Annotated in this window: 42 protein-coding genes and 3 pseudogenes; 16 read left to right on the forward strand and 29 right to left on the reverse strand. The window is 38.8% G+C overall.

Going from position 1 to position 47928, the window contains the following annotated elements; all coding sequences use genetic code 11:
* On the forward strand, positions 1–275 hold a 275-nt coding region (locus HT687_RS05460; protein WP_172924105.1), incomplete at its 5' end, for an IS3 family transposase.
* Positions 276–496: 221 nt separating this feature from the next.
* Here HT687_RS05460 and HT687_RS12335 read toward each other — a convergent pair.
* The 3 genes from HT687_RS12335 to malQ all read right to left on the reverse strand — a co-directional run bounded on the left by HT687_RS12335 (position 497) and on the right by malQ (position 4863).
* A complete protein-coding gene (locus HT687_RS12335; RefSeq protein WP_000265678.1) occupies positions 497–703 on the reverse strand; it encodes a hypothetical protein in 207 nt (68 codons plus the stop codon).
* Between the two features lie 358 nt (positions 704–1061).
* Complete coding sequence (gene glgP / locus HT687_RS05465) at positions 1062–3320, reverse strand: glycogen/starch/alpha-glucan family phosphorylase (RefSeq protein ID WP_000950148.1); 2259 nt, start codon at positions 3318–3320, stop codon at positions 1062–1064.
* Positions 3321–3345: 25 nt separating this feature from the next.
* On the reverse strand, positions 3346–4863 hold the full coding sequence (gene malQ / locus HT687_RS05470; protein WP_000747307.1) for a 4-alpha-glucanotransferase: 1518 nt from the start codon (positions 4861–4863) through the stop codon (positions 3346–3348).
* 666 nt (positions 4864–5529) lie between these two features.
* On the opposite strand from malQ, the gene HT687_RS05475 reads away from it, so the two are divergent.
* The 5 genes from HT687_RS05475 (at position 5530) to HT687_RS05495 (ending at position 11107) form a co-directional block, all read left to right on the forward strand.
* Positions 5530–6801 (forward strand): extracellular solute-binding protein, encoded by a 1272-nt coding sequence (locus HT687_RS05475; protein WP_000095469.1) that lies wholly within the window; start codon positions 5530–5532, stop codon positions 6799–6801.
* Positions 6802–6912: 111 nt separating this feature from the next.
* On the forward strand, positions 6913–8205 hold the full coding sequence (locus HT687_RS05480; protein WP_000414964.1) for a sugar ABC transporter permease: 1293 nt from the start codon (positions 6913–6915) through the stop codon (positions 8203–8205).
* Between the two features lies 1 nt (position 8206).
* Positions 8207–9049 carry a sugar ABC transporter permease gene (locus HT687_RS05485; protein ID WP_172922463.1) on the forward strand — a complete coding sequence of 281 codons (843 nt, stop codon included), beginning with the start codon at positions 8207–8209 and terminating at the stop codon, positions 9047–9049.
* A gap of 261 nt (positions 9050–9310) precedes the next feature.
* Positions 9311–10111: a DUF1189 domain-containing protein gene (locus tag HT687_RS05490; RefSeq protein WP_023935365.1), complete on the forward strand. Its 801-nt coding sequence runs from the start codon at positions 9311–9313 to the stop codon at positions 10109–10111.
* Between the two features lie 9 nt (positions 10112–10120).
* On the forward strand, positions 10121–11107 hold the full coding sequence (locus HT687_RS05495) for a LacI family DNA-binding transcriptional regulator (protein WP_023935367.1): 987 nt from the start codon (positions 10121–10123) through the stop codon (positions 11105–11107).
* Positions 11108–11136: 29 nt separating this feature from the next.
* Here HT687_RS05495 and HT687_RS05500 read toward each other — a convergent pair whose 3' ends face one another.
* From HT687_RS05500 to rgg, 13 genes are all read right to left on the reverse strand, one after another.
* Complete coding sequence (locus HT687_RS05500; protein WP_000806293.1) at positions 11137–12078, reverse strand: YitT family protein; 942 nt, start codon at positions 12076–12078, stop codon at positions 11137–11139.
* Positions 12056–13819, reverse strand: a complete 1764-nt coding sequence (gene aspS / locus HT687_RS05505; protein ID WP_023935369.1) for an aspartate--tRNA ligase — start codon at positions 13817–13819, stop codon at positions 12056–12058. The genes HT687_RS05500 and aspS overlap by 23 nt, the downstream gene beginning before the upstream one ends.
* Before the next feature lie 154 nt (positions 13820–13973).
* Positions 13974–14204: a hypothetical protein gene (locus tag HT687_RS05510; protein WP_000832171.1), complete on the reverse strand. Its 231-nt coding sequence runs from the start codon at positions 14202–14204 to the stop codon at positions 13974–13976.
* 17 nt (positions 14205–14221) lie between these two features.
* Positions 14222–14863, reverse strand: coding sequence for a type II CAAX endopeptidase family protein (locus tag HT687_RS05515; RefSeq protein ID WP_023935371.1), 642 nt, complete (start codon positions 14861–14863; stop codon positions 14222–14224).
* A gap of 9 nt (positions 14864–14872) precedes the next feature.
* Complete coding sequence (locus HT687_RS05520; RefSeq protein ID WP_023935373.1) at positions 14873–15571, reverse strand: ABC transporter permease; 699 nt, start codon at positions 15569–15571, stop codon at positions 14873–14875.
* Complete coding sequence (locus HT687_RS05525) at positions 15564–16388, reverse strand: ABC transporter ATP-binding protein (protein ID WP_000621678.1); 825 nt, start codon at positions 16386–16388, stop codon at positions 15564–15566. Before HT687_RS05525 ends, HT687_RS05520 begins: the two co-directional genes overlap by 8 nt.
* A 10-nt stretch (positions 16389–16398) precedes the next feature.
* A complete protein-coding gene (locus HT687_RS05530) occupies positions 16399–17142 on the reverse strand; it encodes a DUF3169 family protein (RefSeq protein ID WP_023935375.1) in 744 nt (247 codons plus the stop codon).
* A gap of 11 nt (positions 17143–17153) precedes the next feature.
* On the reverse strand, positions 17154–17342 hold the full coding sequence (locus tag HT687_RS05535; RefSeq protein ID WP_001046123.1) for a hypothetical protein: 189 nt from the start codon (positions 17340–17342) through the stop codon (positions 17154–17156).
* Entirely contained in the window at positions 17342–17548 is a 207-nt protein-coding gene (locus HT687_RS05540) for a helix-turn-helix transcriptional regulator (RefSeq protein WP_001176227.1), read from the reverse strand. Before HT687_RS05540 ends, HT687_RS05535 begins: the two co-directional genes overlap by 1 nt.
* Before the next feature lie 9 nt (positions 17549–17557).
* A complete protein-coding gene (locus tag HT687_RS05545) occupies positions 17558–18022 on the reverse strand; it encodes a hypothetical protein (protein ID WP_025170602.1) in 465 nt (154 codons plus the stop codon).
* On the reverse strand, positions 18022–19302 hold the full coding sequence (gene hisS / locus HT687_RS05550; RefSeq protein ID WP_023935379.1) for a histidine--tRNA ligase: 1281 nt from the start codon (positions 19300–19302) through the stop codon (positions 18022–18024). The genes HT687_RS05545 and hisS overlap by 1 nt, the downstream gene beginning before the upstream one ends.
* Positions 19303–19378: 76 nt before the next feature.
* On the reverse strand, positions 19379–20626 hold the full coding sequence (locus HT687_RS05555; RefSeq protein WP_023935381.1) for a hypothetical protein: 1248 nt from the start codon (positions 20624–20626) through the stop codon (positions 19379–19381).
* Between the two features lie 200 nt (positions 20627–20826).
* The gene (gene rgg, locus HT687_RS05560; protein ID WP_023935383.1) at positions 20827–21678 is read right to left on the reverse strand and encodes a quorum-sensing system transcriptional regulator Rgg; all 852 of its coding nucleotides are present in this window, start codon (positions 21676–21678) and stop codon (positions 20827–20829) included.
* 123 nt (positions 21679–21801) lie between these two features.
* Between rgg and HT687_RS05565 the strand changes: the two genes are divergently transcribed.
* Complete coding sequence (locus HT687_RS05565; RefSeq protein ID WP_001206380.1) at positions 21802–22143, forward strand: metal-sulfur cluster assembly factor; 342 nt, start codon at positions 21802–21804, stop codon at positions 22141–22143.
* A 212-nt stretch (positions 22144–22355) separates the two neighbouring features.
* On the opposite strand, the gene ilvD is transcribed toward HT687_RS05565, so the two are convergent.
* The 6 genes from ilvD to HT687_RS05595 all read right to left on the reverse strand — a co-directional run bounded on the left by ilvD (position 22356) and on the right by HT687_RS05595 (position 29759).
* Entirely contained in the window at positions 22356–24059 is a 1704-nt protein-coding gene (ilvD, locus tag HT687_RS05570) for a dihydroxy-acid dehydratase (RefSeq protein ID WP_000137343.1), read from the reverse strand.
* Positions 24060–24291: 232 nt separating this feature from the next.
* The gene (locus tag HT687_RS05575; RefSeq protein WP_138699693.1) at positions 24292–25224 is read right to left on the reverse strand and encodes a transketolase family protein; all 933 of its coding nucleotides are present in this window, start codon (positions 25222–25224) and stop codon (positions 24292–24294) included.
* On the reverse strand, positions 25221–26078 hold the full coding sequence (locus HT687_RS05580; RefSeq protein WP_054388127.1) for a transketolase: 858 nt from the start codon (positions 26076–26078) through the stop codon (positions 25221–25223). Before HT687_RS05580 ends, HT687_RS05575 begins: the two co-directional genes overlap by 4 nt.
* Positions 26079–26081: 3 nt before the next feature.
* Complete coding sequence (locus HT687_RS05585; protein ID WP_000975299.1) at positions 26082–27428, reverse strand: PTS ascorbate transporter subunit IIC; 1347 nt, start codon at positions 27426–27428, stop codon at positions 26082–26084.
* Positions 27429–27440: 12 nt separating this feature from the next.
* Positions 27441–27725 carry a PTS sugar transporter subunit IIB gene (locus tag HT687_RS05590; protein ID WP_000912474.1) on the reverse strand — a complete coding sequence of 95 codons (285 nt, stop codon included), beginning with the start codon at positions 27723–27725 and terminating at the stop codon, positions 27441–27443.
* 3 nt (positions 27726–27728) lie between these two features.
* The gene (locus tag HT687_RS05595; RefSeq protein ID WP_023935391.1) at positions 27729–29759 is read right to left on the reverse strand and encodes a BglG family transcription antiterminator; all 2031 of its coding nucleotides are present in this window, start codon (positions 29757–29759) and stop codon (positions 27729–27731) included.
* 174 nt (positions 29760–29933) lie between these two features.
* On the opposite strand from HT687_RS05595, the pseudogene HT687_RS05600 reads away from it, so the two are divergent.
* The 5 genes and pseudogenes from HT687_RS05600 to HT687_RS05620 all read left to right on the forward strand — a co-directional run.
* A pseudogene (locus tag HT687_RS05600) lies at positions 29934–30089 on the forward strand (hypothetical protein); the annotation flags it as partial.
* Between the two features lie 2 nt (positions 30090–30091).
* Positions 30092–30292: a PTS ascorbate transporter subunit IIC gene (locus HT687_RS05605; RefSeq protein ID WP_000228848.1), complete on the forward strand. Its 201-nt coding sequence runs from the start codon at positions 30092–30094 to the stop codon at positions 30290–30292.
* 151 nt (positions 30293–30443) lie between these two features.
* Positions 30444–30626 carry a 50S ribosomal protein L32 gene (rpmF, locus tag HT687_RS05610; protein ID WP_000290417.1) on the forward strand — a complete coding sequence of 61 codons (183 nt, stop codon included), beginning with the start codon at positions 30444–30446 and terminating at the stop codon, positions 30624–30626.
* Positions 30627–30641: 15 nt separating this feature from the next.
* Positions 30642–30791 carry a 50S ribosomal protein L33 gene (gene rpmG / locus HT687_RS05615; protein ID WP_001265622.1) on the forward strand — a complete coding sequence of 50 codons (150 nt, stop codon included), beginning with the start codon at positions 30642–30644 and terminating at the stop codon, positions 30789–30791.
* A 522-nt stretch (positions 30792–31313) separates the two neighbouring features.
* Positions 31314–32435 carry a Fic family protein gene (locus tag HT687_RS05620; protein ID WP_023933410.1) on the forward strand — a complete coding sequence of 374 codons (1122 nt, stop codon included), beginning with the start codon at positions 31314–31316 and terminating at the stop codon, positions 32433–32435.
* A gap of 309 nt (positions 32436–32744) precedes the next feature.
* Here the strand turns inward: HT687_RS05620 and HT687_RS05625 are convergent, their stop codons facing one another.
* The 3 genes from HT687_RS05625 to HT687_RS05635 form a co-directional block, all read right to left on the reverse strand.
* Positions 32745–34346: a type I restriction-modification system subunit M gene (locus HT687_RS05625; protein WP_023935412.1), complete on the reverse strand. Its 1602-nt coding sequence runs from the start codon at positions 34344–34346 to the stop codon at positions 32745–32747.
* Between the two features lie 284 nt (positions 34347–34630).
* Complete coding sequence (locus HT687_RS05630) at positions 34631–35818, reverse strand: restriction endonuclease subunit S (RefSeq protein WP_023935414.1); 1188 nt, start codon at positions 35816–35818, stop codon at positions 34631–34633.
* Positions 35815–36891 (reverse strand): AbiH family protein, encoded by a 1077-nt coding sequence (locus tag HT687_RS05635; protein ID WP_023935416.1) that lies wholly within the window; start codon positions 36889–36891, stop codon positions 35815–35817. The genes HT687_RS05630 and HT687_RS05635 overlap by 4 nt, the downstream gene beginning before the upstream one ends.
* A gap of 260 nt (positions 36892–37151) precedes the next feature.
* Between HT687_RS05635 and HT687_RS05640 the strand changes: the two genes are divergently transcribed.
* Positions 37152–38393 (forward strand): Fic family protein, encoded by a 1242-nt coding sequence (locus HT687_RS05640; RefSeq protein WP_023935418.1) that lies wholly within the window; start codon positions 37152–37154, stop codon positions 38391–38393.
* Between the two features lie 153 nt (positions 38394–38546).
* On the opposite strand, the gene HT687_RS05645 is transcribed toward HT687_RS05640, so the two are convergent.
* Positions 38547–41537: a type I restriction endonuclease subunit R gene (locus tag HT687_RS05645; RefSeq protein WP_031233415.1), complete on the reverse strand. Its 2991-nt coding sequence runs from the start codon at positions 41535–41537 to the stop codon at positions 38547–38549.
* A gap of 787 nt (positions 41538–42324) precedes the next feature.
* Here HT687_RS05645 and HT687_RS05650 point away from each other — a divergent pair.
* Both HT687_RS05650 and HT687_RS05655 read left to right on the forward strand, forming a co-directional pair.
* Positions 42325–42873, forward strand: coding sequence for an ImmA/IrrE family metallo-endopeptidase (locus tag HT687_RS05650; RefSeq protein WP_000335401.1), 549 nt, complete (start codon positions 42325–42327; stop codon positions 42871–42873).
* 10 nt (positions 42874–42883) lie between these two features.
* Positions 42884–44161: an FRG domain-containing protein gene (locus HT687_RS05655; RefSeq protein ID WP_023935422.1), complete on the forward strand. Its 1278-nt coding sequence runs from the start codon at positions 42884–42886 to the stop codon at positions 44159–44161.
* Between the two features lie 115 nt (positions 44162–44276).
* Here the strand turns inward: HT687_RS05655 and HT687_RS05660 are convergent, their stop codons facing one another.
* The 3 genes and pseudogenes from HT687_RS05660 to HT687_RS05670 all read right to left on the reverse strand — a co-directional run.
* A complete protein-coding gene (locus HT687_RS05660; protein WP_023933400.1) occupies positions 44277–45524 on the reverse strand; it encodes a toxic anion resistance protein in 1248 nt (415 codons plus the stop codon).
* Positions 45525–45545: 21 nt separating this feature from the next.
* Positions 45546–46352 (reverse strand): hypothetical protein, encoded by an 807-nt coding sequence (locus HT687_RS05665; protein ID WP_023935424.1) that lies wholly within the window; start codon positions 46350–46352, stop codon positions 45546–45548.
* 648 nt (positions 46353–47000) lie between these two features.
* A pseudogene (locus tag HT687_RS05670) lies at positions 47001–47414 on the reverse strand (IS3 family transposase); the annotation flags it as partial.
* Positions 47415–47452: 38 nt separating this feature from the next.
* On the opposite strand from HT687_RS05670, the pseudogene HT687_RS05675 reads away from it, so the two are divergent.
* Positions 47453–47928, forward strand: a pseudogene (locus HT687_RS05675) (IS630 family transposase); the annotation flags it as partial.

Genomic DNA, 47928 nt, shown 5'->3' on the forward strand with positions numbered 1-47928 from the left:
TTCAAGCATCCATGTCACGTAAGGGTAACAGCCCAGACAATGGTATGATGGAGTCCTTCTTTGGCATTCTGAAATCGGAGATGTTTTATGGTTATGAGAAGTCATTTCAGTCGCTTAAGCAATTGGAACAAGCCATTGTAGACTATATTGATTACTACAACAATAAACGAATTAAGGTAAAACTAAAAGGACTCAGTCCTGTACAATACAGAACTAAATCCTTAATCTTATGCGTTTTGTTATGCAAAAATCACTGGAGTTTCCATACATATTAAGTGGAAATAGTTGAAATCAGTTCTTTTAATAACCATTGAATACCATATAGTACATTTACCCCAAATATGATATAGGCCGTATAAATCAAGTATTTCGATTTTTCCCGTCTCAAAGAATAAATCTTGTACAAAATAGATAAATTTAAAATAATAAATAATAGAGACAAAATCTTCCTCCAAAATCAATATTAAAAGTAGCCAGTCAGGCATATACCTCATATTTATTTTCGATTCGAGATAACAAACTTATCAATAAATAGCAAGTGATATAAGGCAAGTACAGACCCCCAGAAACTACCTCGAAGAGAGATTTCTTGATGATTGAGAGGAAACAAATCATGGTTACCTATATAGAGGCAGGTCAAAATAACAAATAAAATCCAAAATAAATCCGTCCATTTATATTTTGAAAAATATTTTTTCCACATAAAAACACCTTCTTTCCTACAATTATATTATAATACTTTATATAAGCGAATACAAGAGATATGAGGTAATCAACTACGAAGAAATATAAGGCTGAAGACAGTAAAAACCAGCATTTTAAGCCTTAACTGTATCTAGGATTTCCCTATTTTTAGACAGAATTAACCAAAATCCACAGCATTTAAAAAAGCGAATTTCAATTGAAACTCGCTTTTTTACAAAATGTATTAGTATAAATCTTGTATCTTATACTCAATGAAAATCAAAGAGCAAACTAGGAAGCTAGCCGCAGGTTGCTCAAAGCACAGCTTTGAGGTTGCAGATAAAGCTGACATGGTTTGAAGAGATTTTCGAAGAGTATTAGTTCAAGTGCCAGATATCTTCGTTATACTGAGCGATTGTACGGTCAGATGAGAAGAATCCTGCTTTAGAAATGTTAACGATAACTTTATCCAACCATGCGTCACGGTCTTCGTAGTCAGCAAGCATTTGCTCTTTGACTTTGATATAGTCTTCCAAGTCAAGAAGAGTCATGAACCAGTCTTTGTTGATCAATTCATTGTAAAGACGTTCCAAGCGCTCTTTGTTTCCAGCTGCAAGAACTGCATCGCTAACGATGAAGTCAACCAATGGTTTGATAGCTTTACGAGCGTAGAATTCGCTTGATTTGTAAGCTGCTTTTGCGTAAAGGTCGATAACAGTTTCTGAATCTTCACCAAAGATGTAGATGTTTTCGTCGCCAACCAACTCAGCGATTTCCACGTTAGCACCGTCCATAGTACCAAGAGTCAAAGCTCCGTTCAACATGAATTTCATGTTACCAGTACCTGAAGCTTCTTTAGAAGCAAGTGAGATTTGTTCTGAAATATCACATGCTGGGATAAGGAAGCTTGCTGCAGTAACGTTGTAGTTTTCAACCATAACTACTTGCAAGTGTGGAGCTACTGCTGGATCATTAGCAATAACTTCTGACATACAAAGGATTAAATGGATAATGTCTTGAGCGATTGTGTAGGCTGGAGCTGCTTTACCACCAAAGAAGATTGTAATTGGGCGAGCAGGGATGTTACCAGCTTTGATGTCAAGGTATTTGTGGATTACGTACAAAGCGTTCATTTGTTGTCGTTTGTACTCGTGAAGACGTTTGATTTGGATATCAAAGATAGAGTTTGGATTGATTTCCACACCTTGGTGTTCTTTCAAGTGACGAGCCAATTTACGTTTGTTGTGAGCCTTGATGCTTTCCAATTTTTCTTTGACAGCTGCTTTGTCTTCATAAGACAAGAGTTTTTCAAGCTCATCTGCTTCATGGTGCCAACCATCTCCAAGAATCTCATCCAAGTAGTGAGACAATCTTGGGTTAGCATGCATAAGCCAACGACGGAAAGTGATACCGTTTGTTTTGTTGTTGAACTTTTCTGGGTAAAGGTCGTAGAAAGCTTTCAACTCAGAATTTTTCAAGATTTCAGTGTGAAGTGCTGCTACTCCGTTAACACTGTATCCGTAGTGGATATCCATGTGAGCCATGTGAACACGTCCGCTCTCATCGATGATTTGAACAGCTGGATCTTTGTATTCTGCTTTCACACGACGGTCCAATTCTTCGATGATTGGTACCAAGTGAGGAACCACTTCTTGCAAGAATTCAAGAGGCCATTTTTCAAGCGCTTCTGCAAGGATTGTGTGGTTAGTATAAGCAGTCATACTACGAACGATTGAGATTGCTTCGTCAAGCTCGATACCACGTGCAGTCAAAAGACGGATCAATTCAGGAATCACCATTGATGGGTGAGTATCGTTGATTTGCACAACTGCGTAGTCAGCAAGGTCATGCAAGTTGCTTCCTTTTTCGATTGCTTCGTCGATGATCAATTGCGCACCGTTTGAAACCATGAAGTATTGTTGGAAGATACGGAGCAATTCACCTTGACGGTCACTATCATCTGGGTAAAGGAAGAGAGTCAAGTTACGAGCGATATCTGTCTTGTCAAAGCTGATACCGTCTTTAATAATAGAAGAATCAACTGAATCCAAGTCAAACAAACGCAAGCGGTTCTTCGTTTCTGTCTTGTAACCAGGAACATCAATATCATAAAGAGTTGATGTCAAAGTAAAGTCTGCAAATGGCACTTGGTAGCTACGGCTTGAGCGAACCAACCAGTTTTGCTCTGTCAACCATGCATTTGGAATTGTTTCTTGTTGGTTGTTTTTAAGAACTTGTTGGAAAAGACCAAAGTGGTAATTAAGACCAACACCGTCACCATTCAAACCAAGAGTCGCAATTGAGTCGATAAAGCAGGCAGCCAAACGTCCCAAACCACCATTACCAAGAGATGGTTCCAATTCAACTTCTTCAACTTCGATCAAGTCTTTACCTGCAGCTGCAAGTTCTTTTTTGACATCGTCGTAAAGACCAAGGTTAATCAAGTTGTTTGACAAGAGTTTACCAATCAAGAACTCAGCTGAGATGTAGTAAACTTTTTTCTTACCAGTGTTAACTGGTTTTTGGCTACTTGCAAGCTTGCTGTAGTTAAGAAGGGCAAGGTAAAGCTCTTCATTGCTACATTCTGCAATGGTTTTATTGTAACGATTTTGTACAAATTCTTGTAGTGATAACATGTTTAAGATGTCTCCTGATATTGTATTATTTCTTTAATTCTACCAAATTTTCATTGATTCGGCGATAGATTGTTGTTAAGTCAAGCAAACCTTCCTCAACAGCTGGTGTCAATTGCTCTTCAGTCATACGCCAAGACCAGTTTCCACCAAGGGTAGATGGGAAGTTCATACGAGCCGCCTCATCCAATTCTAGCAAATCTTGCATAGTTGCAATTGCCATGAAGCTAACTGATGAAAAGACTGTACGAAGCATAGCATGTGGCACTGTTTCGTATTCTTTACGGTTCGTGTAACGAGCCATGTACTCACGAGTCGCATCATCAATCTCGTTACGGTACCAACCAAGAACCGTATTGTTATCGTGAGTTCCTGTGTACATAACTGAGTTAGCAGGTGCCAAGTGTGGGCTATCGATACTTTCGTCTTCTGGGTTGAAGGCAAATTGAAGAATCTTCATTCCTGGGAAGCCAGTACGTTCACGCAACTCAATAACTTCATCTGTCATGAAGCCAAGGTCTTCTGCGATGATGTTTAGCTCACCAAGTTCTTCCTTAACGGCTGCAAAAAGCTTGTAGCCCGGACCTTTCACCCACTCACCAGGTGCTGCTGTATCGGAACCAGCAGGGATTTCCCAGTAAGATTCGAAACCACGGAAGTGGTCAATACGAACGATATCGTAGATTTTGAAGCTTTCACGCAAGCGTTCAATCCACCATTTGTAACCATCTTTGTCCATTGCTTCCCAGTCATAGATTGGGTTACCCCAAAGCTGACCAGTTGCAGAGAACTCATCTGGTGGACATCCTGCGATGCAAGTTGCCTTACCGTTGACATCTGTTTTGAAGAGATGCGGATTTGCCCACATATCGCTTGAATCTTCCGCTACGTAGATTGGCATGTCCCCAACGATTTCGATGTGGTTGTCGTTAGCGTAAGCTTTCAATTTCAACCATTGTTGGAAGAAGAAGTATTGAGTCACACGGTGGTAAACCAACTTGTCTGCCAATTGCTCACGGTAGCTTTCAAGTGCTGAAGCTTTACGAGCACGAACATCTGCATCTGGCCATTCAGTCCAAGCAAGATTGTCAAAATGCTCTTTGATAGCCATATACTCAGCAAAGAGCTCAAGCCATGATTGGTTGTCTTGAGCAAATTTCTCAAAATCTTTAACATCTCCTACTTCCAAGAAACGTTTTACCGCTTTTTCTAAAAGAGGACGACGTGCATAGTAGATTTTCGCATAATCAACTTCAGACGCATCGCTACCAAAGTCAACTCCTTCAAGGTCACTTGCTTCCAACAAACCTTGCTCCACCAAGATATCTAAATCGATAAAATGAGTGTTTCCTGCGAAGGCTGAGAAAGATTGGTAAGGAGAGTCCCCGTAACTAGTTGTTCCTAATGGAAGGATTTGCCAGTAACGTTGTTTTGTACGAACCAAGAAATCAACGAAGTCGTAAGCACTTTGACCAAACGATCCGATTCCGTAAGCTCCTGGAAGAGAAGAGATGTGCATCAACACACCACTTTGACGTTTTTTCATAATAGCACCTCATGTGTTAAAATTAATGGAACGTTGCGTATTTTTGCAGACGCAAACGTTTGCGCTACTTATAAGTATACTCCTTTTCAAGCATAATTGCAAGCGTTTTTAAAAAACTTTTTTGATTATTTTTAAGGAGATTAACCCATTTTAGCAAAGATAACTTATACTCAATGAAAATCAAAGAGCAAACTAGGAAACTAGCCGCAGGCTGTACTTGAGTACGGCAAGGCGACGTTGACGCGGTTTGAATTTGATTTTCGAAGAGTATTAAAACTATCTAATCCTAAAATTTGACTCTCACAGAATCCGTCTACAAACTGCAAATCCTCCCCTAGAAAACTTGAATTTAGATGCAAGGAGGCACAAAGGTCTATAGAAAATAGATAGGAATTAGAAACAGGGAGGTAGCCCCTCCTGATTTCCTTCTTTAGATAGATTACATCTATTTTTTATTAAAAATACTGTATTCTTATCTATTTCACACTTTTCTTCTATTAAAAATAAAAAGCAAAATCATGCTATCAAATCAAGCTTAAAAATTTTTTAAAATTTTTGTCAAAAACACTTGCAACCGTTTTCTATTTGTGCTATACTAAGGTCATAAAGGAAAACGTTTGCGTTTCCTTATCAATAAAACTTGTTATTCTTTAGGAGGAATACACTATGTCATCTAAATTCATGAAGAGCGCTGCGGTGCTTGGAACTGCTACACTTGCTAGCTTGCTCTTGGTAGCTTGCGGAAGCAAAACTGCTGATAAGCCTGCTGAGTCTGGTTCATCTGAAGCGAAAGAAATCACTCTTTACGTTGAGGACCAATACAAAGCTTATGCTGAAACAGTTGCTAAAGCTTATAAAGAGCAATCAGGCACAACAGTTAACATCAAATCTGGTGACCAACTTGGTGGGCTTGACAAACTTTCTCTTGACAACCAATCTGGTCAAGCTGCTGACGTTATGATGGCTCCATACGACCGTGTGGGTAGCCTTGGTTCTGACGGACAACTTTCAGAAGTGAAATTGAGCGATGGTGCTAAAACAGAAGATACAACTAAATCTCTTGTAACCGCTGCTGACGGTAAAGTTTACGGTGCTCCTGCCGTTATCGAGTCACTTGTTATGTACTACAACAAAGACTTGGTAAAAGACGCTCCCAAAACATTTGCTGACTTGGAAAACCTTGCTAAAGATAGCAAATATGCCTTCGCTGGAGAAGATGGAAAAACTTCTGCCTTCCTAGCTGACTGGACAAACTTCTACTATGCATACGGACTTCTTGCTGGTAACGGCGCTTACGTATTCGGACAAAACGGTAAAGACCCTAAAGACATCGGTCTTGCAAACGACGGTTCTATCGCAGGTATCAACTACGCTAAATCTTGGTACGAAAAATGGCCTAAAGGTATGCAAGATGGTACAGCTGCTGGAAACCTAATCCAAACTCAATTCCAAGAAGGTAAAACAGCTGCTATCATTGATGGGCCTTGGAAAGCTCAAGCCCTCAAAGATGCTAAAGTAAACTACGGTGTTGCGACTATCCCAACTCTTCCAAATGGAAAAGAATATGCTGCATTCGGTGGTGGTAAAGCTTGGATCATTCCTTCAAGTACTAAGAACCTTGAAGGCGCACAGAAATTTGTAGACTTCCTTGTTTCAACTGAACAACAAAAAGCTTTCTACGATGCAACTAACGAAATCCCAGCTAATACTGAAGCTCGTTCATACGCTGAAGGTAAAAACGATGAGTTGACAACAGCTGTTATCAAACAATTCAAGAACGCTCAACCAATTCCAAACATCTCTCAAATGTCTGCAGTTTGGGAACCAGCTGCTAACATGCTCTTTGATACTGTAAGTGGTCAAAAAGATGCTAAAACAGCTGCTAACGACGCTGTAACATTGATCAAAGAAACAATCAAACAAAAATTTGGTGAATAAAAAATTTGTTCAAGGGGGGTGGAATTCAAATCCCCCTTTGAATTTATCAATAGAGACACAAATAATTTAGCTTTCTTATAAAAAAAGTAGTATCCTATGAAAGGAGTTATTATGGAAAAGCAACAACCTAGTAAAGCAGCCCTGCTGTCTATCATTCCTGGGTTAGGACAGATTTACAATAAACAAAAAGCCAAAGGTTTTATCTTCCTTGGTGTAACCATCGTATTTGTCCTTTATTTCCTAGCACTTGCAGCACCTGAATTGAGCAATCTCATCACTCTTGGTGACAAGCCCGGTCGTGATAATTCCCTCTTTATGCTGATTCGTGGTGCCTTCCATTTAATCTTTGTAGTCGTTTATGTACTCTTTTATTTCTCAAATATCAAAGATGCATATACGATTGCAAAACGCATTAACAATGGAATTCCAGTTCCACGTACCCTCAAAGACATGATCAAAGGGATTTATGAAAATGGTTTCCCTTATCTCTTGATTATTCCATCTTATGTTGCCATGACCTTCGCGATTATCTTCCCAGTTATCGTAACCTTGATGATCGCCTTTACCAACTATGACTTCCAACACTTACCACCAAACAAATTGTTGGACTGGGTTGGTTTGACAAACTTTAGTAATATCTGGAGTTTGAGTACCTTCCGTTCTGCCTTTGGTTCTGTTCTTTCTTGGACCATCATCTGGGCTTTGGCAGCCTCAACTTTACAGATTGTGATTGGTATCTTCACAGCTATCATTGCTAACCAACCATTTATCAAAGGAAAACGTATCTTTGGTGTTATTTTCCTTCTTCCTTGGGCTGTCCCAGCCTTCATCACTATCTTGACATTCTCAAACATGTTTAACGATAGTGTCGGAGCTATCAACACCCAAGTATTGCCAATCTTGGCTAAATTCCTTCCTTTCCTTGATGGCGCTCTTATTCCCTGGAAAACAGACCCAACTTGGACTAAGATTGCCTTGATTATGATGCAAGGTTGGCTTGGATTCCCATACATCTACGTTCTGACCTTGGGTATCTTGCAATCTATTCCTAACGACCTTTACGAAGCAGCTTATATTGACGGTGCCAATGCTTGGCAAAAATTCCGCAACATCACTTTCCCAATGATCTTGGCTGTTGCGGCACCTACTTTGATTAGCCAATACACCTTCAACTTTAACAACTTCTCTATCATGTACCTCTTCAACGCTGGAGGACCTGGTAGTGTCGGTGGTGGAGCTGGTTCAACCGATATCTTGATTTCATGGATTTACCGTTTGACAACAGGTACATCTCCTCAATACTCAATGGCGGCAGCTGTCACCTTGATTATCTCTATCATTGTCATCTCAATCTCTATGATCGCATTCAAGAAACTACACGCATTTGATATGGAGGACGTCTAAGATGAATAACTCAATTAAACTCAAACGTAGACTGACTCAAAGCCTTACATACCTTTACCTGATTGGTCTATCAATTGTCATTACCTATCCACTTTTTATTACCATTATGTCAGCCTTCAAGACTGGTAACGTAGTAGCCTTTAAACTAGACAGCAACGTCGACTTTAGTTTTGCTAACTTCCAAGGCCTCTTCACTGAAACCTTGTACGGTACTTGGTACCTCAACACCTTGATCATTGCCTTGATTACCATGGCTGTTCAAACAAGTATCATCGTACTTGCTGGTTATGCCTACAGCCGTTACAACTTCTTGGCTCGTAAACAAAGTTTGGTCTTCTTCTTGATCATCCAAATGGTGCCAACTATGGCCGCTTTGACAGCCTTCTTCGTTATGGCGCTTATGTTGAACGCCCTTAACCACAGCTGGTTCCTCATCTTCCTCTACGTTGGTGGTGGTATCCCGATGAATACTTGGCTCATGAAAGGCTACTTCGATACAGTGCCAATGTCTTTAGACGAATCTGCAAAACTAGACGGTGCAGGACACTTCCGCCGCTTCTGGCAAATTGTTCTTCCACTTGTTCGCCCAATGGTTGCCGTACAAGCTCTCTGGGCCTTCATGGGACCTTTCGGGGACTACATCCTCTCTAGTTTCTTGCTTCGTGAGAAAGAATACTTTACTGTTGCCGTAGGTCTCCAAACCTTCGTTAACAATGCGAAAAACATGAAGATTGCCTACTTCTCAGCAGGTGCTATCCTCATCGCCCTTCCAATCTGTATTCTCTTCTTCTTCCTACAAAAGAACTTTGTTTCAGGACTTACAAGTGGTGGCGACAAGGGATAATTTATCCCCGCCACCCTTTTTCATTTTATACTCTTCGAAAACCTCTTCAAACCACGTCAGCTTCCATCTGCAACCTCAAAACAGTGTTTTGAGCAACCTGTGGTTAGCTTCCTAGTTTGCTCTGTGATTTTCATTAAGTATTAACGATTGTTACTGTAAGTAATGTCCTTACAACAAGCAATTTTTCTCCTAGACTTGAAATAAAGCGAATTTCTCTATATAATAATACTCATATAGAAAACACCTTTTAGAAAGATACCTATGCTTCCATATCCATTTTCCTATTTTTCAAGTATTTGGGGATTTCGTAAGCCCCTGTCCAAACGTTTCGGGCTCAACTGGTTTCAACTACTCTTTACCAGTATCTTCCTTATCAGCTTGTCGATGGTACCCATTGCCATTCAAAACAGCTCACAGGAGACTTATCCGCTAGAAACCTTTATCGATAATGTCTATGAACCATTGACAGATAAGGTTGTCCAGGATCTCTCTGAACATGCTAGAATTGTCGATGGCACATTAATTTATACAGGAACAGCTAGTCAAGCGCCTTCTGTTGTGATTGGTCCAAGCCCAAGTAAGGAGTTCCCGAAGGACTTGCAACTGCATTTCGATACAAATGAGCTAGTCATCAGCAAGGAAAGCAAGGAACTGACCCGCATCTCTTACCGAGCCATTCAGACTGAGAGTTTCAAAAGCAAAGACAGCTTGACCCAAGCAATTTCTAAAGACTGGTACCAACAAAATCGTGTCTATATCAGCCTCTTCCTAGTTCTCGGTGCGAGCTTCCTCTTTGGTTTGAATTTCTTTATCGTCTCTCTAGGAGCTAGTCTTCTCCTTTATATCACTAAGAAATCACGCCTCTTTTCATTTAGAACCTTTAAAGAGTGCTATCACTTTATCTTGAACTGTTTAGGATTGCCGACTCTGATTACACTTATTTTGGGATTATTTGGCCAAAATATGACAACCCTGATTACTGTACAAAATATTCTTTTTGTTCTGTATCTGGTCACTATCTTTTATAAAACACATTTCCGTGATCCAAATTACCATAAATAGGAGATTTTTATGCCCGTTACGATTAAAGACGTGGCCAAGGCTGCTGGTGTTTCGCCTTCAACCGTAACCCGTGTTATTCAAAATAAATCAACCATTAGCGACGAAACAAAAAAACGTGTTCGCAAAGCTATGAAGGAACTCAACTACCACCCAAACCTCAACGCTCGTAGCTTGGTAAGCAGCTACACTCAGGTTATCGGATTAGTTCTTCCTGATGACTCAGACGCCTTCTACCAGAATCCTTTCTTTCCATCGGTTCTACGTGGCATCTCTCAAGTCGCATCTGAAAACCACTATGCCATTCAGATAGCAACAGGGAAAGATGAGAAGGAGCGTCTCAACGCTATTTCACAAATGGTCTACGGCAAGCGTGTAGATGGGCTAATTTTTCTCTATGCCCAAGAAGAAGACCCTCTCGTAAAACTCGTCGCAGAAGAACAGTTCCCCTTCCTTATCTTAGGTAAATCTCTATCTCCTTTCATCCCACTTGTCGACAACGACAATGTTCAAGCTGGTTTTGATGCGACTGAATATTTCATCAAAAAAGGCTGCAAACGCATTGCCTTTATCGGAGGAAGTAAAAAGCTCTTCGTGACCAAAGACCGTTTAACAGGCTATGAACAGGCGCTTAAGCATTACAAACTGACCACTGACAACAATCGCATCTACTTTGCCGACGAGTTTCTGGAAGAAAAGGGCTATAAATTTAGCAAGCGATTATTCAAGCACGATCCACAAATTGATGCTATCATCACAACCGATAGCCTCCTAGCTGAAGGTGTTTGTAACTATATTGCCAAACACCAGCTGGATGTCCCTGTTCTCAGCTTTGACTCGGTTAATCCCAAGCTCAACTTGGCAGCCTATGTCGATATCAATAGCCTAGAACTTGGTCAAACATCATTTGAAACGATTCTTCAGATTATCAACGATGCTAAAAGCAATAAACAAATTTGTTACCGCCAGTTGATTGCCCATAAAATTATAGAAAAATAAAAACCAGCTCACGCTGGTTTTTTTGGTCACTAATTATCTATCTCAACAAATCTTCCTAGAATATGAACATTTTCCGAGACAGAGACAAAGGCGCTTGGATCCACTTGTGTCATAATCTGTTTAAATTCATTAAACTCTGCACGTGTAATGACAGTGATTAGAACTGCCTTTCTCTCGTGATTATAGGTTCCTTCTGCATCGTGGATCATGGTTGCTCCGCGGTGCAATTTTTTATGGATTTTCTCAATTACTTTATCTGGATGATTGGTCACAATCATAGCCTGCATGCGTTTTTGCTTGGTAAAAACAGCGTCTGTTACACGGCTAGAGACAAAGATGGTAATCATAGAGTAGAGAGCGTATTTCCAACCAAAGGTCAAACCCGCTATCAGCATGATGGTCCCATTTACCAAGAGAGAAATACTACCGACATTCTTACCTGTTTTCTTGCGAATAGTCAGGCTGACGATATCCGTCCCACCACTGGAGATATTGTTTCGAAGAGCAAAACCAATCCCCAAACCCATAACAACACCCCCAAAAAGGGCATTGATAATGGGATCCTCCGTCAAGGTTGCCACAGGGACAAACTGGATAAAGAAGGAGCTCATAGACACCGTGATAAAGGTAAAGACAGTAAACTTATGGCCAATCTGATACCAAGCTAAGACCATCAAAGGGAAGTTAATGGCGTAGAAGGTTAGCGAAATCGGAATATGAAAACCAAACCAGTGATTACTCAAGGCAGAGATAATCTGTGCCATACCTGTTGCACCACTCGAATACACATGCCCTGGTTGGAAAAAAAAATTAACTGCTACTGCTGATAAAAAACCATAGACCAGAGAGGCCGAAATCTTCTCATCATATTTTTCGCGAGAGATGCTTTGTAAGACACGTAAAATTTTTATCTGATAAGCAAAGCGGCGCAGATAATAGCGCCACCGCTTAATTCGTTTTGCTTGTTTCATCTTCTTCTACTTGTAAGCTGAGTTCCTCTAGTTGTTTGAGTGCTACTGTTGATGGAGCTTGTGTCATTGGGTCACTTGCCTTGTTGTTCTTAGGAAAGGCAATGACTTCACGAATATTTTCTTCTCCTGCTAAGAGCATGACAAAGCGGTCAAGCCCGATAGCCAAGCCACCGTGTGGTGGGAAACCATAGTCCATGGCTTCAAGAAGGAAGCCAAACTGGTCATTTGCTTCTTCGGCTGAGAAACCAAGAGCCTTGAACATGCGTTCTTGAAGGTCTTTTTGGTTGATACGGAGGCTACCACCACCAAGCTCATAACCGTTCAAAACGATATCGTAAGCAATGGCACGAACTTTAGCCAACTCACCTTCTAATTCGTGAGCTGTTTCTTCCTGTGGAAGGGTAAATGGATGGTGGGCGCTCATGTAGCGGCCTTCTTCTTCAGACCATTCAAACATCGGCCAGTCAACCACCCAAAGGAAATTGAACTTATCATTATCAATCAAACCAAGCTCTTTGGCAATGCGTCCACGAAGGGCACCAAGCGTTGCATTAGCTACCTCAAGAGTATCTGCCACAAAGAGAACCAAGTCCTTATCTTCAAGAGCAAGCGCTCTTGTCAATTCTGCTTGGATGCTAGTCAAGAACTTGGCAACTGGTCCGTTTAATTCTCCATCAACCACCTTGACCCAAGCAAGACCTTTGGCACCATACTGTTTGGTTACTTCCGTCATCTTGTCGATGTCTTTACGTGAATAGTTGTCCGCAGCTCCTGTGACCACAATCGCTTTTACAGCAGGTGCTTCTGAAAAGACTTTAAAGTCTACACCTCGGACCACTTCTGTCAAGTCCTGAAGCAACATGTCAAAACGAGTATCTGGCTTGTCAGAACCGTAAAGAGCCATAGCATCATCGTATTTCATACGAGGGAATGGAAGCGTCACTTCGATGCCTTTAGTCTCTTTCATCACACGCGCAATCAAGCCTTCTGTGATATCTTGAATTTCTTGCTCAGTAAGGAAAGATGTTTCCAAGTCGACCTGAGTGAACTCAGGCTGGCGGTCTCCACGCAAGTCCTCATCACGGAAACATTTGACGATTTGGTAATAACGGTCAAAACCAGCATTCATCAACAATTGCTTAGTGATTTGCGGACTTTGAGGAAGCGCGTAAAAATGCCCTTTATTAACACGAGATGGCACCAAGTAGTCACGCGCCCCTTCAGGAGTTGACTTAGAAAGGAATGGTGTCTCCACGTCGATAAACTCCAACTCATCCAAGTAGTTGCGGATAGAGTGGGTCACCTTAGCACGAAGTTTGAGATTTTCCAACATCTCTGGACGACGAAGGTCAAGGTAACGGTAACGTAAACGTGTATCGTCATTAGCCTCAATGCCATCCTTAATCTCAAATGGGGTTGTCTTAGCTGTATTAAGCACTGTCAGAGCTGTCACGTTTAACTCAACTGCACCAGTTGGCAACTTATCATTGGCTTGCTCACGCGCAGCGACCTGTCCAGTCACCTCGATAACAAATTCGCTACGAAGGCTTTCAGCTGTTGCCATAACCTCTGCAGATACTTTTTCAGGGTTGATAACCAACTGCATGATTCCTTCACGGTCACGAAGGTCGATAAAGATCAAACCACCGAGGTCACGACGACGGCCAACCCATCCTTTCAAGGTTATTTCTTGTCCGATGTGTTCCTCACGAACACGACCAGCATACATACTACGTTTCATGTTTTCTCTCCTCTTTTATTCTGTTACTATTTTACCATAAAAGCGCAGGCTCTTCATGAAAATCAGCAGAAAAGTTTGCCAGTCTTAAAAAATCAGGTAAAGTCCCTAAAAATTAGCGCCCATACAAAAATCCGATGAAGTTCATCGGACTCTTTTATTTTGAATTTTTGCCTGCTTTACGCTTTTCAGCAATTTCGGCTGCCTTTCGAGGCAAGACAATTTCCGTTATGTAAGCCGTCCCAAAACGCAAGACACCTGCAATAGGAGCAAAGACGACTGCTAGATAGTTATGGAAGAAATCGCCTTTGAAGGCATAAGCTAGCGCCCCAATGATGAAAAATAGAACAACTGCTTGAATCACTGCTAATAAAATTACTCGTTTCATGTGACCTCCTGACTCTATTATAGCATGAGAATCATCAAAAAGCTGACTAAATTATTCAAAGCGTGGAGAGAAATACTGTAGACCAGACCTTTTCTGCTAATATAAGCCAAGCCCAAACTAAAACCAAGGCTAAAATAGACAAAAAATTGTTGCACATCACCTGGGAAATGACCTAAGGCAAACAAAACACTGGATACCAGAAGGAAAAGCAGAGTTTGTTTACTATTGTCCTGCTTAGGAAAGAGGTAGCGTGCTAACATCCCTCTAAAGATAAGCTCTTCCGTCAGAGGAGCAAAAATAACGACCGCAAAGAAGGAGAAGAGTGGTTGAGACAAGGTCAAGTCTGTCGCTATTTGCTGATTTACTGAAGGATCATCTGGCAAGAAGAATTGAACGACCAGAGATAAGAACCAAACCAAGGCAGGAAGCCAAATAAATCGGTTAAAGCCGCTCTTCTCAATATGAACAGAAGCCTTATGATACCATTTGTAAATGCCGTACACATAAACTCCAGCCAAGGCCACATAGAGCAAGGTCACAGCATAGGGTGAAGCGCCTAAGGCAAGCGACGTAGTCGCGAGCCCCTGAATGAAGCCATAGATGAATAAAAAGGATAGAATGGCTAGAAGAAACCAGCCAAGTTTTTTAAGTAGTTTCATAAAGTTCTCCTATCTTGCTTTATAACTATTTTTCAATACAAAGAGGTTCGCTATTCCTAACACAAGTACCCAGGCAAGTAACATACCGATGTTAGAAAAAGATATTTCCCCACCTTTTTTATTTAAAAGATTTACAATAGGACCGATGAACGAGTAATCCAACACTTTTTGAACCGTATCATTTTGAAGAGCAATTATAGGTAAAAAAGAGACAATTAACATAGGGAAGATACTATAAACTTGCGCTTTAGATTGAGTATCTGACACCGCACCGATTAGAAGGTTGAGAAAAATAATACTAATAGTTGCTAGGAGCAAATAGATAACATAGGCAAATAAGTAACCTGATAGATCTACTTTAAGATAGATGGGAAGTACAATCATAGCAAGTAACATTATCAGAATAGGGAGAACAAGCATACTAAAAGTATATTCTGTTGCTGTCACACCACTTAGAATGAGTGATTTAAGATTTCGTTTTTCCTTATCTTCTGCCATCATAATCGATACCATATAACCACTTCCCATGCTCAAGACCATCGTCAAGCTAGCAGATAGTAAAAATAGGCTCAATTGTCCATTCTTATTTAAAAATTCATTATATAAAACAGCAATACCAAAAGGCATCAATAAAGTCGCTAACAAAGTTGAATTGCTGATAAGAACTTGTAATCTTAACCATAGTAGGGCATTTAATTTTCTAAACATCTAACTTTTCTCCTGTTAATCTGATAAAGATCTCTTCTAAAGTCGGCTCACAAGAGTGAACCACCATCAAATCTGTCGTGTCTAAATGTGGCAATTCTTCAAATGGAACTATCTGTTCTCGTCCATCTTTATAAGCTACACGTACTTTCTTATCCACATGGTACTTCTGGATAATATCTTGCGGACTTCCATACTCTATTAAATTACCCTTATTTAAAAGAGATAAGCGATCACAAAGCAGAGTTGCTTCATTCATATCATGCGTGGTCAGAAAGATAGTTGTCCCCGCATGCTTTAATTCTTGAAGTAGGGTATGAATCATCTTAGATGTTGTAGGGTCTAAGCCACTGGTTGGCTCATCAAGGAAGAGAATCTTAGGTGCATTAAGAAGGGCACGAGCCAAGAACATTCGTTGTTTCATTCCTGTAGATAGTTTTTCTGCGATAATATCTTTAGCATCTGCCAATCCAACCTGTTGAAGCACCTGAACTACTCTATCTGCCTTGAGGCCATATAACTTAGCATAGATGAGAAGATTTTTATAAAGACTCATCTTTTCATAAAAACTACTGCCATCACTCACAATACCAATTTGTTCCAAATCATTTGAGGTTAAATCTTGAGAATTCTTGCCTAGCAAAACTGTTTTACCTTGATCTGCAGCCAACTGTCCTGTTAAGACATTGATCATGGTTGTTTTACCTGAGCCAGAAGGTCCCAGAAAACCAAAGATTTCACCCTCCTTAATCTCAAAAGAAATCTGATGAAGAGCTTTTTTGCTCCCAAAACTTTTACTTACATTTTCAACACGAATCATAGAAACTCCTTTATTTGAAATAGCGTTTTACCATAGGTAACTGCATCACATTGATATAAATATGGATAGCTCCTACAAGCAAGAAGGCTAGCAGCTGAATCTCTCCTGTCAAGAAAGAAATGATAAAAAGAAAAACATATAAGACTGGTAAGACATACTGATTTAATTGGAATAAAATCCGAAAACTCTGTTCCAAATTAGCCTGACGCTCCCCTTCATCATAAGAATTTACATACTCTAAGACATCCTTTGGTGTTGAGAAAAATGCCAAATCAAACTGACGAACAATCGCAATGGTCTTAAAAAGATATTTTTGAACACTGAGAATCAGCACTAATCCCAAAAAAGAAAGAGATAAGGTTAGATTGCTTCTATTTGGTACAATCACTTCACTACCTGAGATGAAAAGAGCCAATAAAATCGCTACACTTGCAATATTAAAAGCAGTGGTTCCAAACTCGAGATTCCGATACATTTGCACATAATAGGTTTCATTCAGATCATCGTCCATTTCCTCTTGATACAAGGAATGAAATTTTCTGCTTTTCTTTAAGAAATTGAATGTCAAAAGAATGCTAATGAAACCTAACACTAAACAAATAGCTGATATCCATGGTATCAAGATTTTTACATCTAACATAATTCCGTGGGATTCGGCAACAGCCTTAAACATCCCTACAAAAATGCCAAAGAAAGCTCCCAAGACAATAGACATCAAAAATAATAACAATCCACGTTTCTTTTTCTTTTCCATATTCATTCTCCTTATTTACTTGCTAGATTTTTGGATTTCTTTTCAATCCAGTCAACGACTGGGATAAGAGCAAAGTAGGCCCAGATAAATTGGTCGCTGTAATAGAGATCAAACCATCCTAGATTTGTTCCAATTAGTAGACATAGGCTGACTAATAGAGCTATGGCAACTACATAATAAATCACTTTATACTTGTTCATCACTCGTCCTCCTCCAAGCGAAATACCGATTCGACTGTTTCGTTGAAAATTTGAGATATTTTCAGGGCAATGATAATGGACGGGGTGTACTCATCCCGTTCTAGTAGGCTAATGGTCTGTCTGGAAACCCCTGCCAGCTTGGCTAGGTCGGTTTGATTGAGACCATCGCGAGCTCGAAGCTCTTTTAGACGATTTTTTAGTTGCATGTCACACACCTACTTTCCGTCAAATTCAACAGTTTGGATATCCTCAATGCGTTGTAGTTTGAATTTTTCTTTTCCTTTTTTATTAACACGACGTAGCTTGACCCATTCCTCATCAACATCCACAACTTCCCAGTTATCTGTTCCAAAAACTTGTCCAACGATTGTCGGTGTTTTCCCAATCAATTCTTTTAATAATCTTGACATTTCTTTATTTCCTTTCTGTTTTTGCTCAATTCTTTTGATTTTATTCTCTAATTTCTTGACCCTTTGGGTATGATAGAGATAAAACATAATCACAAGAGGTACAAATCCTAATGCCCACATAATCGTTCCCTGCTCCTTTTCTCTTAACTTGATTATATTGTAACACATCTTTTTCTTTTTGACAAGCATATTTGTCAAAAAGTTTATGATTTTTGTCATTTTGCAAAAGAAAAAGGTCAGGAGTAGGTTTCTGACCAGTTTTTCTGTTATTAAAATCCTAGTTTTTCAAAGATTTCTGAGAAGTTTTGGCTGATTGTCTCAAGTGACACTTGCACTTCTTCTCGGGTTTGGTTATTCTTGACCGTCACTTGTCCGCTTTCGACTTCACTCTCTCCTAGGGTGATGAGGGTTTTAGCCACAAAGACATCGGCTGACTTGAATTGAGCTTTGAGCTTACGGTTGAGGTAATCACGCTCTGCTTTGAAACCTTGTTGGCGAAGAGCCTGTACCAATTCCAAGGCCTTGACATTTGCTCCTTCACCCAAAACTGCGATATAGACATCTAGGGCGTTTTCGATAGGGAGAGTCACACCTTGCTTTTCAAGGATGAGAAGCAGGCGCTCTACACCAAGTCCAAATCCAAATCCAGCAGTTTCCGGGCCTCCAAAGTAAGAAACCAAACCATCGTAACGACCACCCGCACAGACTGTCAGGTCATTGCCCTCAATCTCTGTGATGAACTCGAAAATGGTGTGGTTGTAGTAGTCCAGACCACGCACCATATTGGTATCAATGATGTAGTCTACTCCAAGATTTTCCAACATCTGACGTACAGCATCAAAATGAGCTTGACTTTCTTCATCAAGGAAATCCAAGATAGAAGGCGCATTCTCTACTGCTACCTTGTCTTCTTTTTCCTTAGAGTCCAAGACACGAAGAGGATTTTCCTCCAAACGACGCTGGCTATCCTTAGACAAGATCTCCTTGAGCGGTGTCAAATAGTCAATCAAGGCTTGACGGTAGGCTGCACGGCTCTCAGGATTTCCAAGAGTGTTAAGATGTAATTTGACACCTTGGATACCGATTTCTTTCAAGAAATGGGCTGCCATAGCGATGGTTTCCACATCGGTAGCTGGATTGCTAGAGCCAAAACACTCAACACCAATCTGGTGGAACTGGCGCAAACGCCCTGCCTGTGGACGCTCATAGCGGAACATAGGGCCCATGTAGTAGAACTTGCTTGGCTTTTGCACTTCTGGGGCGAAGAGTTTATTTTCCACATAGGAACGGACAACGGGCGCAGTTCCTTCTGGACGGAGGGTAATATGGCGGTCACCCTTGTCATAAAAGTCGTACATTTCCTTGGTTACGATATCCGTTGTATCTCCGACAGAGCGACTGATAACCTCGTAATGCTCAAAAATGGGCGTGCGCACTTCCGCATAGTTATAGCGCTTGAAAATTTCACGGGCAAAGCCCTCAACGTACTGCCATTTGGCAGACTCAGCAGGTAAAATATCCTGCGTTCCTTTTGGTTTTTGTAATTTCATAGGGAATCCTCTTTAAACTTAATAGTCTTATTTTACCATAAATAAAGGGATTAAAACAGTGAGAAAAAATTAGGATTTAGATATCATTTTTGAGATTAATAACTGTCAAAAGAATAGCCAGCAAGGAAAGACCAACAAATAGCATCCAAGTCAACTGTATATTCCATACAGCTATAAGTGAAAAACAAGCTGTTCCCACAGGTATGGATAAGGTAAACAATAAACCTAAAAAATTACTGGTACGAGCTAGAACCTCTGGAGCTAGATTTTTCAGGAGCATGGCACTAATCTTTGGTTGAACTTTACCAGACACATACAGAGTTGAACATAGAAATAGTAAACCAAGTACGACTTGATTGAATAAATTAGCTAGACCAACTAGACTGAGTCCTACGGTCACCCACATCATCAATCTAGGCAAGGACTGCTTCCCAAAATAATCATTGCCCGTAAGGCTACTGATGATGATTGCTAACAAAGCACAGAATTGACTGATAAATAATGCCTCTGTGTAAGAAAAGTCCAAAAGAGAATGGCTCAAAAAGAAGATGTTATAGATGCTTCCTAAAGCGCCACCCAAGGCATTGATAAGCAAGACAGCAAAGAGCATAAAACCAAAGTTTTTCTGTCCACTTTTAAGAAAAACGAGACGTAAATTTCGGTAAATTGTTAGGAACTGGTCTTTGATAGAAAGCTTCTCATTTTTTAGGTTTTCACCATCAGCAGATGACATTGACAGGCTCAATTTGCTTTTTCCTAAAAAGAGAACAGAGGCTGATACTAGGAAAAAACAGGCATTGATTCCCGCAACGAGGGAAAAATTGTTGACCGATAGCCCTAAGAGCCAGACTCCGAAAGCTTGACCACCAATAGCTGAAATATAGGTGATGAATTGGGAAAAAGAGTAAGCCTCCATCAAATCATTTTCAGCTACTTTTTCCTTAATAAGAGGCATGCGCAAGCCACCTGCAAAATCACTGATGACATCACTAATGACATTGATTAAACACAGGCTAGAAAAGGCAAAGAGACTAGCTTGCTGGACAACTAGGGCTGCCAGAAAAAATAAAACCGCCTGAAACAAACCGCTATAGACCATCCATTTGACCTTGTCCCTTGTGTAATCTGCCCGAATCCCTACAAAAACTGTAAAGAGAGTCGGAATAATCATGACAATATTCGCCATAGCAACAGCAAAGGAGGCCTGTGGCAGGGTCGATGCATAGACGATAAAGACCAGGTTGAAAATCGAAGCACCAAAAGCATTGAAGAAGCGTGACAAAGTCAAGAGTCGATAAGCTGGATTTCTAAACAATAGTTTCATAGATAATCTCCCTTCTTGTTCGAACTTCTATATGAAGTATGACTATAGTATAGCACTTAGAAATTTGAGAGGGAGAACTCTTGAATATATGCAACAAATAAAATGAGCAAAAAGAAACGATAAAACTGCTTTACTGACCTGAGAGAGCCCTACAGTTCTATCGCTTCAAATTTCAAATAATTTTCTTAGTTTGCAGATATTCAACAATCGGTCGTTTTTCTATAGTATTCGGCAGATTTATTACAACCAAGCATCTCAAAAATACGGACAGCATCTTCCATCTTTTTCTGACCTTCCTTGACTCTACCTTGCTTGCTATCAAAGAGACCTTCAGCCCACAAATAGACAATTCGGAAATAGGTTTCATTTTCATTGTAGAAATGCTCTTCGATAACACGTTTAAAATAAGAGGCATTGGTAAATTCTTCACACTCAATGCTGACTAAAAAACCATTCAATAGTATAGTGTGAAAAAGGTTTCGATTGCCAGACATTTCCATTAGGAAATCAGATTTACGTACCATCTCTCTAACATACCTAGTGAAAAGAGAAACAGATAGAAATGGTGAACTGACTGAAAATAAATTGAGTTCATAGATTCCCCAAATCTCGGTAGAAAACAGGTAATCATGAAGGACTTTCCCTTCCTCTGCTGTTAACTCTACCCTTTCATCCAGACTCTTCATATAAGACTTGATAATAATGGCATTCAGAATATGTTTCTGTTTGTTTTGAGAATGCGCATGCTTTTGATACTCCTTGCGATACAAGTCCTCAAGAGGAGCTATATTCTTTGGATCCAAGACATCTATGATTTCTTTTCTCAACTCAGAATCTGTATCATACTGAAAACCTCTCGCCAGAAAGAGGATTTCCTCTACACTGGCAGATATATTTTCTAGGGCAAATAAAAACTTTTCCACCGAAAGCTCACTCTGACCAGTTTCAAAGCGAGATAACATAGACGGCGAAAATTGTCCCCCAGTTGCTTGTCTCAGCGAGATATTTCTTGACTCTCGTAATTGTCTAAAGACTTTTCCAATCTGCTCCATAGGCATCCCCTTGATTCCGTATTTTCTTCATTTTATCATATTTTTCAGAAAATTCATCAAAAACTTGCCAAATTGTCAGAATTATGAGAAAATAGAGGATATTTATCACGTGGAGGGACTGTAATGAGAGAGGATATCAAAATCAATGACCGCGCTTTGGCCTTGCAAGACCAAATTATCGAAAAACTAGAGAAGGTTTTTGATACAGATGTGGAATTGGATGTTTACAATCTAGGGCTGATTTATGAAATCAATCTGGATGAAACAGGTCTCTGTAAGATTGTCATGACCTTCACTGACACAGCCTGCGATTGTGCCGAAAGCTTGCCTATCGAAATCGTGGCAGGTCTGAAACAAATCGAGGGTATCGAAGATGTCAAGGTTGAAGTTACCTGGTCGCCTGCTTGGAAGATTACACGAATCAGTCGCTACGGCCGTATTGCCCTTGGACTACCACCTCGTTAATACTCTTCAAAAATCTCTTCAAACCACGTCAGCGTCGGCTTGTCGTAGATATGGTTACTGACTTCGTCACTTCTATCTGCAACCTCAAAACAGTGTTTTGAGCAACCTGCGCCTAGCTTTCTAGTTTGCTCTTTGATTTTTATTGAGTATAAGCAGGCAAATCACTTTTGAAGATGAAAAGAAGCAAGCCGAGATTGGCTTGCTTTTTAAGTTTATTTTTTACCTGACTTGTCCATATTCCAGAAGTCTGTCACAGCTCCGCGTGAAGCAGATGATACGATGTGAGCGTATTTACCGAGGACACCACGACTGTAAAGTGGTGGCAAGGTTGTTTCTGCCTTGCGTTTTTCAAGTTCTTCTTCGGATACTGCCATGGAAATTTCTTTGGTATCTTGGTCAACCGTAACGATATCGCCTGTACGGAGGTAGGCAATCGGTCCACCATCCTGAGCTTCAGGAGCGATATGTCCAACAACCAGACCATAAGTACCACCAGAGAAACGTCCATCCGTCAAGAGGGCAACCTTGTCTCCTTGACCTTTACCAACAATCATTGATGAAAGTGAGAGCATCTCAGGCATACCAGGACCACCCTTAGGTCCAACGAAACGAACAACGACTACATCGCCATCAACGATTTCATCTGTCAGAACGGCCTGAATAGCATCTTCTTCTGAGTCAAAGACCTTAGCTGGACCAACGTGACGACGGACCTTAACACCTGATACCTTGGCAACCGCACCGTCAGGAGCAAGGTTCCCGTTCAAGATGATAAGCGGACCGTCTGCACGTTTTGGATTTTCAAGTGGCATGATAACTTTTTGACCTGGTGTGAGGTCTGCAAAGTCAGCTAAGTTCTCAGCGACTGTCTTACCAGTACATGTGATACGGTCCCCGTGAAGGAAACCATTCGCCAACAAGTACTTCATAACCGCAGGCACACCACCGACTTCGTAGAGATCTTGGAAGACATACTGACCAGATGGTTTCAAGTCAGCCAAGTGAGGCACACGTTCTTGAATCGTATTGAAGTCCTCAAGTGACAAGTCAACATTTGCGGCATGGGCAATGGCAAGCAAGTGAAGAGTGGCATTTGTAGAACCACCGAGAGCCATCGTTACAGTGATGGCATCTTCAAAGGCTTCACGAGTCAAGATATCTGATGGTTTGAGACCAAGTTCCAACATCTTAACAACAGCACGTCCTGCTGCTTCGATGTCTTCTTTCTTGTCAGCAGATTCAGCTGGGTGAGATGAAGAACCTGGCAAACTCATACCCAAGACTTCGATAGCTGTCGCCATGGTATTAGCTGTATACATACCACCACAACCACCAGGGCCAGGGCAGGCATTACATTCAAGACGTTTCACGTCCTCAGCTGTCATATCACCGTGATTCCATTTTCCGATACCTTCAAAGACAGAAACCAAGTCGATATCTTTACCATCAAGATTTCCAGGTGCAATAGTACCACCATAGGCGAAAATAGCTGGAATATCCATATTGGCAATAGCAATCATAGAACCAGGCATGTTCTTGTCACAGCCACCGATAGCGACGAAGGCATCCACATTGTGACCACCCATAGCCGCCTCGATTGAGTCCGCAATGATATCACGAGATGTCAAAGAAAAACGCATCCCAGGCGTTCCCATAGCAATCCCGTCCGCTACAGTGATAGTCCCAAACTGCACAGGCCAAGCACCTGCCGATTTGACACCTTCTTTGGCTAATTTCCCAAAATCATGCAAGTGGATGTTACATGGTGTATTTTCCGCCCAAGTCGAAATCACGCCCACAATCGGTGTCTCAAAGTCCTTGTCTGTCATACCAGTCGCACGAAGCATGGCACGGTTTGGTGATTTTACCATACTGTCATAAATGCTACTGCGGTGACGTTTATCTAATTCAGTCATTTGTTCCCTCCCATTTCAGTTTTTACTATTATAGCACATTTTAAAAGCAATGAACAGAAGAAAATCCTTGAATTTTCAGAAAATTCTATATACATATGAAATATTTAAAACTAAAAACAACAAAGCGGATTAGTGCACTTTCTGATGACCAGAATATGCTTTTTAATCCGCTTTCTTTAAATAACGTACTGTAATTGTTACAAAAATTCTTTCAGAACAGTGTATTTAACATCTATCTTGCATTATAAATTTCTAGAACCTTCTCTTTTATATTCGATTCACTCAAACCATATTCATTAAGAAGATAATCCATTTTCCCTACTTGACCGAATCTTTCTTGAACACCCATCCGATGAATTTTTGTCATTCCATCATCAGAGAATAATTCACATAAAGCACTGCCAATTCCACCTATCTGATTGTGGTTTTCTACAGTAAATATAGTTTTTCCACTTAACATTGTTTTTATCTGTTCTGGTATCGGTTTGATTCTAAATAAATCTATCACACCTACTGAATAACCTAATTTAGACAGTTCATCTGCAACTCGAATACTTGGAGCAACCATTATACCAGAAGCAACGATTACAAGATCTTCACCATGCCTTAACTCAATGTAGCCTTTAGAAAAATCTTCTCCACCTTGATACACAGGAACTGGAGCTTTTCTAATTGTTCGAATATATTTTAGTCCTTTTAAGTCTAATGTCTGGTTCAATATTTCACGAAATTGGATATCATCAGTTGCTTCAAAAATGATCGATTTAGGAATTAAACGTAACAATCCAATTTCTTCAAATGGCATATGTGTCCCACCATTCATTTCTGCAGTTACTCCTGCATCTGATCCAATCACAGTGGCATCCAATTGTGCGTATCCAAGAGAAATAAATAATTGATCAAATACTCTTCGTGAAGCAAAAGGACCAAATGTATGAAGATAAGGTCTAAACCCCTGAATAGACAAGCCTGCTGCAAGGCCGACCATTTCTGCTTCCATAATCCCAACATTCACATAACGGTCTCCAAAGTCCTTTTCAAGATTATTAGTAGCCATCGAACTTGACAAATCGGCTTCTAAGACTACTATATCAGAATAACTTTGATTAGCCTCTAAAAGGAAGTCTCTATATACATGCCGTAATTCTTTCGTACTTCTCATCATTCTGTTTCCTCCAATTCCTGACTTAATCTTTCTACAACTGAAGTTAACATTTGTTTCTCCTCTACAGTAGGGCGAAGATGATGATTGGATTTCATTTCTTCCAGCTCTTGAACCCCTTGACCTTTAATAGTATCTAATACAATACACTTAGACGATGAATCATTTGACTGTTTTAATCGGACAATCCCTTCATAAATTTCTCTAATATCTGAACCATTGACCCTAATGGATTCAAATCCAAATGCTGAGAATTTTTCTACGAAATCACCTGGATTACAAATATCCTTTGTAAAACCATCTAATTGTTTTTTGTTATCATCAACAAATACAATTAAGTTGGATAACTGTTGATGAGAAGCAAACTGTATAGCCTCCCAACATTGTCCCTCATTTAACTCACCATCTCCAACAATAGCATAAGTATAAAAGGGACTCTTTCTTATTCTCTGACCATATGCAAGTCCAGTTGCAACACTAATTCCTTGTCCTAAAGAGCCCGTTGTCATATCTATGCCTGGCGTTAGATTTCTATCAGGATGAGACGGTAATTTAGTTCCATTTGTATTTAAAGAATATAAGAATTCTTTGTCAAAGAAACTATTCAAATAGAGTGTACTGTATAGAGCTGGTCCTCCGTGACCTTTTGATAATATGAAATAATCTCTATCTCGTGCTGCAAATATTTCTGGAGTCATTGGCATTATTTCACCATAAAGCACTGCTAGAACTTCTACGATAGACAGACTTCCTCCGTAATGTCCGAATCCAAGATGATTCAATGTTCTAAGAGTATTTAATCGGATGTTAGTCGCAAATTTTCTTAACTCATCTTCTCTATTTTCACTTAAAATCATCCCTTACTCCTCCTTTGCAGATGGCTTTTTAATAAAGGATACTCCAAACATAACTGCTAGAATAAGAACAAGACCAATCACAATGCCTGCTTGTGAACCAAATTGATTTAACATTCCTAAAATAATTCCTGATAGACCAAAATCTGCATCTGAGAAAGTTGATCCTTGGAAACCAAGTCCTCCCAAAACTGGCATTAAAAAGACTGGAAGAAAACTGATTAAAATACCTTGTAAAAATGCTCCAATAGTGGCTCCACGAACACCACCAGATGCATTCCCAATGACACCTGCAGTCGCTCCACAGAAGAAATGAGGCACAACGCCTGGTAAGATAACAACCGTTCCTGAAGCAATCATAATTGCCATACTTACTAAACCACCAACAAAACTAGAGATAAATCCAATTAGAACTGCATTGGGTGCATAAGTATAAACAATCGGACAATCCAAAGCAGGTTTTGAATTAGGTACAAGACGCTCTGAAATACCTTTAAAGGCTGGAACAATTTCACCCAAAATAAGGCGAACACCTGCTAAAATAACAAATACCCCTGCTGCAAATTGACCTGCTAATTGTAAAGCATAAACTAGACCACTTGTACCACTACTGATTTCTTTTTCTATATATTCTGACCCTGCAAAGATAGCTACAATAATGTAAATAACTGCCATGGATAAAGTAATACTAACAGTGCTATCACGTAAAAAAGCTAAACTCTTTGGAAATTTAATGTCCTCTGTTGATTTTGATTTGTCACCGATAAGGCTACCAGTAAAACCACTCAACCAATATCCCAAAGAACTGAAATGACCTAAAGCCACCTTGTCATTTCCAGTTAATTGAACCATATATTTTTGCACAAATGCTGGGGAAATACTCATAATAATACCGAGTGCTAATCCTCCTAGTAAGATAAGAGGCAAGCTAGTAAAGCCAGCAACTGATAAAATGACCGCAATCATACACGCCATATATAGAGTGTGGTGCCCTGTTAAAAAGATATATTTAAATCGAGTAAAACGAGCGATTAAGATATTGAACACCATGCCTGCAAACATAATCATTGCAGTAGCTGAGCCATATGTTGTTAAAGCTACAGCTACAATTGCTTCATTATTCGGCACAACGCCAGATAAATGAAAAGCATGTTCAAACATGGTACCAAATGGATTCAAAGAATTTTGTACAATTCCTGCACCACCAGATACAACTAAGAAACCAACAAAGGTCTTAATTCCACCTTTAATAATATCAGGTAATTTCTTCTTCTGAAGAACTAATCCTAAGATTGCAATTAAAGCTACTAAAATAGCTGGTGTACTAACAATATCCAATATGAACTTCATCATGACGCTAGCCTCCTATATAAGTCCTTTTTCTTCACAAATTTTAGTAATTAATTCTCGTAGTTCGTCCATATCAATAATACTATTTAAGATACGAACATCTCCAAGATGACTAGCTGAATCAGCTAGATCACGACCAACAATCCAAATATCAGCTGCATTTGGATCTGCTCCACCTAAATCATAATGTTCAACTTCTACATCCGAAACATTCAAATCACTCAATACAGATTCAATATTCATCTGTACCATAAAACTTGAACCTAATCCTGAACCACAAGCTGTACCAATTTTTAACATTATCTAATCCTCCTGTTTAATTATCATTTTAATGTCATCATAGTTTTTTGATGATATTAAAGTTTGAACATGATTTTTATCTCTTAAAATTGTTGTTAAATGTGACAAAGCCTTTAAATGACTCTCATTATCAATGGCTGCAATACAAATCAACAATCTTACCTCTTGTTCTGGATTGTCCAATAAATAAATCGGTTCTTCCAAAACTAACATTGACATTCCTATTTCATTCACACCTTCATCTGGCCGAGCGTGAGGAATTGCTACTCCCTTCCCTAAATTAATAAAAGGCCCAAACTCTTCTACTTTTCGAATCATTGCCTCAGGATAGTTCTCAGTTACCTTATGTTGATCCAAAAGCGGTTTAGCTGCTAAACGAATCGCCTCCTTCCATCCTAATTTTTGCGAACTAACCTGATAGGTTTCTTTGGTAATAAGTTGTTCTAGCACTGGTACAATTTCCTTTCTATCATTTTTTTGATAAAGATAATTCTTTAACGCCAATCTTAATTCCAATTCTTGTGTAATAATTCCATATCTTTTGACAATATTCAGGATTTGTTCAATCTCAAAATCTCCATACTCTAAATTCGGAAAATCTTTTAACACTAGTTCTACTAGTTGTATTGCTTGCTCTTCAGTCATCATAACCGAAACTAGATAATTTGGCTTTTCTGTCTCCACCTTTATGGTAGAAAAAACCATATCATAGTCACTACTAGCTTTCACCTGTAAATCATCAATCTTTGAGGTTCCTATAAACTCAATTTGAGGAAATAATGCTAATAGATTCTCTTTTAACATCAATGAAGAACTAACACCATTAGGACAAATGATTGCTGCTTTATACCATTTTTGAGGCAAAGTATCTGCTTTCTTTAAATAACCTCCGAAATGGATAACAAAATATGCTGTTTCACTATCAGGTATGGGATTGTCAATAGCGTCCATCAAGGGCATCAAAGAATCTTTGACTAATTCAAATAAATCAGGATAATGTTCTTTAACATGCAATACATATTCATTTGAACTAGGTAGGCCGAACTTTAGTCTATAGTAAGCCGGTATAAGGTGGCGGCGAAGATTTTCTCTCAATCCTTCCCTTTGTTTAAAATGTAACAAAGAAATATCTTCCATTCTACTTATAATAGCCTCTGTTAATTGATTAAAGTAAACCGGAGCAACATCTACTTCACCTTCAAAGCAACTTGATAATAAAACTGTGATATAGCGATAATCATCCTCAGAAAACACCGTATCTATAATTCCCAAATCAACCACTGTATCCAATAAAATAGTGGTTATATCTTGAATAACAGGAGATACTAATGTCTCTGAAAGACATACTCTTTCAACATCCCTTTGATACCTACACAGAATGAATACTAAACCGAAAAGGCAAACTTTTAATTGATTAACAATAGGTACTAGCTGTAGCTTCTCATAATAATCTTTAACTACCTGATTTATCAAATCATAAGTTAATGAATACCCCCAACTGGATAAAACATAATCCAAACCCCAAATCCCTATGGAGGATTCCAGCAACTCACTAACCATTTGAAAAGCTAAGCGGTGCTTATTCCACTCTGAACCGTGTAAAGTATAACCTTTTGCTCTACTGTACCCTAGCTCCAAATCATTATCTAACATAATCTTTCTTAATGATTGAATATCAGATAAGGTTGTATTCTTACTTACTTTCAAAAAGTCTTGGTAATGATTATTCGATATAAAATCTAATCGGCAAAAAGTGTAAAGATAGATTAAAGCTAAGCGAGTCGACTTTGGTAAAACCAATTCATCCGACTTAATAATATCTGTCAAAGACTGCTTCGTACGATTTGATAAACTATAGCGACCTTGTTTTTTATCCAGCACTATCCCTTTATTAGCTAGATAAGGCACTAAATAATCTATTCCTTCTTTGACTTCCTTTATAGGTAAGCTCACCTTAACAGATAATTCATATAATGATAGCTCACAATGATCCATCAAAGTCATCAAAATAACTAGTGCTCTATAATCAAACATTTCTCTTCCTTTCTAACTACAATTATAGTGTAAAAATTATAAGAATAAAAGAGTATTTGAGCACAATATAATCTCACCTTTTAAAAGAAATTATTGGGCTGAAAGTTTTTAGTGATTATTTTCAACTTTCTATTGACTTTTAAAAACAAAGTGATATCATTTAGATATCAAATAATGGGAATGGTTGAAACGACACTGGAACGGCTCAATGAAGGGGAATTGGTAGAGATTGACGAAGAACGAAAAGCTGCCATGGTTTCAAATCTCCTTGTCGTTCTTTGTGGCAATCATGATGCACAACCAATTGTCAACACGGGAAGTCTTTACTAAAGATGGTTGAAGCTAAAAAAAAGCAGATCCCCCTTCGACTCTCAACAAAGTTATACGCTGCACTCACATCATGGGCAGAAGATGACTTTCGTTCAGTCAATGGGCAAATCGAATATCTCCTCACAGAATGTGTCAAACAACGGAAGAAAGACGGAAAATACGTATCAGAAACCATTGACGAACCATTTGAAATTGATATTTAACACCTTCTCCTGTCTGCTAGGTCTGACAGGAGAATTTTTTCATCTTTTTTTGTCAAGTAACTTTACTTTACAAAAAAAATGTGTTATCCTAGTATGGTTGATGAAAATCAGTAGATTGAATCGAATATAAATACCTAAAGGAGAAATCAAAATGGCAGTACCTGCACGTCGCACTTCAAAAGCGAAGAAAAACAAACGTCGTACACACTACAAAGTAACAGCTCCATCTGTAAACTTTGACGAAACTACTGGAGATTACTCACGTTCTCACCGTGTATCACTTAAAGGATACTACAAAGGACGTAAAATCGCTAAAGCTGCATCAGCTGAATAATAGAAGGGAGATACCATGCGCGTAAATATTACACTTGAACACAAAGAATCTGGTGAACGCTTGTACCTTACTTCTAAAAACAAACGTAACACTCCAGACCGTCTTCAATTGAAGAAATACTCACCAAAACTTCGCAAACACGTTGTGTTTACAGAAGTGAAGTAAGCATTCAATACGAATCAATACAGAAGAAAAACGCTGATTCAAGCGTTTTTTCTTTTTGTTAATTTCAGTACATTGCAATGAGAATCATTCGAATGACTACATTATTGATAATATTTGTTAAGCCATCAAAAGTAATTAACATTTCATAACGAGTAATCCTATTTAAACTCGTCTCACTATCTATTTTTTCTTATCTCTGTGTTATAATGAAATAAAACAAACATTTATATTCCGTTTTTAGCATCTCATTAAAATTGTTCAACATTAATCCTTTCAATCTATACTTAATGAAGATACACACTTTTAATCAAACTTAAACTCTAAAAATATTTACATTACTATTTTAAAAAATATCATAAAATCAAAGATTTAAATTGACAATCCAGTTTACTTTTTTACTTGATTTTCATATACTTGTCAATATACCTTAGAAATATAATTCAAGTACAGGTTATAGTCACTCACTACATTGGCTTTCTATAATAAAAATATTGAGAAAAAATTTTAATAGGAATTATAAACATGAATAATACATTTAAAAACATACCTAAACCCTATTTACCAGAAAAACTTCCATTTGACTATACTTCAATATATACAGATCCACAAATAATTAGATTAGTTTCTAAAGCAGGTATAGCTATTGGAACCTATGAAGGATTTTTATCATCTATTATCAATCCAATGCTACTAATTTCACCATTGCTCAGCCAAGAAGCCGTCCTTTCCTCAAAACTTGAAGGTACTCATGCAACTCTAGAAGACCTACTAAATTACGAAGCAGGTAATAAGGTTGATATAGAACGTGATGAACTACATGAAATTATTAATTATCGAAAAGCACTTTTTTATGCTCTCGAAAATATTACTACAATTAATGACAATAACTCTAGAGGGTTACCATTATCTAATAGAATAATAAAAGAGATGCATAAAATTCTATTGGATAACGTTAGAGGAAGCAGCAAGAATCCAGGAAATTTTAAAAGAACTCAAAATTACATTGGAAGTAGAGCAACTATCTCTTACACACCAGTTCCGCCAGAACAAACTACGGAGTATATGTCCAATTTAGAACAATACATGCATCATGATGATTTAGACTTATTAGTTCAATCAGCTATTGTACATGCTCAATTTGAAATGATTCATCCATTCGAAGATGGTAATGGTCGAATAGGAAGATTGTTAATCCCACTGTTTCTTTACTACCAAGAATTGCTATCTTATCCTACATTTTACATGAGTTCATATTTTGAAAGTGATCGATCACTATATATCTCTCATTTATCAAACATCTCTAAAAATAATAACTGGAAAGATTGGTTTAAATACTATTTGGAAGGAGTAATTTTCTCAGCAGAAGAGAGTACAAAAAAGGCACAGGATATCTTAAACCTTTATAATAAGATGAAAGAAGAAATAATACCAAAATTGAATTCTGTCTCTGGTATTCAACTTCTTGATTTCATTTTCTCTTCTCCAATTTTTAAAGCAAAACAAGTCAGCAAACACCTTAGTATCTCTGAACGTACTGTATATACATTATTAAATAAATTAATTGATGAAGAATTTCTTTCAACAGACTCTGCTCAAAGAAATCGTACTTACTTTTGTCCACACCTGCTAAGAATAGTTCAATAATTTTATATTGAAGCTCATCTTCGTTTTGCTTCACTTCTACTTTCTTTCGTGAAGTAAAAACGGNNCCGTTTTTACTTCACGAAAATAATACACACTTTACTTATTTTGTTTTAGAAAAATAACATCACTTCTCAAAAAGTTAGTCATTATCTTTATGTTAAGGATTAAATTCTGTATTTGATAGGACTGAATCCTTTTAGTTTAGTTCTAATTCGATTTTTACTTAAATAATCAATAACAAAAATGACAATAGATTTTCTACTGTCATTTTATTTTTCTAAATTTTTAGCAGAGTATTCTCACAAGTCTCTAAATCTCTTTCAACTTTTCGAGATAGGCGGTTAATTCTGCTTGGGCTTCTGGTGTTGTGCCTACTAGTTGGCTGCGCATGTGTGCGAGTCTGGCTTCTACCTCTCCAATCTCTTTATCAATCTCTGCGAGCTGGTCTGCGAGGTCGGCTAGAGGAACAACGGGTTCTTCCTCAAAGGTATCGACATAGCGTGGAATGTTGAGGTTATAGTCATTTTCGACAATTTCTTCAAAGCTGGCTAGATGAGCAAACTTCTCGACATTCTCGCGTTTTTGATAGGTCTCCAAAATCTTGGCAATATGGTCTTCGGTCATATTGTTTTGATTTTTCCCTTTTTCAAACTCTTTTGAAGCATCGATAAAGAAGACATCCTTATTGGTGCGATTCTTTTTAAGGATAATAATGGTTGTCGGAATAGAGGTATTGTAGAAGATATTTGCTGGCAAGCCGATAACTGTATCAATAGCGCCTTCTTCTAGCAGGTGCTGGCGAATCTTCTGCTCGGCTGCTCCTCGGAAAAGGACTCCGTGGGGAAGGACAATGGCCATGACCCCATTATGCTTGAGGTGGTAAAAGCCGTGAAGAAGGAAGGCAAAATCTGCTTTTGACTTAGGTGCAAGAACTCCATAACTTGAAAAGCGAGGATCTTGCAGGAAGCCACTATCTGCTGACCACTTCAGTGAATAGGGTGGGTTCATCAAAACCCCATCAAAGTCTGTTGGCTCGGTAGTCGGCCAATCTTCATCTAGGGTATCGTGGTTACTGAGGTGATAGTTCTCAATCGCGACCCCATGAAGCATCATATTCATGCGAGCAAGGTTGAAGGTCGAAGTAATCAACTCCTGACCGTAGTAAGAAATCGTCGAAGCTTCCTTACTATAGCGCTTGGCATTGAGCAAGAGAGATCCAGAACCCATGGTCGGGTCGTAAACTGACATCCCCTTTTGATGTTCCCGCCCTGCAAAGACAATCTGGGTCATGAGGTGAGAGACTGCTTGAGGTGTATAGAACTCTCCAGCCTTTTTCCCAGAATCACTGGCAAACTGGCCAATCAAGTACTCATAAGCATCACCCAAGATATCACCAGCATGACCAGACACATTGAGGTCGTTGAGCTGTTTCATAACCTCAGAGATGGTCTTGTTTTGCTTTTGTGGGGTGTTTCCTAGCTTTTTCGCATAGAGGTCGATATCTTCGAAGAGATTTTCAAATTTTTCATTGGCCTGCTCGATATCACGGAAACTTTGGGCTAGGGATTCTAGTTGGAAGGTTCCTTCATGGATAGACTGAACCAGCTTGGTGAAGGTTAGAGAAGGCTCAATCACATAGCCCAACTCGTCATTTAAGACCTCGATGAGGTCTTCACGGACATCTGCATCCGCAAAGTTTTCCTCGTAGAGAAGCTGGGCTTGCTGGAAGGACTCAAAGGGCTCGTCCAAATTATCGCAGACGGATTGGAGGATGTTGTCGGATAGATATTTGTAGAAAATCAAGCCCAAGAGGTAGGACTTATATTCATTGGCTTCCATCTGGCCACGCAGGATATCTGCCGCATTCCAGAGGGATTGGTAGAGTTCTCTTGATAAATCTGTTTGTGACATAGGGTCTCCTATCAATTTCTACTTTCATTCGTTTGGTGTAGCTTTTTATGGTCTCGGTATCGTATGGAATTGAACACGACCTAAAAGCTGGGTAAAAAGATAAACTGTCTAGTCTTCATCGAAGACTGTCCCAGTTTCCTATTTTTATTAGGCTTTTGACGGTCTTTGTATCTTATATAATTGAACACGACCTAAAAGCTGGGTAAAAAAGATAAACTGTCTGGTTTTCATCGAAGACTGCGCCAGTTCCCTATTTTTACTGGGCTTTTGACGGTCTTTGTATCTTATATAAACATTTTTCTGAGTAGGGTTTGTTTGCTTTCTTTGAGCTGGTTAACTTTTTCCTCTTGCTTGGCAATGGCCTTGTCTAGGTCTTGGAAGAAAGAACCGATGACTTCTTGTTCAGGGAGAGTGGGTACCATAGTCTTAATATTTGAAAAGTCACTTTTATTAATAATTTGCATCGTTCCTGCACCTGCTACACTGAGCATGTATCTTGACCAAATTTCAGATTGTGTTAATAAAAAATACGATGAATATTTTTCACTAGGCGTCAATGAATTAATTTGTTGATTAAAAGCCGAATCAGTTCTAACTAATGTATTTTTCCCAATACTCGCAATACATGTTACCAATATTGAACCAGACTTAGCAATTCTAGCTTTGGATTTACCTACTTCTGATAATTGTTTTGAGGTCGTTTGAAGCACCAATGAATTAATATCAGTAGGTGTGACCCATGGAAATCCATTTTTTTCGTAATTATCTTCTTCATTAGTAGGCGGAGTATTACCCGTTTGAATTTCACCAATTCCCCCCAACTTCACTTCCTTCCACTCATCTTCAAATCCTGCGAAGCGAAGGGCTGGTTTGGTTTGTCCTTTGGCTGAGAAGAGGAGCTTGAGGTAAGTTTTCTTCTGCTCTTTGAGCACCTCTAACTTACGCTGTTGAAGGCTAATAAGCTGGTCAATATCTTGGAAGAAAGAACCAATGGCAGTTTGCTCGGAGAGGGAGGGGAGGGAAATATCTGTCTCTAAAATATTCTTATTGTATAATCTTTTTATTGTAGTTCCTTCAATTCCTGACCAAGATACAATCTTATAAAAAGCTTTAAGAAACTTGTTGTTAATTTTACCATGGTGATTCAACCAAACAATATTTGAATCTTGGTAGTAAGCTTCATCTCCATCGTACTCAACAACGCGGCCAATACTTCCTGAAGCAGATAACAGTAAATCTCCTCTTTGAGGATAAGCAAATTTTGTTTTATATTCTTCAAATTTTTCTCTAGTTATATAAGTATCAGCTTCCCCTCCAAAAGTACCAATTTTGAAAAAAGGAATTTCAAACTCCGCAGAAGTTTCCTCTTTGAAAATCCTCCTACACATTTCAACTGACCCAAGATTTCCCAACTTCTTCTCTTCCCAAACTTCAGTATACCCCGTAAAGCGATAACTTGGTTTTTTTGTCATATTACTCCTCCAACTATTTCATCTTTATTTGTATCTATAAATTGCAATTGATAAGCTTTACGAGCCCCCCATGCCTTAAGTGTTTTCTTAATAGTATATTCATTCTGCTTATCGAACTGGTCTACATAAATGCTCACATCCGGTGTCTGTTTAAAAATTTCTTTAAAGTACGGAGCATCCACTCCATCCTCATCCCGAATACCAAAACCAATGAAGTAGATTTCTTTGATAGAGCTTAAACTTTTGAAAAACTGTATATTATTAGTTAATATACTATCAACTGGTTTCTTTAACTTATTAACAACTTCTTCCATATATGCTCCTACATCTAGAGGATTGAAATCACTTACTTCATCATCAAAACCATGTCCAAAAATAAATTTTTCCCCACCAATAACTCCATGTAAATGAAAAACTTGCTCTTCAGGAATTCTATATAAATCCTCTAACGTTTTTGTATAATTGAAATTTAGAAATGTTGCATCAGAGTTTTTCAAAACTGTAGCTTTTAACAATTTATAACACGAATTTTCACCATTTCTAAGAATTCTATCAGTCCATTCAAAATATGTTTCTTCTATCCACAATTTAAATAATTTATTTAAAGAATATAATACATATTTAGCTAGAGTTTCTCCTATTTCATTAGCATTACTAGCCATTATACTGCCATCCAAATCTCTAGCGTTATATATACAATCTGTATTAACAATAGACACTTCATTAAAATCTGCTAATTTCTCTTCAAAATCAGACCAAAATTTCTCAGTTTCCGTAATTTGACTCATTAGCTGATACAGTAACTTATACAAAATTACATCATCTGGATATAGATCTCCTCCATCTGGTGCCATTTCCATTTCAGGTATGGTATCATCATCAATTTCTTCTAGCAATATTTCTTTATCAATTCTATTTAGATATAATTTTATGGCATTTTCACTTTGCAACGACTCTAACAGTTCATCTTTTCCATAAGCCTGCTGATAAACAAACTTCTTGAAATATAGATAATTCGTCTTCAAATCATGCGCCATATCAAAACCATTTCCGATAATAAATAATTTCTCCACTCTATCCCCCCTTTCTATTACTCCATTTTCTTATTTCTACACTTTAGGTTTTCTCTTTTTGATTTCTATTCTTCAATTTTACCTATTTTTACACTTTAGGATTGCCATCTATCATTTCTATTGTTCAATTTTGGCCATTTTTTCACTTTAGATAGGAAACTATGCTATTCTATTCTTCAATTTTGCCTATTTTGAAACAATAGATAGGCTTATTTTGTGATATAATGTTAAAAAACGTTGAAATGCGAGGATGACTACATATGAACTATAGAGAACTTAGAAAAATCTACTACAGTCATCGTGACCAGTATGAGGAAGAGTATCAACTACGCTTACAAGGATACAGTTCCATTAGAACATCTCTTTATCCTCATTTAATGCAACGCGATACTGTCAAAACAAGTCAATACCCTTTATTTGTAACCCTACATCTAGGGATTTCCCAACTGATGGAAACTATTTCACAGCAGTCTCAACGAATTAGTGAAATAGCTGATACCCTCCCTAAGATTGCCCACGATCAGTTTTATAAAGAACAGCTCTACCAATCGATTATTTCCACAAATGAAATCGAAGGTATCCATACAACTCGTAAAGAGTTGGTCGATGTGGAGAAACTCCTAGAGGAAGACCCCTATAAGACCGAACAAATCAAACATCTTTCCACCTTGCGAATGTACCAACAAATCCTTAAGGATGAATTTCTCCAAATCCAATCTCTTGAAGATATCAGAGGGATTTATGACCAATTAACACAAGGAGAAATCTCGCCAGAGGATGAACTCGATGGAGAGTTTTTTAGACAGAAATCGGTCTTTATCCAAGACGACAAGACTGGCAAAGTCATCTATATCCCACCTCAAAAGGAGGAACAGATTCAGGTCATGCTGACAGAGTGGATTCGTTTTATCAACGACCATTCTATCCCAAACCTTGTCAAGGCTTGTGCTGGACACTATTTTTTTGAAAATATACATCCCTTCTATGACGGTAACGGTCGGACAGGACGCTATATCCTTGCCAAGTACTTGTCTAGAAAACTCGATAAATTTTCAGGGTTAGTTTTGTCCCAACAAATCAATCACCATAAGCAAGACTATTATAAGGCTTTTAGGAATACTGGCGATCATCTCAACCGTGCCGATGCTACCTTCTTCGTTGAAACCTTGTTGACTTTTATCAAGGAAGGACAGGAAAATATTATCCAAACCCTCCTTGAAAAACAAGAGCAACTGAATCGCTATAAAGTTAAGATAGAGCAGACAGAAGGGCTGGAGGAAGTCGAGAAATACATCTTGTTTCTACTCGCTCAGTCCAAGCTCTTTGTTGATGATAAGAGAGATGGTATAGAAGATAGAAGCATCATCCAACTGGCCAATCAGTCCAACCATCATTACTCTAAGAAAAAGGTCAAGGATGCTTTCTTGCATCTTGAAGATAGGGGAATTTTGACCCTAATTGGTCGAAAACCTTCCCAACATTATCTTTCTGACTATTTTTAATACTCAATGAAAATCAAAGAGCAAACTAGGAAACTAGCTGCAGGCTGCTCAAAACACTGTTTTGAGGTTGCAGATAAGACTGACGAAGTCAGTCACATATATACGGCAAGGCGACGTTGACGTGGTTTGAAGAGATTTTCGAAGAGTATAAACCTATCTCCCTCTTAGCGGTAAGATATCCTCTGAAATCATGCGCATATAGTCCTCTTTGAGGGCTTTTTTGTATTTGAGTTTTGGTAGTGCCTTGTCTCCGTGGGCTTCCTTATAGGCCAGATAGTCCTGAGATTCCGTAATGGCTTTTTCACCATTTTGCTTGTCTCGTCCGATGCGGTAGTTGTCCACTACGAACTGGAGTTCATCCTCTCCTATCTGCCAATAATCTGCCGTTTCACGAATCTTTTTCTGGGTTGTTAGCTCAATCATCTCATCCAACTTATGGGTCACAGACTGCCCCTGATAGCTCTTAGCATCTGCTTGGACATTCTGCCAGAGTTTGGAGATGAGGCTGGATAACTTGGGATTGGATTTGTTCAAATCTTCGATATAGTTATCTACCAGACCCTTTTCCTTTTTACCGATAAGGTTTTCCCGATTTTCGATCAAGGCTTGGATGAGAGAGAGGATATAGTGATAGTTTATCTCGTCGGTGCGGATGGATTCGAGCTCATACTCGATATCCAGCAGCACACCTTCATCTTCTTGGTCTTCTTTTCTGCGTCTGCGGAGTTCTTCGATGACATTTTGATATTGGCCGGCAAAGTTCTCGATGTCTTCTAGGCTAAATCCAATCTCTCTGAGGATGACTTTCTCATCATAGTCAGAATAGACTTGTATAGAAGATAGGAGCTTGTCAAATTCTTGGAAGGCCTTGGCAAAGCGTTTTAATTCTGCATCTGTCGCTGTATCCAAATCCGGCACCTGCTCTGGACTTGGAGCGATGGCTAATAGTTGATGAACCTTCTCCAGAAACTTGGCCTTCTCCTCCTGCCATTCTGGGGCTAAAACACTGCTTTCGCCACCATTTGAGTAGAGGCTCAGAGCTTCATCCACCTTTTCTTTAAAACGGTCAGGCGTTTGGAAAGTAACGATTTGGCCGAATTTCTTGCCTTCATCAAAGAGGCGATTGGTTCGTGAAAAGGCCTGAATGATGTGCTGGGGTTTCATGGGCTGACGGTCCATGAATAGGGTCGATAGGCAAGGGGCATCAAAGCCTGTCAACAAGCGGTCCACAACGATAACCAAGTCCAACTGTTCCTCACGGAAGGCAAAGCGTTCTTTCTTACGGGCCAGACGGTCGTTGAGGTCACTATTGTAGGATGCAATGGTTGCTAGGCTAAAATGGGTACCAAACATGGCATTGTAGTCTTCTAAACTCTCCTCCATATAGGCTTGGTTGACATAGGAGTTTGCTTCATTTTCTGTCACAGAGTAAGTAATGGCAACCTTAGGGAAGTCTGGCAAAACCTTTTTAACATTTTCCGAAATGCTTAGAGACTTCTCTCCATTTTTGACTTGCTTAATCAGGTTATAATAGGCCTGCGCACGGACAATGCTTTTGACAGTCAAAATGGCTTCATAGGTTTTTCCTACCCCATTTTGGAAACCGAGTTTGCGTCTTGAGCGATTGAGAATAGCATCTAAAACGGCAAGCATATGTCCTTCGTCATCATAACGCTCCTCGTCAATCTCATCTTCTGCCCAACCAGGCATGGTCGTCTGATACTCCACATTAAAACCAAGAACCGCCTTGTCATGGATGGCTTCTTTGACGGTATATTGGTGGAGGCAGTCACCGTACTGCTCTTCGGTCGTCTGAGCAAGGTCTCCTTTTTGTTCACGTTTATTTTCTGTAAAGATAGGAGTTCCTGTAAACCCATACCAGAGAGAATTTGTAAAGAAGTGCTCTAGGTGGCGCTGGCGTTCAGGAGTCACTGCGCGATGGCATTCATCAACAACAAAGCCTAGTTTGAGTTGTTTGATACGATTGTAGACCTTTTGGTGACGGCCTTCATCAAACTGACGAATCATAGCATTGATTTTCTGGATGGTCGTCACAACGACACGGCGGTCATCAGAAGCTAGATTTTTAACCAATTCCTGTGTATCATCGGTCTCGTCGATATCGATCATATCGTTCTCTGCGTAAGATTGAAAAGAACTAGTCGTCTGCTGGTCAAGGTCTGTCCTATCAATCACAAAGATTGTCTTCTCAATAGATGGTATCTGAAGCAGATTGCGCGAAACCTTATAGGAGGTCAGGGTCTTTCCTGAACCGGTCGTATGCCAAATATAGCCTGACTGGCGCTTGCGACTGGCTTCACGGATAGCCTCAATGGCATGTACCTGATAGGGGCGTAATAAAATCAAGGCCTTCTTGTCATCATCAATGACAGAATACTGCATGACCATCTCGTGGGCTCTCGGTATCGACAAGACAGACTCTGCAAAGTCAAATAGTTGAGGTTGAGGTCTATTTTCACTATCCACCCACTTGGTCAAGAAGCGCTCATTTAGCTTGTTGGCTTTGGCAGCTGCGATGTAGCGGGTGTCTGTGACATTAGAGACGATAAACATCTGAAGACTTGAAAAAATGCCTCTGAACTGTCCTTCTTGGTCGTATTTTTTAATCTGACGGAAGGCATCCATGTAAGGATGAGAACGGCTTTTTAGTTCAATCTGAATCATAGGCAGACCATTGATCAGCAAAGTCACATCCCCACGACGCTGGCGAATCCCTTCTCCGCCTGTGATGACTTGATTGACAACCTCATAGCTGGATTTGCCACCAGCGACATTGTTTCTCCACAAGACTTCCAAGCGAATGGTGCCTAAACTAGCATCTTCACGTTGAACCTGCACCTTGGCAATGCCATTTTCCCCTGCTATCCACTTGGCTGCTTCGTAGAAGTTGACGAAATTGAGCTGGTTTTTAATTTGATTTTTCTCTGAATTTGTAAGGGGATGGTCTTGCAAAATGCGGACATTATTGGCTTCCAGCTTGGCAAAAAAGTTTCCCCATAGGAGGTCTTCTGTATTTAACTCAGGTCGATACACCCATTGACTTTCTCCCTTTGTCAACCGGTTGATCAAATCTCGCTCGATAGCCAATTCCTGTTTGGTTTTGGCTTTACCTGCTACAGGGATAGCAGTCTCATCTTTGGGAGAGAGTCTCTGGCTGATATGGAAATCCTGCAAGGCGGCTTGATTGAGATATTGCAATTTTTTGAGAAGATCTTGCTCTGTCCCTTTAATGGCTTGATAGCCTTCCGTCAATTCTTTATCTGCATCTAGGTAGTGATGTGGGTTCTTCTTTATTTGGATATAACCCTGCACCAAATCTTCTAAACGTCTCAGCTGAATAGCAAGCTGGTTCTGGAGTTCCTGAGAATTGCTTCCAGATGCTTCTTTCTGGTTGATAGCTTCTAGGTATTCTACGATGGCAGTATAACTAGGCTGCAACTCAGGTGCTGAAACGATGAGTTCTTGTTATAATTCTTTTGATAACGTGTAAGCCATGTTCATACCCCATTTCTACAACGCAAAAAGCCTACCAAAAAGATTGGTAGGTTTTGAAAATGGGTATGAAAACGCGAGTTTATATATATATATATATACAAGCTAGTTATTTGCTTAAATCTGAAAACCATAGGGACTCTTCCTTTTCATTCATCCAAGGCGTTGATAAGATCGAAAAACAACGCCTTTACTTCCTTCTATTGTATCATAAAAGACTAGTAGTGAAAAGGTTTCCCATGGTTTTATCTCTTATTTCAGAGTAAAGGTAGTTTCTTTCTTAAATTTTCAATCTATCTATAGACTAAAAGATCTTTTTAGTTTAGAATAGTAATATAAACTATTTTTGTATCATGATAACTTAGAATAATTCATAATTTTTTAATAAAAATAAAAAATATAAATAGGAGAATTTATAATGTGTAAAGTCTATAAATATAGCGAACTATACTCAACAGATTTTATGTCTTATTTTGACAATAAAAAAGAAGTAATATCAGACATTGAACTTCAATCAGATGAATATAGTATAGATATTGATAAAATTATTGCTGAATTAGGAATTGAGGTTATAGAAACATACTTCGATTCGCATTCTGGAAAATATGATGCTGACACTAAAAAAATGTATGTTAATATTTTGGAACCGCTACAGCGTCAACGATTTACTAAGTCTCATGAATTAGGCCATTTTGTGTTAAAACATGAAGGAATTTCTGAACGTGAACAAACACCAGTAGCGAATGCTAAAGAAAGAGCTGCTAACCAGTTTGCAGCAGAACTACTAATGCCGCAAAAGTTAATCATAAAAGCAATCGATAGAATGGCAATAGATTATTCTATGACCTGGGAGGAATTAGATACTTTAAATGATGAAATTATTATTACTTATCTTGCTGAAAAATTAAATGTGTCCAATCCGGCTATGAAATATAGACTTATTAATTTGGGTGTATTGTCCATTTAAGGAGAATTTTATGTTACTTAGGGATAAATTCTATGAAAATTTAGGGACCTATTATTCATCCCCTGAAGAAATAAAAAATCAACTGAATTCAAAAATCTTTAATGATTTTAAAATAGTAATAAATATAATTGGAATAAACCAACCTCAGGAAGATTTAACACCAATTTACAAAATTCAAAATCTAGAACTCTCATCAACAAATAAAAACTCTAAATTGCAAGATGAAATCGATGATATCAATAAATATTTATTAAGTGCAGGTACGGGATTAGGATATAAAGATGAAAAAAATTCATGGAGTTTATTTTACTTAATAAAAGAAATGATTACATCGTTTCAAAGACAAGGCTATAATTACTATAGGGGACAAAGAGAGGATTGGGAAACAGTACCAGGGATATTTAGAAATTTACAAAATAGTGAAGGAAATAAATACTGTAACACTTTTGAATCTCTTTATCTAAATATCTCTAGAGAATTTCCTGATGAAGTTAAATATGTCCCTTTAAATCAAGAAATGTTAGATATCCGAGCTGATGAATTAGCTATCTTACAACATTATGGTTTGCCAACAAGTCTACTAGATATTTCCGAAAATCCATTCATAGCCATGTTGTTTATGTTAGGTTTTGGGAAAATAAAAAATCCTCAGTTAGAGTTCTATAAAATTGACTCCAGCAATGATAGTGAGAATGGAATAATTTCTTTAGTTCATAAGAAAATTACAAATAAGAGAATACGGGCACAAAAAGGTGCTTTTATAAATTTTGATAAACTTATTAAATTTATAAATTTTAAAAAAAATGAAATAGAATTAGAAAATTATAAACCTATCGATAGAATTATTCTAAATATCAAATTTAATATAGAGGCCTCTATTAAGTCTTTAAAAAATCAGCAAAGCTCTAATCATACTAATCCAGAAGATGATCTATCTTCTAAAAATTTAGACGGAGTAATTAAATTTTTAGAAGGAAAGTCTGTCAAATCAGGTTCTGATAAAAATAATCAAGAGGAAAGAATTTCTGGCGACTACTATGAATTAATTCAAAGAGAACTTTTACGAAAGTTAAAAGAGTACAATTATGAAACAAATGCCTTATTTCCAGATTTTTCAGACTATTTGATTTATAAATCTAAAGAATTCGAATTAAAAGATGATAAAAAATCTAATAGAGCGGTACTTAATGAATTAAAAAAAAATTCAAATAACCTGCCTTATCATAAAAGCAAAAAGAATAGAAAAGGTAAATATAGAATCACAAGAGTCTGGAGAAAAAGTCTTTGAAATCAAAAAAACGCATAATATCAAGAATTATACAACCTTGATATTATGTGTTTTATTGTAGAAAGATTTACTTCATTTTCTCCTGAAATTGAGTTTTTCCCAGCATCCTTGTGTATTATTCTTGTACTTCTTTCTGAGCAGCCTTGCCTTGGTCGAGAAGGGCTTGGACGATTTTCTCATCGCGTAGTTTGACAGAATCGTTGATCATTTCTGCGGACTTGACGATGGTTGTTTCTAGTTGGGCACGTTTCTGGCGTCCCAATTCAATAGCTGCGACGATACCTTGGTTTTGAGCGACCAGACTTTCAGCCAATTTGGTAACAGACTCAACAGCGACTGTCGGGCTTTGGGCAATTCTTTCCATCTGCGGAATCACTTCCTTGCTGGTCTCAGCTAGCATCTGAAGGGCAGCATTATTGGCATTGACAATGGCATCTGCCACGACACCTGATTTCATGGATTGTTGCAAAATACCCAGTTGGGCAATGGAAAGTTTCATTGTCGGAATCGTATTACGACGAAGCATTCCCAATTTTTGGCGCATATCAGATGACACCTTCACAAGATTGCGCATCTGAGGTGTTGTTGCCCAGGCAACATAGAGACGGCTGACATACTCAGTGTGCTGTTGTTCTAGGGTATTGACCACTTCTGCCATGCGGGCCAATTCTTGTGATTTGGTCTGGTATTCTACCGTACTTGTATCGAGTTGATCAGCTTGAGCTTTCAGTTCGGCAGCGCGTTTGCCAGCTTCTGTCTGGCTGGCTTCGATAAAGGAAATCACTCCCACTAGATTTTCAATGGATTTGGTATTGTCCTCAATCAACATCTCAGCAGAGACGATATTTCGAGCTAAGACATCTTCTTGCTTGACCACTGCGGCAGCCATACCATCGAGCTTTTGCTCCACTGTTTTTGAGTCAAAGTAAAATTCCTGTAGGGTATTCTTGCTCTTGTTAAACAATCGTTGCAAAAAGTTTGGCTTTTCTTCTAACTCAGCAATTTCAGCGTTCTTGTATTTGACTACAAAGCCTTGCAACTCACGGTTGGTATTCTTGAGAAGATCATCCACTTGGGGAATCTGCAGTTTCTTTTGTTCTGACAAGATACGGTTGACCGTATTGTTCACACCTTCTACAGCAGATTGGCCAAAATCCAAAAGAGCATTTTGATTGGTGACAAACTGGTCTACCAACTGGGGCACGTGCGCCTTGATCCCTTCTTGTTGCTCAGGGCTCAGCTTCTCAAGGAAGGTCAAGGTCTTGTCTGAGCCAGTATTGGTCTCGATGATTTGGGTTGTCTTATCCTCCTTAGCTACCGTATTATTGGCAATCTGGTCAATATCAAAATTAAATTCTGTCATGGTTACTCCTTTGTTTCTAACCTATTCTTTACGATCTTTTTCTAGGATACGCAAACTAATATCAAAATCACGCATATCTGTTTCATTGAGTTCTCTCAACACCTGGTCCAGCTCAAGGTCAAATTGTTCGATAGCTGCTTTAGCTTGCTGTAAACGTTCTTCTGCTCGATTATAGTTTTTAGGATTGGCCTTAATCTTTAAATAGCCTTCTAAAATCGTTTTGAATTTCTCCATCTTCAAACTATGAATGGCCGTCAATTCTTCCTTATCCCCCTCAGCCGAGGTAGCAATCTTGTCTAAAATGGCCTGATGGTCAATGGCAATATTGGCCAAGGTCTGGGACAATTCTGGAGCTAATTCCTCTGGCTCCGCATTTTCAAGATCTACCTGACTTTCTCTATCCAAACGTTCTAGCTGAACATCGATGTTTGCCCTTACTGTACGAACCTTTTTGTCAATACGGTTGTAGATATCAGCATCGATATAGGACTTGAGACGAACCGCCTCCTGATGGATTTCCCTCAGTTCGATCAATACTTGATTGGCCAGACTCTTATAGGAATCTGAACCTTTTTCTACTAAAGTTCCCTCCAATTGCTGAATATCCTTGTCCGCCTGACGAATCCTGGCTTTTAAAAGCTCAATCCGATCATCGAGCGAACGATCCTGCAAAAGAGGATAGCGCCAACGTTTATAGAGACGATAACCACCATAGCCTAGCAGGACACAAGCCGCAAGTGGGAGAGCATATTGAACCAAAAGGCCCAGTAAGAACAAGAAGCCCCAAAAATAGAGACAGCCTTTCCAAAAACCATTACCTGATTTCATAAACATTCCTTATTTTCAATTTATAAATCTATTTTAGCACAAAAGACAAAAATGAGGGCGGAAATCCCCTAGAAAAGAGTTGATTTCTTTGCTGTAGAATGCATGCGTGCTAATTTCAGTGGAGCGGACTCAAACCACAGGATTCAGTGTTATAAGATTGCGGAATGACCTCTGAGGAATATCAAAACAAAAGCTTGAAATATTGGGTGTTATATGTTAGAATGAACTTACAATGTGAGTAAAGTTACAGCATATGTAACTAAAAAGCCCCACCGTGCCACCGATGGTTTTTTTGCTACCCTCTTAAAGGGTTAACCATTACTTCTTACGTTTCTTAAGCCATAACTTGAAAAGCTCAGATAACACGTTAATAAGTAACAGAGCTAGAAACACTGTGAGTAAAGTTTCTAACATCGGCAACACCTCCCTTCATTAAATTGAGGGGGCTAAAATATAGTAGATTGAAACTAGAATAGTACATCTGGATTTCTAAAATATTACTAGAAATTGATTTGATTGTCCTGATTGATTTGTCCTATTTTTATTTTATTTCTCTATATTATATCATCAAGATCACGTAATTCCCAAACAAAAACGCCTTTATGTGTATGTACTGATGTACTGATCCCAAAAAGTTAGACAATTAATTTAAGCAAAGGATTTAGTTCTGTATTGCACAGGGCTAAGTCCTTTTAGTTTTACCTTAATTCGTTTATTGTTGCAGTAATCAATATAGTCTACAATAGCTTGTTCCAATTGATTAAGCGATTGAAACGACTTCTCATAACCGTAAAACATTTCCGATTTCAGAATCCCAAAGAAGGACTCCATCATACCATTGTCTGGGCTGTTACCCTTACGTGACATAGATGGTTGGATTCCCTTATTCTTTAAAAAATGACGATAGAAATCGTGTTGGTATTGCCATCCTTGGTCACTATGGAGAATTGTATTTTCGTAATGGTTCTCTGTAAAGGCTTGTTCTAGCATAGCTTTCATTTGTACTAAGTTCGGCAAATAGGAGATAATTTCACTGTTAAAGCCATCTAAAACTGGTGATATAGTTGCTTAGTTTCAAACAAGCATGTTATAATAAAGCTATGGCATATAGTACAGATTTTAAACAGCGAGCATTAGATTACATCAAAGAGGGGCACAGCCATGTCGAGGCAGCCAAGGTTTTTGATGTTGGCGTCAGAACTCTCTTCACGTGGGAAAAGAACTTACGTGAACAAGGACACTTAGAGAGGAAAAAGCGAGTCGTCAAAAACCGAAAGATTCCTTTAGAGGAATTGAAAGCCTTTGTAGAGGCTCATCCAGATGCTTTTTTACGGGAAATTGCGGCACATTTTGATTGTGCTGTCCCTTCAGTATGGGCAGCTTTAAAGCAGATGAAGGTCACTTCAAAAAAAGATGACGAGCTTTAAGGAACAAGACCCAGAGAAAGTCGCTGAGTTTCTTGATATTTTGGATAACCTAAACGATTTACCAATCGTATATATTGATGAAACAGGAATCGACCGCTACCTCTATCGTCCTTATGCAGGGGCTCCTAAAGGGGAGAAAGTCTATGAAA

The sequence above is a fragment of the Streptococcus sp. 1449 genome (assembly GCF_013276805.1).
Lineage (GTDB): Bacteria > Bacillota > Bacilli > Lactobacillales > Streptococcaceae > Streptococcus > Streptococcus pseudopneumoniae.

Bases quoted from the DNA above. Each gene is read 5' to 3' on its own strand.
- HT687_RS05485 (WP_172922463.1), top strand. From the start codon at position 8,207: ATGAATAACTCAATTAAACTCAAACGTAGACTGACTCAAAGCCTTACA.
- HT687_RS05500 (WP_000806293.1), bottom strand. From the start codon at position 12,078: ATGAAACAAGCAAAACGAATTAAGCGGTGGCGCTATTATCTGCGCCGC.
- HT687_RS05495 (WP_023935367.1), top strand. From the start codon at position 10,121: ATGCCCGTTACGATTAAAGACGTGGCCAAGGCTGCTGGTGTTTCGCCT.
- HT687_RS05590 (WP_000912474.1), bottom strand. From the start codon at position 27,725: ATGTTAAAAATTGGTACAGCTTGTGGTTCAGGATTAGGTTCAAGTTTT.
- HT687_RS05515 (WP_023935371.1), bottom strand. From the start codon at position 14,863: ATGAAACTACTTAAAAAACTTGGCTGGTTTCTTCTAGCCATTCTATCC.
- HT687_RS05475 (WP_000095469.1), top strand. From the start codon at position 5,530: ATGTCATCTAAATTCATGAAGAGCGCTGCGGTGCTTGGAACTGCTACA.
- HT687_RS12335 (WP_000265678.1), bottom strand. From the start codon at position 703: ATGTGGAAAAAATATTTTTCAAAATATAAATGGACGGATTTATTTTGG.
- HT687_RS05540 (WP_001176227.1), bottom strand. From the start codon at position 17,548: ATGCAACTAAAAAATCGTCTAAAAGAGCTTCGAGCTCGCGATGGTCTC.
- HT687_RS05625 (WP_023935412.1), bottom strand. From the start codon at position 34,346: ATGTCACAAACAGATTTATCAAGAGAACTCTACCAATCCCTCTGGAAT.
- HT687_RS05530 (WP_023935375.1), bottom strand. From the start codon at position 17,142: ATGGAAAAGAAAAAGAAACGTGGATTGTTATTATTTTTGATGTCTATT.
- HT687_RS05595 (WP_023935391.1), bottom strand. From the start codon at position 29,759: ATGTTTGATTATAGAGCACTAGTTATTTTGATGACTTTGATGGATCAT.
- rpmF (WP_000290417.1), top strand. From the start codon at position 30,444: ATGGCAGTACCTGCACGTCGCACTTCAAAAGCGAAGAAAAACAAACGT.
- HT687_RS05655 (WP_023935422.1), top strand. From the start codon at position 42,884: ATGTTACTTAGGGATAAATTCTATGAAAATTTAGGGACCTATTATTCA.
- HT687_RS05630 (WP_023935414.1), bottom strand. From the start codon at position 35,818: ATGACAAAAAAACCAAGTTATCGCTTTACGGGGTATACTGAAGTTTGG.
- HT687_RS05535 (WP_001046123.1), bottom strand. From the start codon at position 17,342: ATGAACAAGTATAAAGTGATTTATTATGTAGTTGCCATAGCTCTATTA.
- HT687_RS05620 (WP_023933410.1), top strand. From the start codon at position 31,314: ATGAATAATACATTTAAAAACATACCTAAACCCTATTTACCAGAAAAA.
- HT687_RS05555 (WP_023935381.1), bottom strand. From the start codon at position 20,626: ATGAAACTATTGTTTAGAAATCCAGCTTATCGACTCTTGACTTTGTCA.
- HT687_RS05660 (WP_023933400.1), bottom strand. From the start codon at position 45,524: ATGACAGAATTTAATTTTGATATTGACCAGATTGCCAATAATACGGTA.
- HT687_RS05580 (WP_054388127.1), bottom strand. From the start codon at position 26,078: ATGATTTTAAGTGAAAATAGAGAAGATGAGTTAAGAAAATTTGCGACT.
- ilvD (WP_000137343.1), bottom strand. From the start codon at position 24,059: ATGACTGAATTAGATAAACGTCACCGCAGTAGCATTTATGACAGTATG.
- HT687_RS05575 (WP_138699693.1), bottom strand. From the start codon at position 25,224: ATGATGAGAAGTACGAAAGAATTACGGCATGTATATAGAGACTTCCTT.
- aspS (WP_023935369.1), bottom strand. From the start codon at position 13,819: ATGAAACGTAGTATGTATGCTGGTCGTGTTCGTGAGGAACACATCGGA.
- HT687_RS05650 (WP_000335401.1), top strand. From the start codon at position 42,325: ATGTGTAAAGTCTATAAATATAGCGAACTATACTCAACAGATTTTATG.
- hisS (WP_023935379.1), bottom strand. From the start codon at position 19,302: ATGAAATTACAAAAACCAAAAGGAACGCAGGATATTTTACCTGCTGAG.
- HT687_RS05605 (WP_000228848.1), top strand. From the start codon at position 30,092: ATGGTTGAAGCTAAAAAAAAGCAGATCCCCCTTCGACTCTCAACAAAG.
- glgP (WP_000950148.1), bottom strand. From the start codon at position 3,320: ATGTTATCACTACAAGAATTTGTACAAAATCGTTACAATAAAACCATT.
- HT687_RS05520 (WP_023935373.1), bottom strand. From the start codon at position 15,571: ATGTTTAGAAAATTAAATGCCCTACTATGGTTAAGATTACAAGTTCTT.
- HT687_RS05665 (WP_023935424.1), bottom strand. From the start codon at position 46,352: ATGAAATCAGGTAATGGTTTTTGGAAAGGCTGTCTCTATTTTTGGGGC.
- malQ (WP_000747307.1), bottom strand. From the start codon at position 4,863: ATGAAAAAACGTCAAAGTGGTGTGTTGATGCACATCTCTTCTCTTCCA.
- HT687_RS05585 (WP_000975299.1), bottom strand. From the start codon at position 27,428: ATGATGAAGTTCATATTGGATATTGTTAGTACACCAGCTATTTTAGTA.
- HT687_RS05565 (WP_001206380.1), top strand. From the start codon at position 21,802: ATGAGAGAGGATATCAAAATCAATGACCGCGCTTTGGCCTTGCAAGAC.
- HT687_RS05525 (WP_000621678.1), bottom strand. From the start codon at position 16,388: ATGATTCGTGTTGAAAATGTAAGTAAAAGTTTTGGGAGCAAAAAAGCT.
- rgg (WP_023935383.1), bottom strand. From the start codon at position 21,678: ATGGAGCAGATTGGAAAAGTCTTTAGACAATTACGAGAGTCAAGAAAT.
- HT687_RS05640 (WP_023935418.1), top strand. From the start codon at position 37,152: ATGAACTATAGAGAACTTAGAAAAATCTACTACAGTCATCGTGACCAG.
- HT687_RS05480 (WP_000414964.1), top strand. From the start codon at position 6,913: ATGGAAAAGCAACAACCTAGTAAAGCAGCCCTGCTGTCTATCATTCCT.
- HT687_RS05510 (WP_000832171.1), bottom strand. From the start codon at position 14,204: ATGAAACGAGTAATTTTATTAGCAGTGATTCAAGCAGTTGTTCTATTT.
- rpmG (WP_001265622.1), top strand. From the start codon at position 30,642: ATGCGCGTAAATATTACACTTGAACACAAAGAATCTGGTGAACGCTTG.
- HT687_RS05490 (WP_023935365.1), top strand. From the start codon at position 9,311: ATGCTTCCATATCCATTTTCCTATTTTTCAAGTATTTGGGGATTTCGT.